This window comes from Acidimangrovimonas pyrenivorans, from assembly GCF_042643245.1.
GTDB lineage: Bacteria > Pseudomonadota > Alphaproteobacteria > Rhodobacterales > Rhodobacteraceae > Acidimangrovimonas > Acidimangrovimonas pyrenivorans.
The window spans coordinates 333773-390034 of record NZ_JBHRSK010000007.1 but is presented as its reverse complement, the minus strand read 5'-3'; the positions used below and the strand labels follow the sequence as shown (position 1 = coordinate 390034).

At 69.2% G+C, this 56262-nt stretch carries 50 protein-coding genes (2 of these 50 only partly in view); 20 read left to right on the top strand and 30 right to left on the bottom strand.

From position 1 onward, the window contains the following. Positions 1–214 carry the 5' portion of an ABC transporter ATP-binding protein gene (locus ACFOES_RS12160; RefSeq protein WP_377833545.1) on the bottom strand. The gene continues 593 nt to the left of window position 1, outside the view, so 214 of the gene's 807 nt are visible here — the first part of the coding sequence; the start codon lies at positions 212–214; the stop codon falls past the left edge of the window. Positions 215–390: 176 nt separating this feature from the next. On the opposite strand from ACFOES_RS12160, the gene ACFOES_RS12155 reads away from it, so the two are divergent. Then, positions 391–1953 (top strand): 5-guanidino-2-oxopentanoate decarboxylase, encoded by a 1563-nt coding sequence (locus tag ACFOES_RS12155; RefSeq protein WP_377833544.1) that lies wholly within the window; start codon positions 391–393, stop codon positions 1951–1953. A 41-nt stretch (positions 1954–1994) separates the two neighbouring features. On the opposite strand, the gene ACFOES_RS12150 is transcribed toward ACFOES_RS12155, so the two are convergent. From ACFOES_RS12150 to ACFOES_RS12135, 4 genes are all read right to left on the bottom strand, one after another. Then, entirely contained in the window at positions 1995–2525 is a 531-nt protein-coding gene (locus ACFOES_RS12150; RefSeq protein WP_377833543.1) for a hypothetical protein, read from the bottom strand. A 128-nt stretch (positions 2526–2653) separates the two neighbouring features. Further along, positions 2654–4549 (bottom strand): acyl-CoA synthetase, encoded by a 1896-nt coding sequence (locus ACFOES_RS12145; RefSeq protein WP_377833542.1) that lies wholly within the window; start codon positions 4547–4549, stop codon positions 2654–2656. A gap of 203 nt (positions 4550–4752) precedes the next feature. Next, positions 4753–6546: an ABC transporter transmembrane domain-containing protein gene (locus tag ACFOES_RS12140; protein WP_377833541.1), complete on the bottom strand. Its 1794-nt coding sequence runs from the start codon at positions 6544–6546 to the stop codon at positions 4753–4755. A 270-nt stretch (positions 6547–6816) separates the two neighbouring features. Further along, positions 6817–7236 carry a group III truncated hemoglobin gene (locus ACFOES_RS12135; protein ID WP_377833540.1) on the bottom strand — a complete coding sequence of 140 codons (420 nt, stop codon included), beginning with the start codon at positions 7234–7236 and terminating at the stop codon, positions 6817–6819. Positions 7237–7522: 286 nt separating this feature from the next. On the opposite strand from ACFOES_RS12135, the gene ileS reads away from it, so the two are divergent. Then, complete coding sequence (gene ileS / locus ACFOES_RS12130) at positions 7523–10456, top strand: isoleucine--tRNA ligase (RefSeq protein ID WP_377833539.1); 2934 nt, start codon at positions 7523–7525, stop codon at positions 10454–10456. Positions 10457–10503: 47 nt separating this feature from the next. On the opposite strand, the gene ACFOES_RS12125 is transcribed toward ileS, so the two are convergent. Further along, on the bottom strand, positions 10504–10668 hold the full coding sequence (locus ACFOES_RS12125) for a hypothetical protein (protein WP_377833538.1): 165 nt from the start codon (positions 10666–10668) through the stop codon (positions 10504–10506). Positions 10669–10779: 111 nt separating this feature from the next. On the opposite strand from ACFOES_RS12125, the gene ACFOES_RS12120 reads away from it, so the two are divergent. After that, positions 10780–11670 carry a LysR family transcriptional regulator gene (locus ACFOES_RS12120; RefSeq protein ID WP_377833537.1) on the top strand — a complete coding sequence of 297 codons (891 nt, stop codon included), beginning with the start codon at positions 10780–10782 and terminating at the stop codon, positions 11668–11670. Next, complete coding sequence (locus ACFOES_RS12115) at positions 11667–12119, top strand: methylated-DNA--[protein]-cysteine S-methyltransferase (protein ID WP_377833536.1); 453 nt, start codon at positions 11667–11669, stop codon at positions 12117–12119. Before ACFOES_RS12120 ends, ACFOES_RS12115 begins: the two co-directional genes overlap by 4 nt. Before the next feature lie 2 nt (positions 12120–12121). On the opposite strand, the gene ACFOES_RS12110 is transcribed toward ACFOES_RS12115, so the two are convergent. The 4 genes from ACFOES_RS12110 to fsa form a co-directional block, all read right to left on the bottom strand. Beyond that, entirely contained in the window at positions 12122–12814 is a 693-nt protein-coding gene (locus ACFOES_RS12110; RefSeq protein ID WP_377833535.1) for a CDP-alcohol phosphatidyltransferase family protein, read from the bottom strand. A gap of 62 nt (positions 12815–12876) precedes the next feature. After that, a complete protein-coding gene (locus tag ACFOES_RS12105) occupies positions 12877–13800 on the bottom strand; it encodes a tyrosine recombinase XerC (RefSeq protein ID WP_377833534.1) in 924 nt (307 codons plus the stop codon). A gap of 24 nt (positions 13801–13824) precedes the next feature. Then, positions 13825–14544 (bottom strand): DUF484 family protein, encoded by a 720-nt coding sequence (locus tag ACFOES_RS12100; RefSeq protein WP_377833533.1) that lies wholly within the window; start codon positions 14542–14544, stop codon positions 13825–13827. Positions 14545–14735: 191 nt separating this feature from the next. After that, positions 14736–15389 carry a fructose-6-phosphate aldolase gene (gene fsa, locus ACFOES_RS12095; protein WP_377833532.1) on the bottom strand — a complete coding sequence of 218 codons (654 nt, stop codon included), beginning with the start codon at positions 15387–15389 and terminating at the stop codon, positions 14736–14738. Positions 15390–15478: 89 nt separating this feature from the next. Here fsa and ACFOES_RS12090 point away from each other — a divergent pair, with 89 nt between their 5' ends. Then, positions 15479–17689, top strand: coding sequence for a primosomal protein N' (locus tag ACFOES_RS12090; RefSeq protein WP_377833531.1), 2211 nt, complete (start codon positions 15479–15481; stop codon positions 17687–17689). Positions 17690–17814: 125 nt separating this feature from the next. Continuing rightward, a complete protein-coding gene (locus ACFOES_RS12085; protein ID WP_377833530.1) occupies positions 17815–18930 on the top strand; it encodes a flavin-containing monooxygenase in 1116 nt (371 codons plus the stop codon). 187 nt (positions 18931–19117) lie between these two features. On the opposite strand, the gene ACFOES_RS12080 is transcribed toward ACFOES_RS12085, so the two are convergent. From ACFOES_RS12080 to ACFOES_RS12070, 3 genes are all read right to left on the bottom strand, one after another. Then, a complete protein-coding gene (locus ACFOES_RS12080) occupies positions 19118–19753 on the bottom strand; it encodes a 50S ribosomal protein L25/general stress protein Ctc (protein WP_377833529.1) in 636 nt (211 codons plus the stop codon). Positions 19754–19903: 150 nt separating this feature from the next. Continuing rightward, positions 19904–21067 (bottom strand): alpha-hydroxy acid oxidase, encoded by a 1164-nt coding sequence (locus tag ACFOES_RS12075; protein WP_377833528.1) that lies wholly within the window; start codon positions 21065–21067, stop codon positions 19904–19906. A 277-nt stretch (positions 21068–21344) separates the two neighbouring features. Beyond that, positions 21345–22322: a GlxA family transcriptional regulator gene (locus ACFOES_RS12070; protein ID WP_377833527.1), complete on the bottom strand. Its 978-nt coding sequence runs from the start codon at positions 22320–22322 to the stop codon at positions 21345–21347. A gap of 70 nt (positions 22323–22392) precedes the next feature. Here ACFOES_RS12070 and ACFOES_RS12065 point away from each other — a divergent pair, with 70 nt between their 5' ends. The 6 genes from ACFOES_RS12065 (at position 22393) to ACFOES_RS12040 (ending at position 29680) form a co-directional block, all read left to right on the top strand. Continuing rightward, a complete protein-coding gene (locus ACFOES_RS12065) occupies positions 22393–23307 on the top strand; it encodes a BKACE family enzyme (RefSeq protein ID WP_377833526.1) in 915 nt (304 codons plus the stop codon). A 12-nt stretch (positions 23308–23319) separates the two neighbouring features. Beyond that, entirely contained in the window at positions 23320–23958 is a 639-nt protein-coding gene (locus tag ACFOES_RS12060; protein WP_377833525.1) for an HD domain-containing protein, read from the top strand. Continuing rightward, the gene (locus ACFOES_RS12055; RefSeq protein WP_377833524.1) at positions 23958–25421 is read left to right on the top strand and encodes a carnitine 3-dehydrogenase; all 1464 of its coding nucleotides are present in this window, start codon (positions 23958–23960) and stop codon (positions 25419–25421) included. Before ACFOES_RS12060 ends, ACFOES_RS12055 begins: the two co-directional genes overlap by 1 nt. After that, entirely contained in the window at positions 25418–26581 is a 1164-nt protein-coding gene (locus ACFOES_RS12050) for an acyl-CoA dehydrogenase family protein (protein ID WP_377833523.1), read from the top strand. Before ACFOES_RS12055 ends, ACFOES_RS12050 begins: the two co-directional genes overlap by 4 nt. Positions 26582–26885: 304 nt before the next feature. Next, entirely contained in the window at positions 26886–28886 is a 2001-nt protein-coding gene (locus ACFOES_RS12045) for an acetate--CoA ligase family protein (protein ID WP_377833522.1), read from the top strand. After that, positions 28883–29680, top strand: a complete 798-nt coding sequence (locus tag ACFOES_RS12040) for a carnitinyl-CoA dehydratase (RefSeq protein ID WP_377833521.1) — start codon at positions 28883–28885, stop codon at positions 29678–29680. Before ACFOES_RS12045 ends, ACFOES_RS12040 begins: the two co-directional genes overlap by 4 nt. 175 nt (positions 29681–29855) lie before the next feature. On the opposite strand, the gene ACFOES_RS12035 is transcribed toward ACFOES_RS12040, so the two are convergent. The 3 genes from ACFOES_RS12035 to ACFOES_RS12025 form a co-directional block, all read right to left on the bottom strand. Beyond that, on the bottom strand, positions 29856–30065 hold the full coding sequence (locus ACFOES_RS12035; protein ID WP_377833520.1) for a cold-shock protein: 210 nt from the start codon (positions 30063–30065) through the stop codon (positions 29856–29858). A gap of 184 nt (positions 30066–30249) precedes the next feature. Then, positions 30250–31797, bottom strand: coding sequence for a D-alanyl-D-alanine carboxypeptidase/D-alanyl-D-alanine endopeptidase (gene dacB, locus ACFOES_RS12030; RefSeq protein ID WP_377833519.1), 1548 nt, complete (start codon positions 31795–31797; stop codon positions 30250–30252). Between the two features lie 49 nt (positions 31798–31846). Continuing rightward, positions 31847–32512, bottom strand: a complete 666-nt coding sequence (locus ACFOES_RS12025; protein ID WP_377833518.1) for a nicotinate-nucleotide adenylyltransferase — start codon at positions 32510–32512, stop codon at positions 31847–31849. A gap of 142 nt (positions 32513–32654) precedes the next feature. Here ACFOES_RS12025 and ACFOES_RS12020 point away from each other — a divergent pair, with 142 nt between their 5' ends. Then, positions 32655–33539: a bifunctional helix-turn-helix transcriptional regulator/GNAT family N-acetyltransferase gene (locus ACFOES_RS12020; protein WP_377833517.1), complete on the top strand. Its 885-nt coding sequence runs from the start codon at positions 32655–32657 to the stop codon at positions 33537–33539. A gap of 27 nt (positions 33540–33566) precedes the next feature. Here ACFOES_RS12020 and ACFOES_RS12015 read toward each other — a convergent pair whose 3' ends face one another. After that, positions 33567–34139 carry a hypothetical protein gene (locus tag ACFOES_RS12015; protein ID WP_377833516.1) on the bottom strand — a complete coding sequence of 191 codons (573 nt, stop codon included), beginning with the start codon at positions 34137–34139 and terminating at the stop codon, positions 33567–33569. A gap of 90 nt (positions 34140–34229) precedes the next feature. Between ACFOES_RS12015 and ettA the strand changes: the two genes are divergently transcribed. Continuing rightward, positions 34230–35885, top strand: coding sequence for an energy-dependent translational throttle protein EttA (gene ettA / locus ACFOES_RS12010; protein ID WP_377833515.1), 1656 nt, complete (start codon positions 34230–34232; stop codon positions 35883–35885). A gap of 88 nt (positions 35886–35973) precedes the next feature. Here the strand turns inward: ettA and ACFOES_RS12005 are convergent, their stop codons facing one another. The 5 genes from ACFOES_RS12005 to ACFOES_RS11985 form a co-directional block, all read right to left on the bottom strand. Further along, a complete protein-coding gene (locus ACFOES_RS12005) occupies positions 35974–36555 on the bottom strand; it encodes a hypothetical protein (RefSeq protein WP_377833514.1) in 582 nt (193 codons plus the stop codon). A 116-nt stretch (positions 36556–36671) separates the two neighbouring features. Further along, positions 36672–37277, bottom strand: coding sequence for a cytochrome b/b6 domain-containing protein (locus ACFOES_RS12000; protein WP_377833512.1), 606 nt, complete (start codon positions 37275–37277; stop codon positions 36672–36674). Further along, positions 37255–37530, bottom strand: coding sequence for a PepSY domain-containing protein (locus tag ACFOES_RS11995; protein ID WP_377833511.1), 276 nt, complete (start codon positions 37528–37530; stop codon positions 37255–37257). Before ACFOES_RS11995 ends, ACFOES_RS12000 begins: the two co-directional genes overlap by 23 nt. A gap of 201 nt (positions 37531–37731) precedes the next feature. Continuing rightward, on the bottom strand, positions 37732–39222 hold the full coding sequence (locus ACFOES_RS11990; protein WP_377833510.1) for a TrkH family potassium uptake protein: 1491 nt from the start codon (positions 39220–39222) through the stop codon (positions 37732–37734). Between the two features lie 23 nt (positions 39223–39245). Continuing rightward, complete coding sequence (locus tag ACFOES_RS11985) at positions 39246–39668, bottom strand: tellurite resistance TerB family protein (protein ID WP_377833509.1); 423 nt, start codon at positions 39666–39668, stop codon at positions 39246–39248. A 145-nt stretch (positions 39669–39813) separates the two neighbouring features. On the opposite strand from ACFOES_RS11985, the gene ACFOES_RS11980 reads away from it, so the two are divergent. Continuing rightward, complete coding sequence (locus ACFOES_RS11980; RefSeq protein ID WP_377833508.1) at positions 39814–41394, top strand: lysine--tRNA ligase; 1581 nt, start codon at positions 39814–39816, stop codon at positions 41392–41394. A 107-nt stretch (positions 41395–41501) separates the two neighbouring features. Here the strand turns inward: ACFOES_RS11980 and ACFOES_RS11975 are convergent, their stop codons facing one another. Continuing rightward, on the bottom strand, positions 41502–42089 hold the full coding sequence (locus tag ACFOES_RS11975; RefSeq protein ID WP_377833507.1) for a YdeI/OmpD-associated family protein: 588 nt from the start codon (positions 42087–42089) through the stop codon (positions 41502–41504). Between the two features lie 230 nt (positions 42090–42319). On the opposite strand from ACFOES_RS11975, the gene ACFOES_RS11970 reads away from it, so the two are divergent. After that, complete coding sequence (locus ACFOES_RS11970) at positions 42320–44614, top strand: glycosyl hydrolase family 28-related protein (RefSeq protein WP_377833505.1); 2295 nt, start codon at positions 42320–42322, stop codon at positions 44612–44614. A 158-nt stretch (positions 44615–44772) separates the two neighbouring features. On the opposite strand, the gene ACFOES_RS11965 is transcribed toward ACFOES_RS11970, so the two are convergent. Together ACFOES_RS11965 and ACFOES_RS11960 are read right to left on the bottom strand one after the other, a co-directional pair. Beyond that, positions 44773–45165, bottom strand: a complete 393-nt coding sequence (locus ACFOES_RS11965; RefSeq protein WP_377833504.1) for a nuclear transport factor 2 family protein — start codon at positions 45163–45165, stop codon at positions 44773–44775. A gap of 109 nt (positions 45166–45274) precedes the next feature. Continuing rightward, a complete protein-coding gene (locus ACFOES_RS11960; protein ID WP_377833503.1) occupies positions 45275–45772 on the bottom strand; it encodes a HugZ family pyridoxamine 5'-phosphate oxidase in 498 nt (165 codons plus the stop codon). Positions 45773–46189: 417 nt separating this feature from the next. On the opposite strand from ACFOES_RS11960, the gene acs reads away from it, so the two are divergent. Both acs and ACFOES_RS11950 read left to right on the top strand, forming a co-directional pair. After that, a complete protein-coding gene (gene acs, locus ACFOES_RS11955; RefSeq protein ID WP_377833502.1) occupies positions 46190–48148 on the top strand; it encodes an acetate--CoA ligase in 1959 nt (652 codons plus the stop codon). Between the two features lie 4 nt (positions 48149–48152). After that, positions 48153–48836: an adenylate kinase gene (locus ACFOES_RS11950; RefSeq protein WP_377833501.1), complete on the top strand. Its 684-nt coding sequence runs from the start codon at positions 48153–48155 to the stop codon at positions 48834–48836. 171 nt (positions 48837–49007) lie between these two features. Here ACFOES_RS11950 and truA read toward each other — a convergent pair whose 3' ends face one another. Beyond that, a complete protein-coding gene (gene truA, locus ACFOES_RS11945; RefSeq protein WP_377833500.1) occupies positions 49008–49775 on the bottom strand; it encodes a tRNA pseudouridine(38-40) synthase TruA in 768 nt (255 codons plus the stop codon). A 124-nt stretch (positions 49776–49899) separates the two neighbouring features. On the opposite strand from truA, the gene ACFOES_RS11940 reads away from it, so the two are divergent. After that, a complete protein-coding gene (locus tag ACFOES_RS11940; protein ID WP_377833499.1) occupies positions 49900–51318 on the top strand; it encodes a YcjX family GTP-binding protein in 1419 nt (472 codons plus the stop codon). Beyond that, positions 51315–52334, top strand: a complete 1020-nt coding sequence (locus ACFOES_RS11935) for a YcjF family protein (RefSeq protein WP_377833498.1) — start codon at positions 51315–51317, stop codon at positions 52332–52334. The genes ACFOES_RS11940 and ACFOES_RS11935 overlap by 4 nt, the downstream gene beginning before the upstream one ends. A 187-nt stretch (positions 52335–52521) precedes the next feature. On the opposite strand, the gene pstB is transcribed toward ACFOES_RS11935, so the two are convergent. The 4 genes from pstB to pstS form a co-directional block, all read right to left on the bottom strand. Beyond that, positions 52522–53349 (bottom strand): phosphate ABC transporter ATP-binding protein PstB, encoded by an 828-nt coding sequence (pstB, locus tag ACFOES_RS11930; protein ID WP_377833497.1) that lies wholly within the window; start codon positions 53347–53349, stop codon positions 52522–52524. Positions 53350–53360: 11 nt separating this feature from the next. After that, positions 53361–54203 (bottom strand): phosphate ABC transporter permease PstA, encoded by an 843-nt coding sequence (pstA, locus tag ACFOES_RS11925; protein ID WP_377833496.1) that lies wholly within the window; start codon positions 54201–54203, stop codon positions 53361–53363. An 11-nt stretch (positions 54204–54214) separates the two neighbouring features. Next, entirely contained in the window at positions 54215–55189 is a 975-nt protein-coding gene (pstC, locus tag ACFOES_RS11920; RefSeq protein WP_377833495.1) for a phosphate ABC transporter permease subunit PstC, read from the bottom strand. Between the two features lie 91 nt (positions 55190–55280). Further along, positions 55281–56262, bottom strand: partial view of a phosphate ABC transporter substrate-binding protein PstS gene (pstS, locus tag ACFOES_RS11915; protein WP_377833565.1) — the 3' portion only. The gene runs 62 nt beyond the window's last position; 982 of the gene's 1044 nt are visible here — the last part of the coding sequence; the start codon falls outside the window, past its right edge; the stop codon is at positions 55281–55283.

Sequence of the window (56262 nt, the reverse complement as noted above, 5' to 3'; positions counted from 1 at the left end):
CGAGGAAGTTGATGCAGCGCAGCATGGTCGACTTGCCCGAGCCCGAGCCGCCGATGATGGCGACGACGTCGCCTTCGCGCGCGGTCAGCGAAACGCCCTTGAGCACCTCGAGATCGCCGAATGACTTGTGCAGGTTCTCGACCCGGACGGTATCGGGCCGTTGTCGGTCCGCGTCAGGGCTGTTCGGGGCGCTTTGGGCCGTCACCTCTGGCATCCAGCGTCTTCTCCGTCGGTAAATCGGGTTGTATTAACACCGTCCTGCGACAATTCTGCAAGCGGATAATTTGGGCGAAATATGAACGGGATGGCCGGCCGGCCACCGCAGGTCGGGGGGAAGCGGCGGGCGCCATGCCGCACCGCGCCGCCGGCCGGAATGAAGGAGAAGGCAGCATGACCAGTATCGGAGAGGCGCTTGTCGCCGGGCTGGAAAAACGCGGTGTTTCGGTGGTGTTCGGCATTCCCGGCGTCCACACGATCGAGCTCTATCGCGGGCTGCCGGGCTCGGGCATCCGCCACGTGACGCCACGTCATGAACAGGCGGCCGGTTTCATGGCCGACGGCTATGCGCGGGTGTCGGGCAAGCCCGGTGTCGCATTCGTGATCACCGGGCCGGGGGTGACCAATATCCTGACGCCGATGGCGCAGGCGCGGGCCGATTCGGTGCCGATGCTGGTGATCTCGGGCGTCAACGAGGCCGAGAGCCAGGGCCGCGGCCTCGGTCATCTGCACGAATTGCCCGACCAGCTCGGCATGGTTTCGACCCTGGCGCTGTCGGCAGCCGAGATCGGCGCGGCGGCCGATCTGGCGCCGGCGCTGGAAACCGCCTTCGCCGCGCTGGAAGGGCGTGGCGGGCCGGTGCATCTGCAGGTGCCGCTCGACGTCATGCCCTTGCCAGCCGAGCCGCTGCCCGATCCCGTCGCGCCCGCCGCGCCGCCGCTGCCCGACCTTTCCGCCGCCGTCGAGCGGCTGAAGGGCGCCCGGCGCCCGGTGATCCTCGCCGGCGGTGGCGCCAAACGGGCGGGGGCCGAGCTGCTGGCGCTGGCCGAGCGGCTGGACGCGCCGGTCGTCCTGACCGCCAATGCCCGCGGGCTGCTGCACGGCCACCCGCTGGCGGTGCCGGCCAGCCCGAGCCTCGGCGCGACCCGGACCCTGATCGCCGGCGCCGACGCGGTCCTCGCCGTCGGCACCGAACTCGGCCCGACCGATTACGACATGTACCGGCGCGGCGGCTTCCCCGACCTGTCCCAGATGATCCGCATCGATATCGACGCCGACCAGCTCGCCCGCCACCCGGCTGCCGTGCCGTTGCAGGGCGCGGCGGCGCCGATCCTCGCCGCGCTGCTGACCGACCTGCCGCAGGGCTCCGCCGACGGGGCTGCCCGCGCGGCGCAGACGCGGGGCGCGGCGCTGGAGGAGATCGGGCCCGAGATGCGGGCGCAGGTGGCGCTGCTGGAGGCGCTGCGCGACGCGCTGCCCGGGGCGCTGGTGGTCGGCGACAGCACCCAGCCGGTCTATGCCGGCAACCTCTATTACGATCACGACCGCCCCGGCGGCTGGTTCAACGCCGCCACCGGCTATGGCGCCCTGGGCTACGGCGCCCCGGCCGCCATCGGCGCCGCGCTCGCCGATCCCGAGGCGCCGGTGGTCTGCCTGACCGGCGACGGCGGGCTGCAATTCTCGCTCGCCGAGCTGATGACGGCGAGGGACGAGGCGGTGAACGTGACCTTCCTGGTCTGGAACAACCGCGGCTATGGCGAGATCGCGGCGTCGATGGAGGCGGTGCAGGCGCCGGTGCTGGGCTGCGATCCGACGCCGCCGGGCTTCGAGGAACTCGCCCGGGCCTGCGGCCTGCCTTACCAGCGCATCGGCCCGGAGCCGGCCGCGCTGGCCGAGGCGCTGGCCGAGACGCGGGCCGTCGCCGGGCCCAAGCTGGTGGAAATCGCCGTCGGATGAGGCGGAGCCCCGCCCGCAGCGGGGCCCGCGATCCGTGCCGCTCAGTCGAACGGGTTGCGGTCGTTGCGGCCCTTCAGGGCGTCGACGCAGGTGATCAGCGCCCGGATCGAGGCCTTCGACCCGTAGAGCGTGTAGCTGTGCACATGCCGCCCGCTGGCGCTGCTCAACACCAGCCGGTTGCCGTAGGCCACTTCCTTCAGGAACTTCGAGCCGGCGCTGTTGTTGGGCAGGTTGAACAGCACCGAATGCTTGTAGAGATGGGCGTTGCTGAGCCGCCAGGACGGGTAGCTGTCGATCCGCACCTTGAGCGTGGCGCGTTCGTCGTTGAAGCCCCAGCGCGAGGAGTAGAATTGCAGTCGCACCGCGCTGCCGGGCGCGGCCCAGACCGAGAAACTGTAGCCGTTGTCGGCGACCCGGGCCTGGCATTTCATCGAACCGCTGTCATAGGCGACGACCCGGACCTGCCAGGCGCCGGAGGAATAGACCAGCTTGGAACGGGTCTCGGCAGACGCGGGCGGCGCCGCTAGTGAAACGAGCAGCCCCATCATGGCTGCCAAGACGAGTGACCGCATGAAAACCTCCCCGGAAAGGCATGTTGAGTATGCCTTCCAGACTGGCCCGATGCGGTGGGGCGATCAAGTATCCGTGAGGCCTCGTGAGGTATTTTCCGCGCCAGTGGTGCGAAGGGCGCGCATTTCCCTCAGTCGGCCCATTCCCAGGGCCGGGTGTGCTCGCCCAGAACGTGTTCGACCTTGCCGGCATCAACCGCGCCGGTCTTGCGCAGCCGCGCCACCAGCCCGCGCTTGCGGTCCTCGACGACTTCCGAGACCTCGGCCTCGAGCCCGGCGCCATGCAGGGCGGCGTTGTAGACCCGGGTGATGGCGCGCTTGCGCAGGTCGGGCTTGAACACCTTGCCGACCGCGGTCTTGGGCAGCTCGGACAGGATCTCGATATGGCGCGGGACGGCGGCACGCTCGTGGATGTTCTCGCGCGCGTGGTGCATCAGCTCGGCGACCGTCGTCGTCGCGCCGTCGACCAGTTCGACATAGGCGCAGGGCAGTTCCCCGGCAAAGCTGTCGGGCTGGCCGATGGCGCCGGCGAAGGCGACCGCCTCGTGGCTCATCAGCGCCTCCTCGATCTCGGCCGGGTCGATGTTGTGGCCGCCGCGGATGATCACGTCCTTGGCCCGGCCGGTGATGAACAGGTAGCCGTCGGCGTCGATCCGGCCCAGGTCGCCGGTGCGCAGATAGAACTCGTCGGCGAACAGGCCGCGGTTCTTGTCGTCGTCGGTATAGGTGTGGCCGGCATAGACGCCCGGGTTGTAGACGCAGATCTCGCCGACCTCGTCGGTATCGCATTCATGCAGTACGTGGCCGGTCTCGTCGCAATGCAGGATGCGGACATTGGTATAGGGGAAGGGCAGCCCGACCGAGCCGATCTTCTTTTCCCCGTCCGGCGGGTTTATCGAGACCAGGCAGGTCGCCTCGGTCAGGCCGTAGCCCTCGCAGATGGTCAGGCCGGTGGCGCTCTCGAACCGCTTGTAGAGCTCGACCGGCAGCGGCGCCGAGCCCGAGAAGGCGTAGCGCAGGGTCGAGACATCGGCGTCGACCTTGCGCTGCATCAGCGCCGAGATCGCCGTCGGCACGGTGATCAGGTAGGTGACCTTCCAGCGTTCGACCAGCTTCCAGAAATTGGCGAAGACGCCGTCGCCGCGATAGCCCGCCGGGGTCGGCAGGATCAGATGTGCGCCGGCGGCGATCACCGACATCATCACCGGGTAGGCGGCGAAGACGTGGAACAGCGGCAGCGGGCAAAGCACGTTGTCGGTCTCGCGGAACAGCAGCCGGGCGCCGAGCCAGCCGTTGTAGATCATGCCCGAGACCTTGTGCTGGGCCACTTTCGGCATGCCGGTGGTGCCGCCGGTATGGAAATAGGCGGCGACGCGGTCCTGCTCGGGATCGGCGAAGTCGAGCCCCTCGGCCTGCTGGCGGGCGCAGGCGCGGTTGAAGTCCAGCACCTGCGCCCGGTGGCCGACCTTGGTGCGCGGCCGGATCACCGGCACCAGCAGTTTCTTGGCGCCGCTGAGGTAGCGGTTGAGGTCGATCTCGAGCACGGTCTGGACGTTCGGCGCCTCGGCGACCGCGTCGGCGACCTTCTGGGCGACGTCGGATTTCGGGAAGCCCTTGATCGTGACGACGACCTTGGCGCCGGTCTCGCGCAGGATGCCGGCGATCTGTTCCGGCTCGAGCAGCGGGTTGATCGGGTTGACGATGCCGGCGACGGCGCCGGCGATCAGGGTGACGGCGGTCTCGTTGCTGTTGGGCAGGACATAGGCGACGGTGTCGTGCGGCCCGATGCCGAGGCTGCGGAACAGGTTGGCGGCCTGCGTCACCCGGTCCTTGAAGGTGCCCCAGGTCAGGGTCTCGGCCTTGTCGGTCGGGCCCGAGAGAATCTGAAACGACATCGCCCGGGCGTCGGGATTGCGCGCCGCCGTTTCCGAGAGGAACTGGTACATGGTGCGGGGAACGCGGCGCTCGCCCCAGGGCGCCTCGGCCTCGATCGCGTTGCGGTCCGCGGCGGTGGCGTAGCTTCCCATTCCGGTCTCCTCCCTTGCCCTCGCGGGCGCCCCGATTTGTCCGGAAGATGGGCAGTTTCGGGGATATAGGCAAGCCCGGCGCGGGGTGGAAACGCAACGTCAGAGCGCGGACTGCCGTCACGTCAGGGGGCCGGGCAAGGGCGCGCGTTCCGCCGTCCCGCCCGCCGACCTGCCCCCGGCTTCCGTTGCGCTGCTGCCGGCGGTTACTCTGCCGCCATGCCCTCGGTGAACTGCAGCCTGGCCAGCCGGGCATAGAGCCCGCCCTCGGCGACCAGCGCGTCGTGAGTGCCCTGGGCGACGATGCGGCCCTGGTCGAAGACGACGATGCGGTCGGCCTTCTTCACCGTCGCCAACCGGTGGGCGACGATCAGCGTCGTCCGGGTCCTGGCCAGCTCGTCGACCGCGCCCTGCACCAGCCGCTCGCTCTCGGCGTCCAGCGCCGAGGTCGCCTCGTCCAGGAGCAGGATCGGCGCGTCGCGCAGGATGGCGCGGGCGATGGCGATGCGCTGCTTCTGGCCGCCTGACAGCATCACCCCGCGCTCGCCGACATAGCTGTCATAGCCGTCGGGCAGGGCGGTCAGGAAGTCATGCGCGGCGGCGGCCCGGGCGGCGGCCTCGACCTCGGCATCGGTGGCTTCGGGCCGGCCGAAGCGGATGTTCTCGCGCGCGGTGGCGGCGAAGATCACCGGGTCCTGCGGCACCAGCGCGATGGCGCGGCGGAAGTCCGACCGCGCCATCTCGCGCAGGTCGATGCCGTCGATCGTCACCTTGCCGGTCGCCGGGTCGTAGAACCGCAGCAGCAGCTGGATGATGGTCGACTTGCCCGCGCCCGAGGGCCCGACCAGCGCCACGGTCTCGCCCGGCTTGACCATCAGCGATACCCCCTCCAGCGCCGAGGTCTCAGGCCGGGTCGGGTAATGGAAGGTGACATCGTCGAAGCCGATCGCGCCCTGCGCGGGGTGCGGCAGGGCCTTGGGCTGAGCCGGATCGGTCACCGCATCGGCGGCGTTCAGCAGCTCGACCAGCCGCTCGGTGGCGCCGGCGGCGCGCAACAGCTCGCCCCAGATCTCCGACAGCGCGCCGACCGAGCCCGAAACCATGACCGCGTAGATCACGAACTGGATCAGGGCGCCGACGCTCATCGCGCCGGCTCGGACATCGCGGGCGCCGATCCACAGCACGCCGACGACGCCGGCGAAGACGAGGAAGATGACGATCACCGTCAACAGCGCCCGCACCCCGATCCGGCGCTTGGCCGAGACAAAGGAGGCCTCGGTGATCCGGGAGAAATCCGCCCGGCTCTCGCCCTCGTGGGTGAAGGCCTGCACCGTCTGGACTGCGGTCAGCGCCTCCGAGGCGTTGCCGGACGAGGCCGCGATCCAGTCCTGGTTCTCGCGGCTCAGCCCGCGCAGCTTGCGGCCCAGCAGGATGATCGGCACGACGATGGCCGGCACGATCAGCAGCACCAGCCCGGTCAGCTTGGCGCTGGTCAGCAGCATCAGCACCAGTCCGCCGATCAGCATCAGCAGGTTGCGCAGCGCCACCGAGACCGAGGAGCCGATGACCGACAGGATCAGCGTCGTGTCGGTGGTCAGCCGGCTGACCACCTCGCCGGTCATGATCTTCTCGAAGAAGGCGGGGCTGAGGCCGATCACCTTGTCGAACAGCGCCTTGCGGATATCGGCGACGACGCGCTCGCCCAGCCGGGTGACGAGGTAGTAGCGCGCTCCGGTGCCGAGCGCCAGGGCGGTGGCGATACCGAGCGCGGCGAGGAAATAGCTGTCCAGAAGGGCCGAGGAGGAGGTGCTGAAGCCGTCGATGACGCGGCGCACGGCAATCGGCAAGATCAAGGAGATGCCGGCGGTGGTGATCAGCGCCAGCAGCACCAGCACGACCATGCCGCGATAGGGGCGCAGGAACGGCCGGAGTCCGCGCAGCCCGCCGACCCGCTTCGATGCCTCGCGTTTCTCCTGCGCCGCGTCCGTTCCTCTGGCCATGCTCTCGTTCCCGTGATCCCTGAGCCTTCCGGCCTTACGCGGATAGGCCCCGCGGGGCAAGCGCGGCGATTGCGGCCAATGGGCGCGAAACCAGGCGTTTCAGGGGCCGGAGAGCGGAAAAAGGGGGGGCGCTGCCCCCGGTCGCCGGCGCCGCCTCTCCCGGAACATACTCGCCCAGAAGACGCTTGCAGACCCCCCACCCACTTTCTGCTCGCAAATATCCCGGGGGTCCGGGGGCAGTGCACCCGGCCTTGGCTCAGACCGGGCGGCTCAGACCAGCCGTGGCGCGGCGTCGGCGGGACGGCGCGCCTCCTCGACGCCCATTCGGAAGGCGCCGCCCAGGCGGTGGGCCAGCGCCGACCAGGCGGCGGCGGCCTCGGGCCGCAGCAGGCGGTCGGCGGTCTCGTCGAAGAGGCCGAGCCAGAGCGGGAAATGCTCGGGCAGCACGTCGGTCGCGGCGCGGTGGACCATCATCGGGCTGCCGGAATAGCCGCCCTCGCGCAGGATGGCGTTCTTCCAGAAGCGGCCGATCTTCTCGATATGGGCGTCCCAGGCGGCATCGGTCTCGCCGATATGGGCGGTGAAGACCGGGCCGAGAACGGGGTGGCGGCGGATGGCGGCGTAGAAGGCCACCATCATCCGGTCGACCTCTTCGCCGGTAACGAAGAAACGGGGCGGGAACGCGGTCATCGCCTGCTCCTGTGCTGCAACGCGGCGGAGCCTGCACCCGCGCCGGGCCGGGCGCAAGGGGCGCATGGCCGCAGGTGGGGCCGCAGGTAGGGCCGCAGGAGGCAGGCCGCAGGCTCTGGACCCGGTGCCGCCGGGCGCGTATAAGCCGCGACATGACCCGCGCATTCGCGATCATCATTCGAATTACCGGCCCGGCGCTCTGACCCTTCAGACGCCGGGACAAGGCGCCTGAGCCTTCGCGCCGCCCCTTCCCAAATTCCAGACCAGTTACCGGGAACCGCTTCCGATGTGCGCCGACACGCCCAAATCCGACACGCCGACCACCGACACCCCCGACTACCGCTCCACCGTCTTCCTGCCGCAGACCGATTTCCCGATGCGCGCGGGCCTGCCCAAGCGCGAGCCGGAATGGCTTGCCCGCTGGGAGCGGATCGGCATCTACGACCGCCTGCGCGAGAAGGCCGCCGACGGCAGCCGCAAGAGCTTCATCCTGCATGACGGCCCGCCCTACGCCAACGGCCACCTGCATATCGGCCACGCGCTGAACAAGACGATCAAGGACATGATCGTCCGCTCGCGCCAGATGATGGGCCATGACTCGCGCTACGTGCCGGGCTGGGACTGCCACGGCCTGCCGATCGAGTGGAAGATCGAGGAGCAGTACCGCGCCAAGGGCCTGGACAAGGACAAGGTCGATGTCGTCGACTTCCGCCAGGAATGCCGCAAGTTCGCCGAGGGTTGGGTCGACGTCCAGCGCGAGGAGTTCAAGCGGCTCGGCATCACAGGAAAATGGGAAGATCCGTATCTGACGATGGATTTCCACGCTGAGGCAGTGATTGCCGCAGAATTCATGAAGTTCCTGATGAACGGCACGCTCTACCAGGGGTCGAAGCCGGTGATGTGGTCGCCGGTCGAGAAGACCGCGCTGGCCGAGGCCGAGGTCGAGTATCACGACCACCAGAGCCACACGATCTGGGTGAAATTCCCGGTCGTCAGCGGCTCGGACGACCTTGCCGGCCTGCCGGTGGTGATCTGGACCACCACGCCCTGGACCATCCCGCAGAACCGCGCCGTCTGCTTCAACCCCGACATCGCCTACGGCCTCTACGAGGTCACCGCGGCGCCGGAAGAGAACTGGGCCCGGGTCGGCGACAAGTTCCTGCTCGCCGACAACCTGGCCGAGGAGATCTTCGCCGCCGCGCGGGTGGACGACTATACCCGCCGCCGTGCCGTGACCGCCGAGGAACTGGGCGAGCTGACCCTCGCCCACCCGTTCCGCGGCCTCGATGGCGCCGCGGGCGAATGGGATTACGACGTGCCGGTGCTGCCCGGCGACCACGTTACCGACGATGCCGGCACCGGCTTCGTCCACACCGCGCCCAGCCATGGCGACGACGACTACCAGATCGGACTTAAGTACGGTCTGCCAATGACTTACAACGTTCTTGAGGACGGCTCCTACCGCGCCGACCTGCCGTTCTTCGGTGGCAAGGTGATCATCACCGCCAAGGGCAAGGAAGGCGACGCCAACAAGGCGGTGATCGACAAGCTGGCCGAGGCCGGGGCGCTGATCGCGCTCGGCCGGGTCAAGCATTCCTACCCGCATAGCTGGCGCTCGAAGGCGCCGCTGATCTACCGCAACACGCCGCAATGGTTCGTCGCCATCGACCGCAAGCTCGACGACGGCATGGGGCAATACGGCGACACGATCCGCAGCCGGGCGCTGACCTCGATCGACGAGCTGGTCGAGTGGACCCCGGTCTCGGGCCGCAACCGGCTCTACTCGATGATCGAGAGCCGCCCGGACTGGGTGCTGAGCCGTCAGCGCGCCTGGGGCGTGCCGCTGACCTGCTTCGTCAAGAAGGGCGCCAAGCCGGGGGACGACGATTTCCTGCTGCGCGACGAGGCGGTCAACAAGCGGGTCGTCGCCGCCTTCGAGGAAAAGGGCGCCGATGTCTGGTATGTGAAAGGCTTCAAGGAGGAAGTGCTGGCTGGCCTGCATGATCCGGAAGCCTATGAGCAGGTTTTTGATATCCTCGATGTCTGGTTCGACAGCGGTTCGACCCATGCCTTCGTCCTGCGCGACCGCGCCGACGGCACGCCGGACAGCATCGCCGACGTCTACATGGAGGGCACCGACCAGCATCGCGGCTGGTTCCATTCCTCGATGCTGCAGGCCTGCGGCACGATCGGCCGCGCGCCCTACCGCGCGGTGGTCACCCACGGCTTCACCCTCGACGAGAAGGGCATGAAGATGTCCAAGTCGCTGGGCAACACCATCGTGCCGGAAGAGGTCGTCAAGCAATACGGCGCCGATATCCTGCGGCTCTGGGTGGCGCAGACCGATTTCACCGTCGACCAGCGCATCGGGCCGGAGATCCTCAAAGGGGTCGCCGACAGCTATCGCCGGCTGCGCAACACGCTGCGCTTCATCCTCGGCAACCTTGCCGGCTGGGACGCCGACGAGGCCGTCGCCCCGGCCGAGATGCCGGAGCTGGAGCGCTGGGTGCTGCACCGTCTGGCCGAGCTCGAGACCGAGGTGCGCAAGGGCTACGAGGCCTACGACTTCCAGGGCGTGTTCCAGAAGCTGTTCCAGTTCTGCACCGTCGACCTGTCGACGCTCTATTTCGACATCCGCAAGGATGCGCTCTATTGCGACGCCCCCGACAGCCTGCGCCGCCGGGCGGCCCGCACCGTTCTCGACATCCTGTTCCACCGTCTGACCACCTGGCTGGCGCCGATCCTGGTCTTCACCATGGAGGATGTCTGGCTGTCGCGCTTCCCAGGCGAGGACTCCTCGGTCCACCTGCAGGACATGCCGGGCACGCCGGCCGAATGGCTCGACACGCCGCTGGCCGAGAAATGGGCCAGGATCCGCCGGGTTCGCCGGGTGGTGACGGCGGCGCTGGAAGTCCAGCGCAGCGCCAAGGAGATCGGCGCCAGCCTCGAGGCCGCGCCGGTGGTCCATGTCGCCGAGGCCGAGGTCGCGGCGCTGCTGCGCGAGGCCGATTTCGCCGATCTCTGCATCACCTCGGACATCATCGTCACCACCGACCCGATGCCGAACGAGGCCTTCCGCCTGCCCGAGGTCGAGGGCGTCGGCGTGGTCTTCGAACGCGCCGAGGGCGAGAAATGCCAGCGTTGCTGGCGTATCCTGCCGGATGTCGGCAGCCACAAGCACCCGGGCACCTGCGCCCGCTGCGACGCGGCGCTGGGCTGAGGCCTTTTGGCCCGGCGCTCCGGCGCCGGGCCGTCCCGGGACATGTCCTAGTCCCGCCAGCACTCCAGCAACTGCCGCAGATCCTCGCGGCTGAGGCCGATATCGCATAGCAGGCGGTCGTCGGCGCGTTTGAGCAGGAATTTCATCGACCGGCGCCGGGCGCGGCGGGCCAGCCAGCGCGCCGGCAGGGCGCGCAGGTCACGAAAGCGCATCTCGAATTTCCTTGGCGGGAGGTTTGGGGCCTTCAGGCTCTGGCCCCAGTCTCCGCCGGAAATTGACATCGCACAAACGAATAGCAATGATGGGTGCCATCGGTTCCATTGATGGCATTCGCGATGAGCATTCCCCTCGACAGCGATTTGATGCGCAGCTTTCTCGCCGTGGCGGAAAGCGGCAGCGTCACCGGGGCCGCCGACCGGCTCGGCCGCACCCAATCGGCGGTCAGCATGCAGATCAGGCGGCTGGAGGAGGCGCTGGGCCAGGACCTGTTCGACCGGCTGCCGCGCGGTGTGGCGCTGACGGCGCGGGGGCGGCAGCTGATCCCCTATGCCCGCCGCGTCACCCGTCTGCTGGACGAGGCGGCGGTGGCGCTGCGGGAAAAGCCGCTCGACGGCCCGGTACGGATCGGCATTTCCGAGGAATACAGCGAGTGCGTGCTGCCGCGGGCGCTGGCGGCCTTCGCCGAACGTCACCCGGCGGTCGAGGTCACGGTGCGCTGCGACTACTCGGCGCCGCAGCTGGCCGCGCTCGCGGCGGATGAGCTCGACCTTGCGGTGATCTTCGAATGGAACCGGCCGGCGACGGGAGAGGTGCTCTGCGTCGACCCGACGGTCTGGGTGACGTCTGTCGCCCATGGCCAGCACCGCCGCCGCAAGCTGCCCATCGGCGTCTACCACCATTCCGACTGGTGTCGCGACTTCGCCCTGCGCTCGCTCGACCAGCAGGGGATCGAGTATCGCACCGCCTTCGAATGCGACACGCCCGGCGGCTTGCGGCAGGCGGTGCAGGCCGGGCTGGCGGTGGTGCCGCTGACGCGCAGCACCATCCCCGAGGGCTGCCGCGAACTGACCGCCACCGACGGCTTCCCGATCGTCGACAGCTCCTGCGTCGTGCTGCGTCACAATCCGCGCGGCTCTTCCGCCGCCATCGACGGGCTGGCGGCGATGCTGCGCGCGGCGTTCCGGCCGCTGGCCACCCGCGCGGCCGCCGAATGAAACGCGCGACATTCGACACCCCGACCGGGCCGGTGACCGTGACCGAGGAGGGCGGCGCCATCACCGGGCTGAGCTGGGGCGGGGGCGGGGACGACCGTTCGGAGCTGCTCGACGAGGCCGGGCGGCAGCTGGCCGCCTATTTCGCCGGCGAGCGGCAGGCGTTCGATCTGCCGTTGCGCCCGCGCGGCAACGAGTTCCAGCAGGGTTTCTATGCCGTGCTGCGGGCGATTCCCTGGGGCGAGACCCGGACCTATGGCGAGATCGCGGCCGAGATGGGGGCGAGCGCCCAGGCCATCGGCCAGGCCTGCGGCGCCAACCCGATCCCGATCTTCATCCCCTGTCACCGCGTGCTGGGGGCCAACTCTCTCGGCGGCTTCTCGGGCGGCACCGGGGTCGAGACCAAGGTGGCGCTGCTGCGGCTGGAAAAGGCGGCGGGGCTGTTGATCTGATCCTAGCGCCGCTCGGGCACGATCTGCTGGGCGATGCCGGCGAAGACCAGGTAAAGGCTGGTGAGCGCCAGCCCGGCATGGACGAAGGCGCCGGGGTTGAAATTGGTCCAGGCCGACCAGCCGGCGAAGGCGGTCCAGGCCAGCGTCACCGGCAGCGACACCGCCCGCCAGCGCCTGGTCCGCACCGGGTGGATGAATTTCAGCGGCGTGAACATCGTCGCCGCCAGCACCACGACGATGCCCAGCGTGACCCAGAAATCGGGCTGCAGCGCGAAGATCACGATCGCCAGCATGTTCCAGCAGCCGGGGAAGCCGGCGAAGGAATTGTCCTTGGTCTTCATCCGCGTGTCGGCGAAGTAGAGCACGCTGCCATAGGTGATGACGATGATCGCGATCCAGCCGGTCCAGCCCGGCAGCAGGTCGGACTTGAACAGCGCGAAGGCGGGGATGAAGACGTAGGTCAGATAGTCGATGATCAGGTCCATCAGGACCCCGTCGATCATCGGCGCGTTGGTCTTGACGCCGTAGCGCCGGGCCAGCGGGCCATCGACCCCGTCGACGATGAAGGCGACCACCAGCCACAGGAACATCAGCGACCATTTCGCCTCGACCGCGGCCAGCATCGCCAGCATCGACAGCACCGCGCCGGTCGCGGTGAGCAGGTGAACGCCGAGGGCTTTCTTCTGAGGTGTCATTCTGTCGTCATGCTGGAAATTTGCGCCCAGTGCAACGGCGGCGGGCCGGTTTCGGGGCCCGATCAGCTGCGCGGGTGGGCCTTTTCGTAGACCTCCATCAGCCGCGCGGTATCGACGGCGGTATAGGCCTGGGTGGTCGAGAGAGAGGCATGGCCGAGCAGTTCCTGGATCGCCCGCAGGTCGCCGCCGGCCGAGAGCAGGTGGGTGGCGAAGGAATGGCGCATCGCATGCGGCGTCGCCGTCGCCGGCAGGCCGAGCTGCATCCGGGCCTGCTCCATCACCTTGGCGATGGCGCGCGGCGACAGGGCGCCGCCGCGGGCACCGCGGAACAGCGGCTGGCCCGGCTCGGGCGGGTAGGGCGCCAGGCGGGCATAGCGGGCGACGGCGGCGCGGGCGGCGGGGAGCACCGGCACCAGCCGTTCCTTGCCGCCCTTGCCCCTGATCCGCAGCACCTCGGGCAGCGGCAGGGCGTCGCCAGTCAGGGAAAGCGCCTCGGAGATCCGCAGCCCGCAACCGTAGAGCAGCGTGACGACCGCCATGTCGCGGGCGTTGATCCAGTCCTTGCTGCTCTGGGTGCCGACGGTCTCGATCATCGCCTTGGCCGCGTCCTCGGCCAGCGGCCGCGGCAGCTTGCGCTGGAACTTCGGGCTGCGGGCCGAGAGAACGGCGGTGGCGTCGAAGCCCTCGCGGTCGGAGAGCCAGCGGACGAAGCTTTTCACCGCCGACAGCGCCCGCGCCGCCGAGCGCGCGGCGACGCCGCGGCCGCGTTCATGCGCCAGCCAGGCACGCAGGTCGGACTGGCTCAGCCGGGTCAGGATGCCCAGCCCCTGCTGGGCGCCGTGATGCTGGGCCAGGAAGGCGAGGAAGCCGGTGACGTCGGTGCGGTAGGCGGTGACCGTGTTCGCCGCCGCCCCGTCCAGCGCCGCCAGATGGGCCAGCCAGCCCTCGAGCGCGTCGCGCTGGGCGGGCGACAGGGCCAGGCTCATCCTCGCGGCCTCACCGCCCCGGCCTCAGGACAGCCAGCGCCGCATCGAGCGTTCGAAGACGCCGGCGAAGAAGGTCAAGAGGTCGGTGCCCTGGGCGGGCTTGAACTGGTGCGGGTCTTCCGAGCCCAGCACCAGCATCCCCGGCAGCCGGCCTTCGCCCAGGTCGAGCCGCATCAGCGCCTCGGAACGCACCCAGGACGCCGCCTCGCCGTAGATCGCGTCGGAACTGGGCAGGGTCTGGCGCAGGCTGACCGGCCGGATCGGCAGGTTGCGGCCGTCGGTGATATAGGCGTCGATGAAGCCCGGCTCGGCGATGCAGAGAACGTCGTCGAGGCGCTTCAGCACCGGGTCTTCCTCGCTCTGCGCGGTTTCCAGCACCAGCCGGATGCAGTCGACCCGCAGGATATCGGCCATGTCGCCGCCGAGGCTGGCGAGGAATTCCTCGAAACTGACCGGGTCGAGCAGCCGCAGCACGGCGCGGTGGATCTGGTTGGTGCCGGCGAGGTTCTCGTAGGCCGCAGCGATCACCGAGCGGTGCATGTCCTCGAGCCGGTCGAGCCGGGATTCGAGCCGCTCCATCGCGATGCCGCGCAAATCGACGACGTTCGAGCCGAGCATGCGCTCGTTCGCGGCCACCAGGGCCCGCATCACGTCGTGGTCGTCGAGAATCACATCCGGGTCGGCGAGGATCTTGTCGCGCAGGGTGTCGCGCAAGGTCTCGTCGCTCAGTGCCGTTTCTGCCATGCCTGTCCCAATCCGGTCTGCTCGTTTGTTTTGCCGGAATCTTAGCGAAGGGCAGGGGCGCTGGCCATGGTTTTGATCGTCGCCGGCAAGACTGGGCGGAAACCTGTGCCCGCAAAGCAAGGGCCGGGCAAAGCAAGGGCCGGGCACGGTCTGGCGACCGGCCCGGCCCTGAAGGGCTTGCCGCGGCGGGCTTAGAGGATCTTCTGCCCGGTCTTGGCCCAGTCCTTGAGGAAGGCGTCGAGCCCCTTGTCGGTCAGCGGGTGCAGCGCCAGCTTGCGGATCACCTCCGGCGGCGCGGTCATCACGTCGGCGCCGATCCGGGCGACCTCGGCGACATGGTTCACCGAGCGGATCGAGGCCGCCAGAATCTGTGTGGAAAAGTCGTAATTGTCATAGATCTGCCGGATGTCCGCGATCAGATCCGTGCCGTCGAGGTTGATATCGTCCAAGCGGCCGATGAAGGGCGAGACGAAGGTCGCGCCCGCTTTCGCCGCCAGCAGCGCCTGGTTGGCCGAGAAGCACAGGGTGACGTTGACCATGTGGCCCTCGCCGCTGAGCGCCTTGCAGGCCTTGAGCCCGTCCCAGGTCAGCGGCACCTTGATGGCGATGTTCTCGGCGATCTCGGCCAGCTTGCGGCCCTCGGCGATCATGCCCTCGGCGTCCAGCGCCACGGTCTCGGCCGAGACCGGGCCCGAGACGATGCCGCAGATCTCCTTGGTGACCTCGAGGATGTCGCGGCCCGATTTCATGATCAGCGAAGGGTTGGTGGTGACCCCGTCGAGCAGCCCGAGCTCTGCGAGCTCGGCAATGGCTTCGACATCGGCGGTGTCGGCGAAGAATTTCATGGCAGCCTCCTCTTGGGTTGCGGCGTCGTTCGGGCGATGTATTAGCGCAGGGGATCGGGGGTCGAAAGCCAAAAGGAGGGCCGCAGAGGGTGTCCGGCGCAGGTTTGTTCGGTCAGGCGGAATTCGAGGCGGGTCAGCGCGTCGGCGTGCTGACGACGCAGCCGCTCGACCGGGTGCTCGATTACCGCGCGCCCGAGGGCGGCTGCTCGACCGGCGACTTCGTCGAGGTGCCGCTGGGGCCGCGCCGGGTGCTGGGCGTGGTCTGGGGCCCGGGCGAGGGCAGCTTCGACGCCGCCAGGCTGCGCCCGGTCCACCGCGTCCTCGACGCGCCGCCGATGCGCGACGAGCTGCGCAGCTTCATCGCCCGCGCCGCCGACTACACCCTGACGCCCTTGCCGGCGATGCTGCGGCTGGCGACGCGGGCGCCGGGGCTGGGCGACAACCCGGCGATGCGGCATGTCTACCGCCTGGCCGGCGGCGAACCCGACCGGATGACCGACGCCCGCGCCCGCACGATCGCGGCGATGCGCGAGCATGGCGGGCTGGCCTTCACCCTGGGTGAGCTCTCGCATCTCGCCGGGGTCTCGACCTCGGTGATCAAGGGGCTGGTGAAGCAGGGCGTGATCGTCGAGGAGGAGGCCCCGCGCGACCTGCCTTACCCGCATCTCGACCCCGAGTTGCCGGGACGCGAGCTGACCGCCGACCAGGCCGCCGCCTCCGAAAGCCTGCGCCAGGGCGTCGCCGCGGGGCGCTACGGCACCACGCTGCTCAAGGGCGTGACGGGATCGGGCAAGACCGAGGTCTATCTCGAAGCCGTCGCCGAATGCCTGAAGAAGGGCCGGCAGGCGCTGGTGCTGCTGCCCGAGATCGCGCTCACCGCCGGTTTCCTCGCAAGGGTCGAGGACCGCTTCGGCGCCCGGCCGGCGGAATGGCATTCCGGCGTCACCCAGACCGAGCGGCGGCGGCTGTGGCGGATGGTCGGGCAGGGCGGCGCGCAGCTCGTGGTCGGTGCCCGCTCGGCCCTGTTCCTGCCGTTCCGCGACCTCGGGTTGATCGTCGTCGACGAGGAGCACGACACTTCCTACAAGCAGGAGGACGGCGTCCTCTACAACGCCCGCGACATGGCGGTGCTGCGGGCCTCGCTGGCCTCGGCGCAGGTGATCCTGGCCTCGGCGACGCCGAGCCTCGAGACCTGGGCCAATGCCGAGGCCGGGAAGTACCGGCGGCTCGACCTGGCGTCGCGCTTCGGCGCCTCGGAGCTGCCCGAGATGCGGGCGATCGACATGCGCGAGGCCGGGTTGCCGGCCAATCGCTGGATCTCGCCCGAGCTGCAGAAGGCGGTCAGGGCGCGGCTGCAGGCCAAGGAACAGGCGCTGCTGTTCCTCAACCGCCGCGGCTATGCGCCGGTGACGATCTGCCGGGCCTGCGGCCACCAGATCGCCTGCGAGCATTGCGACGCCCGGATGGTCGAGCACCGCTTCCTCAAGCGCCTGGTCTGCCACCAATGCGGCGAGACCAAGCCGATGCCCGAGGCCTGCCCCTCCTGCGGCGTCGAGGGCAAGCTGGCGCCGGTCGGCCCCGGGGTCGAGCGGCTGGGCGAGGAAGTCACCGAGCTCTTCCCCGAGGCCCGGGTCGCGGTGCTGTCCTCGGACCTGTTCGGCTCGGCCCGGGCGCTGAAGGCGCAGATCGAGGCCATCGCCGAGGGCGCGGCCGACATCATCATCGGCACCCAGCTGGTCGCCAAGGGCCACAACTTCCCGCTGCTGACGCTGGTCGGCGTCATCGACGCCGATCTCGGGCTTCAGGGCAGCGACCTGCGCGCGGCCGAGCGCACCTTCCAGCTGATGCGCCAGGTCGCCGGCCGGGCCGGCCGGGCCGAGCGCCCGGGCGAGGCGCTGCTGCAGACCTGGCAGCCCGAGCACCCGGTGATCCGCGCCATCCTGTCGGGCGACGAGGAGGGCTTCTGGCGCGCCGAGGCGGCCGAGCGCGAGGCCGCCGGCATGCCGCCCTACGGCCGGATGGCCGGCATCGTGCTGTCCTCGCCGAACCTGCAGGAGGCGTTCGACTTCGGCAACGAGCTCGCCCGCCGCGACGCCCCGCTGCGCGCCATCGGGGCCCAGCTCTTCGGTCCGGCGCCGGCGCCGATCGCCCGGATTCGCGGCCGCCACCGGGTCCGTCTGCTGGTCAAGGCGGCGAAGGGCGCGGCGCTGCAACCGGCGCTGGCGCGCTGGCTGGCCCAGCTCAAGCCCCCGGCGAATCTTCGGCTCAGCGTCGATATCGATCCGCAGAGTTTTTTCTGAACGTTTCCGGGCAACTGCCGGGGCCACTGGGAAAAATCCCGTTATTCAGGCGATTTAGGGCGCGCCGGATCGCGCTGTGCCGTGCTAGCCTATACGAAAGACTATGATCGGGCAGGGAGAGCGGAATGCGGGTCATCGTGATCGGGGCGGGGCCGGCGGGGTTGGCCGCCGCCGCCTGCGCCGGTCAGGCGGGGCACGCGGTCACGGTGTTCGAGCGCGCCGATCGCGTCGGCGCCGCCTGGCACGGCCATTACGACCGGCTCCACCTGCATACGCCGAAATCGCGCTCTGGCCTGCCGTATCTGCCGATGCCGGACGATTTCCCGCGCTACCCGTCGCGGGCGCAGGTCATCGACTACCTTGAGCGTTATGCCGATCACTTCGCTATCGCCCCGGTCTTCGGCGCCGAGGTGCGCGCGGTGCGCCGCGAGGGCGCCGGCTGGTATGTCCGCCATGCCGGCGGCGGCGCCGAGGCCGAGGCGGAGGCGGTGATCTTCGCCACCGGGCTGGCCGACCGGCCGCATTGGCCGACCTGGCCGGGACTCGAGAGCTTTCCCGGCCCGATGCTGCATTCCTCCTCCTATCGCCGGCCGGACAGCGTCGCCGGGCGGCGGGTGCTGGTGGTCGGCTTCGGCAATTCCGGCGGCGAGATCGCGCTCGACCTGGCCGAGGCGGGGCGCGAGGTCGATATCGTCGTCCGGCGCCCGGTCAACCTGCTGCCGAAAGAACTGTTCGGGATCCCCATCGTCAGCCTGGGCCTGCTGCAGAAGATCCTGCCCTACCGCGTGGCGGATGCGATCACCGCGCCGCTGCTGACCCTGGCGATGGGGGATTACGGCCGCTACGGGCTGCGCAAGGCGGCGAAGGGGCCGGTGGCGCAGGTGCGCGAGGACGGGCGGGTGCCGCTGATCGATACCGGCACCCTGGCCAAGATCCGCGACGGGGTCATCGGCGTCCGCCCCGGCATCGCCCGCATCGTCGGCGACGAGATCACCTTCACCGACGGCGTTCGCGCGCATTACGACGCGCTGATGCTGGCCACCGGCTACGAGGTCGACCTGCGCCCGATCCTGGGCCGCGACAGCCCGGCGCTCGATGCGCTCGGCCGGCCGCTGGCCTCGGGCGGACGGTCGGCGGCGCCGGGGCTCTATTTCTGCTCCTACCGGGCGACGCCGAACGGCCAGCTGCGGACCATCTCGCAGGAAGCGCGGGCGATCGCCGCCGACCTGGAACCGGGGTGAGCCGGGGGGCGTTGCCGCCCTGCGCTGCTGCGCCCCGCGGCTGCGGTGCCTGGCAGCAGGGTCGGGAAGGGTCCGAAGAAGCGGAATGGGGGCCAACTGCACCGGCAAAAGCAAAACGGGCAAAAGCAAAACGCGGCGCCCGGGGGCGCCGCGTTCGCAATCGCTTCGAGGATCGAAGGGCCGGGGATCACTCCTCGGCGGCCGCGCCCTCTTCGCCGCCTTCACCTTCTTCGCCCTCGTCGCTCGCCTTCAGGCCCGACGGGGCCGCGATGTTGGCGATGACGAAGTTGCGGTCGATGGTCGGCTTGGCGCCTTTCGGCAGCTCGATATCGTTGATGTGGATGACATCGCCGATATCGCGGCCGGTCAGGTCGACGGTCAGCATCTCCGGGATGTCGCCCGCGGTCACTTCCAGCTCGACTTCGGGGCGCACCACGACCAGCGTGCCGCCGCGCTTGAGGCCCGGCGCGGTGTCGTGGCCTTCGAACTCGACATGGATGAAGAGGTTGATCCGCGAGGTCCGGTGCAGGCGCATGAAATCGACATGCGTCGGCAGATCCTTGACCACGTCGCGCTGAACGCCGCGGCAGATGACGCGGACGTCGTCCTGGCCCGGAACCTTGAGGTTGAACAGGGTCGACAGGAAGCGACCGGCGCGCAGCCGGGTCAGCAGCGGGTTGAATTCCAGGTTGATGGGAAGCGGATCGACGCCGCCACCATAAACGATACCGGGTACGTAGCCCTCACGACGAGCTTGACGAGCGGCCCCCTTGCCTGTCCCCGTCCGTACCTCGGCGTTAAGATCAGGGATCTTGCCAGCCATTTGAGGTCTCCATTGGTTGCAGATGGCCATCCTCCAAGGGTGCATGGCCACGAAGGCAGGCCTATAGGGGAGATTCGCCGCGAAGGGAAGGGCGAAAGCGGCGCCGGGCGCGGAAGGCGCGGCGCCGCGTCCTCGAAGGCCCGGCGGTCCTCAGACCCAGTCGCCCTCGAAATCCGCCGGCACCAGCAGGTTCTCGTGCCGTAGCTCCTTGACGTCGCGCTCGCCGCACAGCGCCATCGAGATGTCGAGCTCCTTCTGGATCACCTCGAGCGCCTTGGTCACGCCCTCTTCCCCCATCGCGCCGAGGCCGTAGATGAAGGCGCGGCCGATATAGGTGCCCTTGGCGCCGAGCGCGAGCGCCTTGAGCACGTCCTGGCCCGAGCGGATGCCGCTGTCCATATGGACCTCGATGTCCTTGCCGACGGCGCGGACGATGCGCGGCAGCATCCGGATCGAGGACAGGGCGCCGTCGAGCTGGCGGCCGCCATGGTTCGAAACGATCAGCGCGTCGGCGCCGAAATCGGCGCAGATCCGGGCGTCCTCCTCGTCCAGCACGCCCTTGAGGATCAGCTTGCCGCCCCACATGTCGCGGATGCGGGCGATCTTGTCCCAGTCGAGCTTGGGGTCGAACTGCTCGGCGGTCCAGCTGAACAGCGACGAGGCGTCGCCGACGCCCTTGGCATGGCCGACGATATTGCCGAAGAAGCGGCGCTTGGTGGCCAGCATCTCGAGCCCCCATTGCCACTTGGTGGCGAGGTTGATCATCGTCGGCAGGGTCATCTTCGGCGGCGCCGAGAGGCCGTTCTTGAGGTCCTTGTGGCGCTGGCCGAGGATCTGCAGGTCGAGCGTCAGCACCAGCGCGTCGCAGCCCGCCTTCCTGGCCCGTTCAAGGATCGCCTCGACGAACTCCCAGTCGCGCATGACGTAGAGCTGGAACCAGAACGGTTTCGTGGTGTGGGCGGCGACATCCTCGATCGAGCAGATCGACATCGTCGACAGGGTGAAGGGCACGCCGAACTTCTCGGCCGCCCTGGCCGCCTTGATCTCGCCGTCGGCGCGCTGCATCCCGGTCAGGCCGACCGGCGCCAGCGCCACCGGCATCGCCACCTTGCGGCCGATCATCTCGCTTTCCGTGGTCCGGCCGGACATGTCGACCGCCACCTTCTGGCGCAGGCGCAGCTTCTCGAAATCGGTCGTGTTCTCGCGGAAGGTCTGCTCGGTATAGCTGCCGCTCTCGGCATAGTCGTAGAACATCTTCGGCGTGCGCCGGCGGTGCAGGTCCTTGAGATCGGCGATATTGGTGATGACGGGCATGGCCTGGCCTTTCGCGAGGATTGGTAAAAAGCGGTTACCAATCAATGCCGGTTTGCGCAATGACTTCGAGCGGACGGGGCGAGGCAACTCTTCCCAACTGTTTCGCCCGGCGTTTACGCCGGGCAGCGCCCGACCCGTCCCCCACCGGGGCGGGCGCTGTTGGCGAGGGGGTGCAAAGCGCGCGCCGCCGGGGCTTTGACGACCGAACCGCACCGCTCGTAGCCGCCCCGGACGGGCCGGGCGCTGCCCTTGTTCAATCGCTCATCCGCGCGGCCGCTCAGCCCGCCCGCCGCAGCGCCGAGGGGCTCTGGCCGAAGCGGCGGCGAAAGGCGCGCGAGAAGGCCGATTGCGAGGAGAAGCCGGTGCGCAGCGCGACCTCCTGCAGCGAATGGCGGGTATCGGTGACCAGCCGCCGCGCCGCCTGCAGGCGCAGGTTCAGCCCGTAGGCGGCGGGGCTCATCCCCAGCGCCTCGGCGAACAGCATCTCCAGCCGGCGCGGCGACAGGCCGATGGCGCGGGCCACGGCGCCGGCCGGCTCGGGCTCGTCCAGCCGGGCCTCCATCCGGGCGATGGCGGCGGCGACGCGGGGATCGAGCCGGCGCGGGAAGGGCGCGGGCTGCGGGCTGACCTGCGGCTCGGCCCCGCTGCGGGCGATGGTGATGAACGATGCCGCGACCTCGAGCGCGATCGCCGGTCCGTGCCGCGCCCCGATCAGGTGCAGCATCATGTCCGAGGCCGGTGCCGCGCCGCCCGCCGTCATCCGCCCGCGCGAGACGATGAAACGGTCGGGCACGACATCGACGCCGGGATGGGCGTTGGCGAGGTCTTCCAGGTCCTCCCAATGCACCGTCGCGGCGTAGCCATCCAGCAGCCCGGCCCGGGCCAGCACCCAGGAGCCGGCATCGATGCCGCCGATCGCCCGGAAGCGATGGGCGACGCGGCGCAGCTCGCGGATCAGCGGCCGCGTCGCCACCTCGGCCTGGCGGAAGCCGGCGATGACGATCAGCGCGTCGGTCTCGCCGATATCGGCCAGCGTGCCTTCCGAGGGCAGTTCCAGCCCGCAGGTCAGCGGCACCGCCTTGCCGTCGGGCGAGACCACGCGCCAGCGGAAGGCCTGCCGCCCGAGATGCCGGTTGGCGCTGCGCAGCGGGTCGAGCGTCGAGGCGACGGTCAGGATCGAGGCCTGCGGCAGCACCAGCAGCGCCAGCGACAGCGGCTGGTCCGAGCGGGCGAAGATCGTTGCGTCTTGTGCCATATCTTTTTCGTATATCGTCAAATCGGGTGCGGCAAGCCGGCTATAGTCGCGCCAACGAAGGAGGGAACCCATGCCGCTTGCCATGAACCGAGAGGTCTTCATCACCTGCGCCGTCACTGGATCGGGCGGCACCCAGGATCGCAGCCCGCACGTCCCGCGCAGCCCGGCCCAGATCGCCGAGAGCGCGCTCGACGCCGCCCGCGCCGGGGCCGCCGTGGTCCATTGTCATGTCCGCGACCCCGAGACCGGTGCGCCGTCGCGCGATCCGGCGCTCTACCGCGAAGTCACCGACCGGATCCGCGAATCCGATACCGACGTCGTGCTCAACCTGACCGCCGGAATGGGCGGCGACATGGTCTTCGGCCCGACCGAGCAACCGCTGCCGGTGACCGAAGGCACCGACATGATCGGCGCCTCCGAACGCGTCCGCCACGTCGCCGAATGCCTGCCCGAGATCTGCACCCTCGACTGCGGCACGATGAACTTCGCCGAGGCCGATTACGTCATGACCAACACGCCGGGGATGCTGCGGGCGATGGGGGCGATGATGACCGAGCTGGGCGTCAAGCCCGAGATCGAGGCCTTCGACACCGGCCACCTGTGGTTCGCCAAGCAGCTGGTGAAGGAGGGCGTTCTGGACGCCCCGGCGCTGGTCCAGCTCTGCATGGGCGTGCCGTGGGGGGCGCCGGACGACCTCAACACCTTCATGGCGATGGTCAACAACGTGCCCGAGGACTGGACCTTCAGCGCCTTCTCGCTCGGCCGCAACCAGATGGCCTATGTCGCCGCCTCGGTGCTGGCCGGGGGCAATGTCCGCGTCGGGCTCGAGGACAACCTGTGGCTCGACAAGGGCGTGCTGGCGACCAACGCCCAGCTGGTCGAGCGGGCCGCGGGGATCGTCGAGAACATGGGCGCCAAGGTGATCGGCCCGGAAGCGGTGCGGGCCAAGCTCGGCCTGACCAAGCGCGCGCCCAAGGCGCTCTGAGGGGGGGAGCCGATGGAAAAGGTCAAGTTCACCCAGATGAAGGACGGCGACCGCGAGGATTACGAGTTCCTCACGGCGCATGAGACCGAATATGCCGCCAAGACCGGCGCCCGCCTGCTGACCGCGCTGGTCGAGCTGGATGCCAGCCTGTCGGGCTACCAGATCACCCGGCTCGGCCATTCGCTGCAATCGGCGACCCGGGCCTGGCGCGACGGCGCCGACGAGGACTGGGTCGTGGCCGCGCTCTTGCACGATATCGGCGACATCTACGCGCCCTACAATCACGACGAATATGCCGCCGCCATCCTGCGCCCTTTCCTGCGCGAGCAATGCACCTGGGTCGTCGAGAAGCACGGCGATTTCCAGCGCGTCTACTACGCCCATCACCTCGGCGGCGACCGCAACACGCGCGAGAAGTTTCGCGATCATCCCTATTACGACGATTGCGCCGAGTTCTGCGAACGCTGGGACCAGGCCAGCTTCGATCCCGACTACGACGACCTGCCGCTCGAGTTCTTCGCGCCGATGGTCGAACGGGTCTTTGCCCGCAAGGCCTATGACCCCGAGGCGGTGCGCGAAGGCGCCCGGGTGGCGCTGACCGACGCGGCGGTGGCGGCGGAACGTGCGGCACAGAAGCAGGGAGAGGCCTGATGGCGAAACAGGCGGCAATCATCGGCGGCGGGGTGATCGGCGGCGGCTGGGCCGCGCGCTTCCTGCTCGCCGGCTGGGACGTGGCGGTGTTCGATCCCGACCCGGAGGCCGAGCGCAAGCTGTCCGAGGTGCTGGAAAACGCCCGCGCCAGCCTGCCGGCGCTGTCGGACATGACGATGCCGAAGGAAGGCACGCTGCGCCTCGTCGGCACCATGTCCGAGGCCGTTTCCGGGGCCGACTGGATCCAGGAAAGCGTGCCCGAGCGGCTGGAGCTGAAGCGCAAGGTCTACCAGCAGATCCAGTCCCACAGCCGGCCGGGCACCGTCATCGGCTCCTCGACCTCGGGCTTCAAGCCGTCCGAATTGAAGGGCTGCGCCACCCGGCCCGAGGAGATCGTCGTCACCCACCCGTTCAACCCGGTCTACCTGCTGCCGCTGGTCGAGCTGGTGCCGGGCGAAACGCCGGCCGAACTGATCGAGAGCGCCAAGGAGACCCTGCGTGCCATCGGCATGCACCCGCTCCACGTCCGCAAGGAGATCGACGCCCATATCGCCGACCGCTTCCTCGAGGCGGTCTGGCGCGAGGCGCTGTGGCTGGTCAAGGACGGCATCGCCACGACCGAGGAGATCGACGACGCGATCCGCATGGGCTTCGGCCTGCGCTGGGGCCAGATGGGCCTGTTCGAGACCTATCGCATCGCCGGCGGCGAGGCCGGGATGAAGCATTTCCTCGAGCAGTTCGGTCCCTGCCTGACCTGGCCCTGGACCAAGCTGATGGACGTGCCGGAATATAACGAGGAACTGGTCGACCTGATCGCCGGCCAGTCCGACGCGCAATCGGGCCAATACTCGATCCGCGAGCTGGAACGCATCCGCGACAGCAACCTCGTCGGCTTCCTCCGCGTCCTCAAGGACCGCAACTGGGGCGCCGGCAAGGTGCTGCGCGACCACGACGATGCCCGCCGCGAGGACGCCGTCGAGGAGGCCGCGGCCGAGGCCGCACCGCTGGAACTGGCCCATCTTCAGGTGCTGCCGGGCTGGATCGACTACAACGGCCACATGACCGAGAGCCGTTACCTCTATGCCTGTTCCGAGACCACCGACGCCTTCATGCGGCTGATCGGCGCCGACATGGCCTATGTCGAGGCCGGTCACAGCTATTACAGCGTCGAGACCCACATGATGAACATGGGCGAGGCCAAGCTGGGCGACCGGCTGCTGGGCACGCTGCAGGTGCTCGAGGCCGATGCCAAGAAGATGCATGTCTTCGTCCGCATCCTGCGCGACGGCGAAGCGGTGGCGACGCTGGAGCAGATCCTGGTCCATGTCGACAGCGCCGCCGGCCGCGCCTGCCCGGCCCGGCCCGAGATCATGGACCGGCTGCGGCCGATCGCCGAGGCCCACAAGGCCCTGCCGCGCCCGCAAGCCGCCGGGCGCTTCACCGGACAGCGGAGAGAGAAATGAATTTCGGCCTGACCGAAGAACAGAGCCTGATCGTCGAGACGACGCGCAGCTTCGTCGAGAACGAGCTCTACCCGCACGAGGCCGAGGTCGAGCGCACCGGCCACCTGCGCCCCGAGCTGATCCGCGAGATCCAGGCCAAGGCGATGGAAGCCGGGCTCTACGCCGCCAACATGCCCGAGGACGTCGGCGGCGCCGGGCTCGATACCCTGTCCTGGCTGCTCTACGAGCGCGAGCTGGGCCGGGCCAACTACGCCCTGCACTGGACCTGCGTCGCCCGGCCGTCGAACATCCTGCTCGCCGGCACGCCGGAGCAGCGCGAGAAATACCTCGAACCCTGCATGAAGGGCGAGACCTGGGATTGCCTGGCGATGACCGAGCCCGGCGCCGGCTCGGACCTGCGCGGCATGAAGGCCTCGGCGAAACAGGATGGCGGCGACTGGGTGCTCAACGGCACCAAGCATTTCATCTCCCACGCCGACATCGCCGGCTTCGCCATCGTCTTCATGGCGACCGGCGAAGAGGACACCCCGCGCGGGCCGAAGAAGAAGATCACCGCCTTCTTCGTCGACAAGGGCACGCCGGGCTTCACCGTCCGCGACGGCTACCGCAATGTCTCGCATCGCGGCTACACCAACTCGGTGCTGGAATTCGACGATTGTCGGGTGCCGGCGAGCCAGGTGCTGGGCGAGGTCCACAAGGGCTTCGAGGTCGCCAACCAGTGGCTCGGCGCCACCCGGCTGCAGGTCGCCGCCACCAGCCTCGGCCGCGCCGCCCGGGCGCTCGGCCACGCCACCGACTACGCCGCCGAGCGGCGCCAGTTCGGCCAGCAGATCGGCAAGTTCCAGGGCGTGTCGTTCAAGCTTGCCGACATGGCGACCGAGCTGCGGGCGGCGGAACTGCTGACCTGGGCGGCGGGCTGGAAGTTCGACCAGGGCACGGTGACCGAGGCCGACATGTCGATGGCCAAGCTGAAGGCGACCGAGGCGCTGGCCTTCATCGCCGACGAGGCGATCCAGATCCATGGCGGCATGGGGCTGATGGACGAGTTGCCGCTGGAACGCATCTGGCGCGACGCCCGCGTCGAGCGGATCTGGGAAGGCACCTCCGAGATCCAGCGCCACATCATCAGCCGCGAGATGCTCCGCCCGCTGGGCGGGTGACAAGGGCCGGGGGGCTGTCTGCCCCCGTCGCCGTTGTCGCTCGTACCAATGGCGCTCCAATGGCACTCCCCCGAGGATATTTGGAAGCAGAAAGTGGGACAATGCGCGCTTTCAGTAACCCCCTGTTAGGAATGCCCTGCGAGGCTGATGTCGCGGTACAGGCGGGGACGCCGATGACCGCAGCAGGAAGTGGCACCCTGTCGTCGCAAGGAGGGCAGGGTGCTCGCACTTTCTGCTCGAAAATATCCCCGGGGGTCCGGGGGCAGGCAGCCCCCGGCCTGGCCGCCAGCCCGGAGGCGGGGGTATGAGCCGCGACCTTTCCCGCCTGCTGCGGCCGCGCTCGGTCGCTGTTCTCGGCGGCGGCTGGGCGGCGAATGTCGTCGAGCAGTGCCGCAAGATGGGTTTTGCCGGCGAGGTCTGGCCGGTGCATCCGACCCGCGACGATGTCGGGGGGATGCGGGCATATCCGGCGCTCGAGGCGCTGCCCGCGGCGCCGGACGCGGCCTTCATCGGCGTCAACCGCCATGCCACGCTGGATGTCGTCGGCGACCTGGCCGGGATGGGTGCGGGCGGGGCGATCTGCTTCGCCAGCGGCTGGCGCGAGGCGGGCGAGGCCGGGTTGCAGGACCGGCTGGTGGCCGCGGCCGGCGCGATGCCGGTGCTGGGGCCGAACTGCTATGGCGTGATCAACTATCTCGACGGCGCGCTGCTCTGGCCCGACCAGCATGGCGGCCGCCGGGTCGAACGCGGCGTGGCGCTGATCTCGCAGAGCTCCAACATCGTCATCAACCTGACGATGCAGGCGCGCGGCCTGCCGGTCGCCTATGTCGCCTGCCTCGGCAACGCGGCGCAGGTCGGGCTGGCGGAGCTGGCCGCGGCGCTGTTGTCCGACGACCGGGTGACGGCGCTGGGGCTTTATGTCGAGGGCATCGACGATGCCGCCGGCTTCGCCGAACTGGCCGAGGCGGCGCGGGCGGCGGGCAAGGGCATCGTCGCCATCAAGTCGGGCAAGACCGAGGCGGCGCGGGTGGCGGCGGCCTCGCATACCGCGGCTTTGGCGGGCGAGGGGGCGGCGAGCGCGGCCTTCCTGCGCCAGGCCGGGGTGGCCGAGGCGCATACGCTGGCGGAACTGCTCGAGGCGCTGAAAATCCTGCATGTCCACGGGCCCTTGCCGGGGCGGCGGATCTGCTCGCTCTCCTGCTCGGGCGGCGAGGCCGGGCTGGTGGCCGATCTGGCCGCGCGTCACGATCTGGACTTCCCGCCGCCCACGCAGGCGCAGCGCGACAGCCTGGCAGCAACGCTGGGGCCGCTGGTCACCATCGCGAACCCGCTTGACTACCACACCTTCATCTGGGGCGACGGGCCGACCACGACCGAAGTCTTCTCGACCATGCTGGCGGAATACGATGCCGGCGTCTTCCTGATCGACCCGCCGCGGCCGGACCGTTGCGATCCGGCGTCGTTCCGGCCGGCGCTCGACGCGATCGGGGCGGCGCAGCGGGCGACGGGGCGGCCGGCCTTCCCGGTGGCCTCCCTGCCCGAGAACCTCGACGAGGCGCTGGCCGACGCGCTGATGGCCGAGGGCGTGGTGCCGCTGATGGGGCTGGAGGCGGCGCTGGGGGCGCTCGACGCGGCCGCCGCCGGGCCGGGGCGGAAGGGCTGGCGGCCCTGGCCGGCCGGCATGGCGCGCGCGAGCCGGCTGCTGGACGAGGCCGAGGCCAAGGCGCTGCTGGCGGCCGCCGGCGTGCCGGTGCCGCGTGGCGTGGCGGCGCCGGGGCTGGCGGAACTGGCGTCGCTGGCCGAGGCGCTGGTCCCGCCGCTGGCGCTCAAGGGGCTGGGCTTTGCCCATAAGAGCGAGGCCGGGGCGGTGCGGCTCGGGCTGGACAGCCTGGCCGGGCAGGCGGAGATGCCTGGCGCCGTGGGCTACCTGGCCGAGGAGATGGTGCAGGGCGCCGTCGCCGAACTGCTGGTCGGGCTGCGCCGCGATCCGGTCTATGGTGCGGTGCTGACGCTGGGGCTGGGTGGCGTGACGGCCGAGCTGCTGGCCGATACGGTGACGCTGGTCGCGCCGGTCGCGGCCGAGGAGATCGAGGCGGCGCTGCGCCGGTTGCGGCTGTGGCCGCTGCTCGACGGCTATCGCGGCCGGCCGAAGGCGGATGTGGCGACGGCGGTCGAGGTGGTGCTGGCGCTGCAGGCGCTGATGGCGGCGCGGCCGGAGATCGAAGAGATCGAAATCAACCCGCTGATCCTGTGCCGGGACGGCACGGTGGCGGTGGATGCGCTGATACGGGAGGCCGAGGCATGACTTGGGACAACAGCGAGGGACCGGTGAAGACGCGGGTCGAGGGGGCGGTGCTCGAGGTCACGCTCGACCGGCCCAAGGCCAACGCGATCGACCTGGCGACCAGCCGGGTGATGGGCGAGACCTTCCGGGCCTTCCGCGACGACGACGCGCTGCGGGTCTGCATCCTGCGCGCGGCGGGCGACAAGTTCTTCTGCCCGGGCTGGGATCTGAAGGCGGCGGCCGACGGCGACGCGGTCGATGGCGATTACGGCGTCGGCGGCTTCGGCGGGCTGCAGGAGCTGCCGAACCTCAACAAGCCGGTGATCGCCGCGGTCAACGGCATCTGCTGCGGCGGCGGGCTGGAACTGGCGCTGTCCTGCGACCTGATCCTGGCCTCCGAGACGGCGACATTCGCGCTGCCGGAGATCCGTTCGGGCACCGTCGCCGATGCCGCCACGATCAAGCTGCCCAAGCGCATCCCCTACCACGTCGCGATGGACCTGCTGCTGACCGGGCGCTGGTTCGACGTCGCCGAGGCCAGGCAATGGGGGCTGATCCGCGAGATCTGCGCCCCCGACCAGTTGCTCGACAAGGCCTGGGAACTGGCCCGGCTCTTGGAGAGCGGGCCGCCGCTGGTCTATGCCGCGATCAAGGAAGTGGTGCGCGCGGCCGAGGACATGCGCTTCCAGGACGCGCTCAACCGCATCACCAAGCGCCAGTTCGCCACCGTCGACCGGCTCTATTCCAGCGAGGACCAGCTCGAAGGCGCCCGGGCCTTCGCCGAGAAGCGCGATCCGGTCTGGAAGGGGAAGTAGGGGGAGGGGCCGCTCTGGGTGTCCTCGTTTCCCGGCGGTTGCGCCGGGAAGCGCCCGACCCGCCCCCCACCGGGGCGGGCGCTCCCCTCGTCGCCTTGCTGGAGCCTTCCGTCGCCCAGGCAAAGAAAAAGGGGCGGAAAACCGCCCCCTCTCGTTTCATCACCTGTGACGGTGATCAGTCGGCCAGCGCCAGGTTGGTCGCCGACTCGCGGCCGTCGCGGCCGGCTTCGATGTCGAAGGTCACTTTCTGACCGTCGTCGAGGCCGCGCAGGCCCGAACGCTCGACCGCCGAGATGTGCACGAACACGTCTTTCGAGCCGCCTTCGGGCTGGATGAAGCCGTAGCCTTTGGTGCTGTTGAACCATTTCACGGTGCCGTTGGCCATCGTGAGTCTCCTTGAATTGCGCCGCCCGCGGAATTGCGGCGGCCCGGCTCGGTCAGTGCTAGATCGAATGACTGCGGCCGATAAGGGAGACAGTGGTCGATGGCAGAATAACGTCGCAGTGGGGCATATGGGGCGCTTCGCGCTCAAAATCAAGAAAATTCGTCTGGCGGGGCCTGCTTCCGGATCAGTTTCTGCCGGCGTAGACCGTGCTCCAGCGGGTGATCAGTTCCTGCTGCAGGTGGCGGGCCCGGCGCAGCCAGCTACGGCCGCCCGGCGGCCGTTCGCGCGCGCTGGCCGGCAGGGCGTCGCGGCGCGGCACGTCGGCGGTAAGAATGGCGAAAATCAACTGGGTATCGCCCGGCGCGGCGACGTAGCCGGCCAGGCCCGAGACGAAATTCAGCGTGCCGGTCTTGGCCCGGATTTGGATCGGGCTGTTGCGGATCGGCCGGCCGCGCGCGTCGCGCAGCCGCACCGTCTTGAGCAGCTCGCGCAGCGGGGCGTTCGCATTGGCCGCCGCGAGCAGGCGCACGAGCTCCGCCGCCGTCACCCGCGTGCCGCTGCCCAGCCCGGAATGATCGGTGAAATGGGCGGCGATGCCGTAGCGGTCGCGGGCCCAGGTGGCCATCTGCGCGGCCGAGGCCGACAGGCTGGCGGGCGCCGTGCCGCCGGCGGCGCTGGCGGTCAGGCCGATGGTCTCGGCGGTCAGGTTGGTCGAGTATTTCAGCATCTCGCGCAGCACCTCGGTCAGCGGCGCGCTGCGATGGCTGGCGAGCACCGTTCCGGCCCCGCTGGCGCCGGGGGGGACGCCGGGCAGGGAGGCGGGCTGGGGGGCGGGCAGGGCTATGCTCTGGGCCGCGGCGAGGGTGCGGAAGACCTCGGCGGTATAGCGGGCAGGGTGGCGGACCGGCAGCCAGCGGCCGCCGCCGCGGCCGAGCGCGCCGCGGGCGACGGTCCAAAGCTCCTTCCCGCCGCGCTCGCCATAGGTGTAGAGCGGGGCGGGGCGGTCGACCACGGCGATGTCGATGCCGCCGACGGCGGGCCGGTAGCGCAGCCCGCGCGCGTCCATCGTCGCGCTGTAGCCCTCGGCGCCGCGTTTCCATTCGAAATAGACCCGGTTGAAATTCAGGTTCAGCCCCGACAGGCCGGGATTGTAGCCCGCCTGCGCCGGCTGGCCGGGGTCGATCTCGGGGATCGGCGGCAGGGCCGAGGCGTCGAACAGGAAGCGCCCGCTGACGCCGCGCACGCCCTTGGCGCGCAGGCTGGTCGTCAGGTCGCCCAGGGCGTCGGTGTCGAGCGTCGGGTCGCCGCCGCCGGCCAGGATCAGGTCGCCCTGGATGCGGCCGTCGATCACCGGGCCGGTGGCGATCAGCCGGGTGGCGAAGCGGTAGTCCGGCCCCAGCCGGTCGAGCGCGTAGAGCGTGGTGAAGATCTTGGTCACGCTGCCCGGCGGCAGGGCGGTGTCGGCATGGCGGCTTTCCAGCACCGCGCCCGAGCGGGCGTCGGCGACGACGAAGCCCACCGTCCCGCCCAGCCTGGCCTCATTGACCAGCGCGGCGGCACTGGGCACGGCGGGCCGGGCCGAGCCCGAGCTGGACGCGGCGCTGAGCCTGCCGGGCCGCGGTTCGGGGCGCGGTGACCGGGCCGGTGCCCCGGCCAGCGCGGGCAGCGCCGCGCCGGAGAGAAGCGCGCCGAGCAGCCAGCGTCGGGAAAAGGAATGGGGCCTGTCCTCCATGCCCCGACTAAACCGCAGGCCGGCCTTGCGAACAAGGGATTTGCACGGCTCAGCCGCCGGATTTCGCGGCCGTTGCAGCGGTGCCGCGCCGGCCCCCGCTTTGGCCTCCGCTCTGGCCGCCGCGCCAATCGCCCCGGGCCCGGATCGCGCTCGAGGATTGCGCGACCATGGGCACGTTGACGAAGCACCAGGCCGGGGCGGGCTGGCAGCCCAGCCGGCGGCCGGCCGAAGGCGGCAACCGGGCCCAGGCATAGCGGTCGGCGGTCTTCGACAGCCGGGCGGCGATGCCGCTGCCGGGGCGGGCGATGACCCCGATCGGGACATGCTCGATGATCCAGCGCCAGCGTTGCCAGCGGTGGAACTGGGCCAGGTTGTCGGCCCCCATCAGCCAGACGAAGCGGACCCCGGGATAGAGCGCCATCAGCCGCTCCAGCGTCTCGGCGGTGTAGCGGGTGCCCAGCCGGGCCTCGAGATCGGTGATGGTGACGCGCGGGTCGTCCATCACCGCCCGCGCCCGGGCCAGCCGGTCCGCCATCGGTGCCGGGCCCTCGGCCTTGAGCGGGTTGCCGGGCGAGACCAGCCACCAGACGCGGTCGAGCCCGAAGCGCTTGATCGCCTCGCGGGTGACATGGGCATGGCCGGAATGGGCCGGGTCGAACGACCCGCCCAGCAGCCCGATCACCTGGCCGGGCATGGCGATGGGAAATCCCTGCACTGAACTCTCTGTCTCCGCGGCGGCCCCGTGCGGCGCCCATGCGCGGCGCCGGCGCCCTTTGTCCCCGGCCCTCACGCCGCTGTCAACGCGATGGCGCGGAAAGGGCTTGCGAGCGGAAGGTGTCTGACTTAGGTCAGCTATCATGACGACAGAACAGATCGACCCCATCGCCCGCATCCGCCGCTTCAACCGCGCCGTGACCACCGAGACCGGCGCGCTCGACGCCTCCTTCCTCGGCCGCGGCCGGCCGCTGGGGGCGGCGCGCGTCCTCAACGCCATCGGCAAGGGCCGGACGGACGTGGCCGAGATCCGCGATTACCTCGGCCTCGACAGCGGGCTGATGAGCCGGCTCTTGCGCGGGCTGGAAGCCGAGGGGCTGGTCGAGACCGTCGCCCAGGACGAGGATGCCCGCCGCCGCGAGGCCCGGCTGACCGCCAAGGGGCAGGCGGAATTTGCCGCCTACGAGGGGCTGTCGAACGACCGGGCGCAGGCCCTGCTGGCGGCGCACCCGAAGCCCGAGGCGTTGCTGGCGGCGATGGACCTCGTCGCCTCGGCGCTGGGCCGCGACCGGATCGTGCTGGAGGAGCTGGACCCGCGCAGCGACGCCGCCCGCTACTGCCTGTCGGAATATTACGCCGAACTCGGCCGCCGCTTCGAGCGTGGCTTCGACGTCAACCTGTCGCGCGACCCCGAGGCGACCGACATGCTCCGCCCCAAGGGCGTGTTCCTGGTGGCGATGTCGGACGGGCTGCCGATCGGCTGCGCCGGGCTCAAGGGCCATGACGGGACCTGGGCCGAGGTCAAACGCCTCTGGGTCTCGCCCGCCGCCCGCGGGTTGCGCCTCGCCACAAGGCTGATGACCCGGCTGGAGGAGGTGGCGCGGGAGCTGGGCATCGGAACCCTGCGGCTCGACACCAACTCGGCCCTGCCCGAGGCCGTCGCCCTCTACCGCAACGCCGGCTGGACCGAGATCCCGCGCTTCAACGACGATCCCTATCCGGACGTGTTCTTCGAGAAGGCGGTGTGAGGGCGGTGCCAAACCGGGGCCATGCCGTCACTTGCCGCATTTCATGTACCCCGTCAGCACTTCGCTCCAGGCCGCGCGCGGCTTGAAATTGCTGACTAGAGGTTTGTTCTTCTGAGGTAGGAACGCCCCGAGGCCGTGCTGGATCATATAGGCGGGGTAGTAGTCCGGTGGCCCAACTGCCTTCATCCTCTTGCAAAAAGCCTGATGGTTTGAAGAGCCGGTCCCGCCAAACCGGGAAAAGGCCTGTTTGAGTTGTGTCTGCTGCCTCGTCGTGAGGGCGTCGTGCAAGCTCAAAAAAAGCACCTGTCCGGCATCATGGGCTGATACGTCGGCCACACGGCGGGTGTCGTAAGCCGCGCGGAGCTGGAGCAGGATTACCAGGGCGGCCGCCTTGTCGTAGTCGGCCTTTTGAACGCAATCGTAGGCGCCGAGTGTCAGATCGGCCGGGGTCAATGCTTTGTCAGCCTGTGCAACACTGATGCAGCCGGGATTCCGGGTCGGAGCCAGATTGCCAGGTGTTTCGTGGGTGGTGATCTGTGCGGACGCTCCGGACCCCGCCAGTGCCAACATTGCCGCCAGTGCAGCACACTTAATCTCCATTTCGTCCCTCTCCTTGTTACCGTCTACCCGATTGCCCTTACCCGCGCACTTCACTAGATGGGGGACGAAACCCCGGCTGGAGGACTGTAAATGGCATCCTATCAATTCGTCTACCACATGGATGGCGTCTCCAAGACCTATCCGGGCGGCAAGAAATGCTTCGAGAACATCCGGCTGAACTTCCTGCCCGGGGTCAAGATCGGGGTCGTCGGCGTCAACGGCGCCGGCAAGTCGACCCTGCTGCGGATCATGGCCGGGATCGACAAGGATTTCTCCGGCGAGGCCTGGGCCGCCAAGGGCGCCAAGGTCGGCTACCTGCCGCAGGAGCCTGAGCTCGACCCGGCGCTGAACGTGCGCGGCAACGTCATGGAGGGCGTCGCCGAGAAGAAGGCGATCCTCGACCGCTACAACGAGCTGGCGATGAACTACTCCGACGAGACCGCCGAGGAGATGGCCCAGCTGCAGGACACGATCGACGCCCAGAACCTGTGGGATCTCGACAGCCAGATCGACGTCGCCATGGAGGCGCTGCGCTGCCCGCCGGACGACGCCGACGTCACCACCCTGTCGGGCGGCGAACGGCGCCGGGTCGCGCTGTGCAAGCTGCTGCTCGAAGCGCCCGACATGCTGCTGCTCGACGAACCGACCAACCACCTCGACGCCGAGACCATCGCCTGGCTGCAGAAGCACCTGATCGAATACAAGGGCACGATCCTGATCGTCACCCACGACCGCTACTTCCTCGACGACATCACCGGCTGGATCCTCGAGCTCGACCGCGGCCACGGCATCCCCTACGAGGGCAACTATTCCAGCTGGCTGGAGCAGAAGGCCAAGCGGCTCGCGCAGGAGGCGCGCGAGGACAAGTCGCGGCAGAAGGTGCTGGAACGCGAGCTCGACTGGATCCGCTCGGGTGCCAAGGCGCGGCAGGCCAAGTCGAAGGCCCGGATCAGCGCCTATGAGGAACTCGCCGGCCAGTCCGAGCGCGAGAAGCTCAGCCGCGCCCAGATCATCATCCCCAACGGCCCGCGCCTTGGCGGCAAGGTGATCGAGGTCGAGGGGCTGAAGAAGCACATGGGCGACAAGCAGCTGATCGAGGACCTGTCCTTCGCCCTGCCGCCGGGCGGCATCGTCGGCGTCATCGGTCCGAACGGCGCCGGCAAGACGACGCTGTTCAGGATGCTGACCGGGCAGGAGCAGCCCGACGAAGGCACGATCAGCTACGGCGACACCGTGAAACTGGCCTATGTCGACCAGTCGCGCGACGCGCTCGACGCCGAAAAGACGGTCTGGGAAGAGATCTCGGGCGGGGCAGAGCAGATCGAGCTCGGCGACGCGCAGGTCAACTCCCGTGCCTATTGCTCGTCCTTCAACTTCAAGGGCGGCGACCAGCAGAAGAAGGTCGGCCTGCTCTCGGGCGGGGAACGCAACCGGGTCCACATGGCCAAGCTGCTGAAATCCGGCGGCAACGTGCTGCTGCTCGACGAACCGACCAACGACCTCGACGTCGAGACCCTGCAGGCGCTGGAAGCGGCGCTGGACGATTTCGCCGGCTGCGCCGTGATCATCTCGCACGACCGCTTCTTCCTCGACCGGCTCTGCACCCATATCCTCGCCTTCGAGGGCGACGCCCATGTCGAATGGTTCGAGGGCAACTTCGAGGCCTACGAGGAAGACAAGATCCGCCGGCTGGGGCCGGATGCGGTCGAGCCGACGCGGGTGAAGTACAAGAAGTTCACGCGGTAAGGGCGCCTCGAGCGCCCCGTATTTCTGCACGCAGGGATCAAGGCCCGGGGCGATGTCCCGGGCCCGCAGGCTTTCGGTGGGGTCCCCCTTACTCGCGCAGTTCCACCGCCGTTTCGAAGCTGGTCATCTTGTCCGAATGCGTGTCGTGCACCGTGGTCTCGAGCAGGTACTTGCCCGGCGGCGCGCCCGAGAGGTGATACGTCAGGTTGAGTTGGAATTCTTTGGGCCGATGCCGGTCCTCCACCCGCACTTTCAACGCGCCCGGCGCCCGGCCCAGCACTGTACCGTCCGGCTTCATCACGACCAGATCGCAATTCAAGCCGATGGCCCATTGCCCGTCAGGGGCCTTGCCGTAACCGAAGCCGATGACCTCGGCATAGAGCCGTATGGTCTCCCCGGGTTTGTAGACGTTGTCCTTGCGCGGGGTATAGGCACCGTAGCCCTTGGCCTCGGTCGCGACCAGCGTTGCATTGGTGATGGTCAAGGGCGTGGCGGCCCAGGCTATATCGAGGATCTTGCGCGCCTCGCGGACTGCCTTGATGCCCTGGCCACTGGCAATGGATTTTTCTACCTGGTTGCCAAGTTCGCTGACCTTGCCCGCCAGGGATGGGCCTGTGCTCAGCAAGAGCGCCAGCAGCGCCGTCGTGGACATCAAGTGTTTCGGGGCCATGCGTTTCTCCCTGCGGTTTCGCCTCGGTCCTCGCATCAGCCAAGGCGGCGCAGGGAGCATGGTAGCGCAGCTGCAGGGAGAAAGGCGAGAGGGCGCGCGGACCGGCCGCGCGCCGCTCAGTCGATGTCGTCCGCCTCCGGTGCCCGCTTCCTTCCGGTCACCATCGCCCGCACCAGGTTCTCGCGGTGGCGCAGGCTGGCGACGGCGACGCCGCCAAGGTGCAGCAGCACCAGGATCACCACGGCATGGGCGCAATAGGCGTGCAGGGTGCCGACCCATTCGACGCCCCAGTAGCGGTCGGTGGTCATCATCCAGCCGCTGGTCGCCGTCGCCAGCATCGCCGCCATCAGCGCCAGCACCATCGCGCCGCCGGCCGGGTTATGGCCGATATGGCGCGCCTCGCGCCCCGTCGCGATGTCGCGCAGGTAGCTGAATACCGTGCGCGGATGGCGGACGAAGGACGAGAACCGGGCATAGCGCGTGCCCAGCACGCCCCAGGCGACCCGCAGCACCACCAGCCCGCCGGCGGCATAGCCGGCGAGGTGGTGGATCGCCGCGGAATCGTGGCGGCTGAGATAGGCGATGACGAAACAGCTGACCAGCGACCAGTGGAAGATCCGCACGAAGGGGTCCCAGACGCGCATCAGGGTCTCGCGCCCGCGCGCTTCCGGGACCGCCTCGACCACGGTCAGCCGCGGCTCAGCCCTCGCCGGCTTCGGCATTGGCGACCTTCTTCAGCGTCTCGGCGTTGTAGGCGGCGTTCACGCGCTTGCCTTTGCTGTTGGTGGCGTAGACCTCGTAGCAGCCGCCCTCGGTCTTGATCCGGCGGACCTTGAGGCCGTCCTTCTTGAGCTGGGCGGTCAGCGTCGCCTTGGACTGCCACTTGGACTTCGGCGCGTGGCTGCACATGCTCGAGGCGAAGGCCGGGCTGGACATGGCGAGGGCGATCGCGGCGAGGGTCAGGGTGCGCTTCATGAAGAAACTCCGTTTGCTTGGGTGGGCGAGGTTCGCTCGCCGGTTGGGTGTCTTGGGGCGGCGCCCGAGGCGGGACGCCGTGCCACCGGGATAGCAGCCGGGATCTGTCAGAAGGCTGACGCGCCGCGGCGCGCGCGTTCACGGGTTCGGGATCGGGCGGGGAGGACGGTGCGCGCGGGAAAGGGGCGGGGGAGGGGCCGCTCAGGCGCGCCAGAACCGCGGCAGCAGCAGCACGAAGACGGCGACCATGCCCAGCCGCCCCATCAGCATCGCCAGGATCATCAGCCATTTCGCGGTGGTGTCGAAGTCGACCATCGTCCCGGTCCGGGCCGTCGCCTCGCCGAAGACGTAGCCGATATTGCCGATCGAGGTCCAGATCGCCATCAGCGCCGATTCCAGGTCGACCCCGGTCAGGGTGACGAGGATCGAAAGCACCATGATCGTGACGATATAGCCGGTCAGGTACATGATCAGCGGGTTGAGCACCTCGTCGTCGACGACGCGGCCGTCGTAGCGGATCACCGCCATCCGGCTGGGCGAATGGACCTTCTGGATCTGGGCCCGGATCGCCAGCAGCAGGATCTGGGTGCGGAAGACGCTGAAGGCGCCGGAACTGGACGAGCTGCAGCCGCCGATCAGGCCGACGGCGAAGGAGACGACGACGGCGAAGGGCCCCCAGCGTTCGACATTGGCGGTGCCGAAGCCGGTGCCGGTGAAGATCGAGGTGATGTTGAACAGGCTCTGGCGGATGATCGGCTCGATGCCGTCATTCGAGGTCATCAGCCGGTAGATCACGACGATGGCGACCGAGCCGCCCAGCCAGCGCAGGAAGGTGCGCACCTGCGGGTCGCGCAGCAGCGGCCGGTGCGACCCGCCCATCATCTGGACGAAACGGATATAGGGCAGGGCCGAGAGGATCATGAACAGGCTGCCGGCATATTCCGCCGGGCCGGCATATTTGCCGAACGAGGCGTCCGAGGTCGAGAAACCGCCGGTGGCGATGGTGGCGAAGGCGTTGACCACCGCGTCGAACAGGGTCATGCCGAAGGCGGCGTAGGTGACGATGCAGGCCAAGGTCAGGGCGACGTAGAAGATCAGCAGCCGGCCGGCGATGTCGGTGGCGCGGGGCAGCACCTTGCCCATCGTGTCGAAGCCCTCGGTGCGGAAGAACTGCATGCCGCCGACGCGCATCACCGGCAGGAAGATCATCGCCACGAAGGCGATGCCGAGCCCGCCCAGCCAGTTGAGGATGCCGCGCCACAGCAGCACCCCGGGCGGCAGGTGGTCGAGCCCGGGAAAGACCGACGAGCCGGTGGTGGTGATGCCCGAGACGGCCTCGAAATAGGCGTTGGTGAAATCGGCCTGCGGCGCGCCGATCATGAAGGGCAGGGCGCCGAAGACCGGCGAAAAGACCCAGATCCCGGTGGTCAGCAGGAAGGCTTCGCGCACCGAGAAGCCGTCATTGGCGTCATGGCCCGAGCGGCAGGCCAGCGCCGTGGTGGCGCCGAACAGCGCGGTGATGCCGGCGCTTTCGAGAAAGGCGCGCCAGTTGCCGCTGTCGACGGCGAGGTCGAGCAGCAGCGGCGCCAGCATGATCACGCCGAGCGCGGTCAGCACCAGCCCGAGGATATATCCCACCGGGCGCAGGTCGAGCGTGACGTTGGGCGCGCGCGCGGCGGTCTCCATCGGCATCCCTGCTCTCCCGCCCGCCGGTCTCAGAGCTTCATGAACCTGGCCCGCGCGCCCCGTTCGATCGCCGCCGCGTGCAGCCGGTCGATGTTCAGTTCGTGGCGGATTTCCTCGAGCAGCCGCAGCTCGGTCTCGCGCAGCCGGCCGTCGGCGGCGGCGACATCGCAGGCCAGGGCATAGGCGGTCTCGTTCAGCCGTTCGGGCAGGGCGTCGCGGATCAGCCCGAACAGCGCGTCGAGCCCGTCCTCCTCCTCGAACAGGTCGAAGACGATCTCGCCCATGCGTTTCAGCCGATCGCCGTCATAGCCCGAGAAGACCGGCAGGTGATTGACGAGGCCCTGGATCATCACCAGTTCCGAGGTGCGGATATTCTCGTCCGAGGCCGAGACCGCGATCATCAGCGCGACAAGGCTGTCCTGCGGGGTCATCGAGGCGGTGTCGAAGCTCATCTGTCCGGTCCTTTGCATCGGGCGCCGCGGGCCGCCGCCCTTTGGCATATGTTGCGGCGCAGAATATTGACCTGCGAGGGTGCGGGCAATAGGAGACGGGGGCCGCGCGGGCAAGGGGCCCGCACGCAACAGTGAGGAATGCGACATGTCGGAACGCCGCGACGCCGCGATGAAATCGAAAGCCTGGCCGTTCGAAGAGGCGCGCCGCATCCTCAAGCGTTATGAGAAGAAGCCGCCGGAAAAGGGCCACGTGCTGTTCGAGACCGGTTACGGCCCCTCGGGCCTGCCGCATATCGGCACCTTCGGCGAGGTCGCGCGGACGACGATGATCCGCCGCGCCTTCGAGCTGATCTCGGACATCCCGACCCGGCTGATCTGCTTCTCGGACGACATGGACGGCATGCGCAAGGTGCCCGAGAACGTGCCGAACCAGGATCTCTTGAAGGCCAATATCCAGAAGCCGCTGACCGCGGTGCCCGACCCGTTCGGGGAATATGACAGCTTCGGCGACCACAACAACGCCATGCTGCGCCGCTTCCTCGACACCTTCGGCTTCGAATACGAATTCTATTCGGCCACCGAGTTCTACAAGTCGGGCCGGTTCGACGAAGTGCTGCTGCGCGCCGCCGAGCGTTACGACGACATCATGGCGGTGATGCTGAAGAGCTTGCGCGAGGAGCGCCAGCAGAGCTATTCGATCTTCCTGCCGATCCATCCCGAGACCGGCCGCGTCCTCTACGTCCCGATCAAGAAGGTCGACGCGAAGGAAGGCACCGTCACCTTCGACGACGAGGACGGCCGCGAATGGACGCTGCCGGTGACCGGCGGCAACGTGAAGCTGCAGTGGAAGCCCGATTTCGGCGCCCGCTGGGCGGCGCTGGACGTCGATTTCGAGATGTACGGCAAGGACCACAGCACCAACACGCCGATCTACGACCGGATCTGCGAGATCCTCGGCGGCCGCAAGCCCGAGCACTTCACCTACGAGCTGTTCCTCGACGAGAAGGGCGAGAAGATCTCGAAGTCGAAGGGCAACGGCCTGACCATCGACGAATGGCTGACCTATGCCTCGACCGAGTCGCTGTCCTACTACATGTATCTCAAGCCCAAGACCGCCAAGCGGCTGTCCTGGGACGTGATCCCGAAGGCGGTGGACGAGTATCACCAGCAGCTGCGCGCCTTCCCGACCCAGGACGCGGCGGCGCAGGTCAACAACCCGGTCTGGCATATCCACAACGGCAAGCCGCCGCAAAGCCACATGGTCGTGCCCTTCGCCATGCTGCTCAACCTCGCCAGCGTCGCCGCGGCCGAGGACAAGGAAGGGCTGTGGGGCTTCATCAAGCGCTACGCCCCCGAGGCCAGCCCCGAGACCAACCCCGATCTCGACGCCGCGGCCGAGTTCGCGGTGCGCTACTTCCGCGATTTCGTCGCCCCGCAGCGCCAGTTCCGGCTGCCGACCGACCAGGAGCGGGCGGCGATGGAGGACCTCGTCGCGCGACTCAAGGGCGAGGGCGACACCCACGATCCGGAAGAGCTGCAAAGCGTCGTCTTCGCCGTCGGCCGCGAGCATGGCTTCGAGCCGCTGCGCGACTGGTTCAAGGCGCTCTACGAGGTGCTGCTGGGCCAGAGCCAGGGCCCGCGCTTCGGCGGCTTCATCGCGCTTTACGGCGTCGCCGAGACCATCGCCCTGATCGAGAAGGCGCTGGCGGGAGAGCTGGCCGGCTGAGCGCCCGCGCCGGGGCGGCGTGCCGGTGGACGGTGCGGCGCCTCCGGCGGGGATATTTGCATGAAGATGAAAGGGCAGGGGCATCGCGACCGGTTGGCGGTGGCCGCTCAGCGGTCGTGCAGGCCTTTGCCTGCAAGGATGCGCGGGGCAGCCTTGTCGATCCGCGAAGTCCGGGTCGCGGCCCGCTTAGCCTGCGCGAAATGCAGCAGGTAGCCCCGGCGCCGGCCCGGCGTCAGCGCCGCGAAGGCCGTCGCCAGCTCCGGGGCGCCGTCCAGCCGGTCGATCAGCTCCTCGGGATAGGCGAGGTCGTCCTTCGCGAAGTTCACCTTCAGCCCGGCCGTCTCGATCGCGATCGCCGCGTCGATATAGGTTCGGAGGGTGTCTTCCATGGCGTGGATCTGGTCGCGGCCGGTGAACCGGATCACGCGCATCGAGCGTGAGTTCGCGCCGGGTGCGTCGAGGAGGGCCTCGGGATCGGTCAGCAGCGCGCCCTTGAAGAAGGACAGCGTGCAGCAGTCCTTCAAGCCCCAGACGGTGGCGACGTTGCCGCCCCGGTAGGTGTAACAGGGCGCCCGCCACTTGAAGTCTTCGACCAGCGGGCTGGCGCGAAGGATCGACCGCAAGGCGGACAGTTCGTCGTGCCAGGCCACGGCATCGCGAAAGAAGGCTTCGGTTTTGGGATTCGGCGCATCCATCGGCGATTCCCGTTCAGGTCGTGATGTCCAAGTGTTTCGCAATCCACGGGCGGTGTCCATGGCGGCGGGGCTGCGCACGGCGGCTTAAGCGGTCGTTAGCCGCGCCTTGCTAGCCCTTTAGGCGCCGGGCGGTCGGCGCAGCGCGGAGATGAGAGCGTCAGCAGACCGGGCCCGCCCGGCATTTCCCGACCCCTCGGCATCAGGATTTTCGAGCGAGCAAGGGGCACGGAATGGATATCACGATCACGGACGGGCTGGTGCTGATGCCGCCGCCCTTTGCGGACGGGCTGGATGTCTGGTCGCAGCAGGACGGCACGCCGGGCACGCCGAGCTGGGCCAACCAGCCCAACGCGGCGCTGGTGGCGGCCGACCAGGATTTCGGCGGCTGCCTCGAGATGGTCAAGACCGTCGATACCCAGCGGCTGCGTTACATGGGCCAGACGCCGCTGCGGCCGGGGCTCTACCTGCGGATCACCGCGCGGGTCAAGGCGATCTCGGGCAACCTGCCCTCGGTGCGGATCGCCGCCTGGGCCGGGGCGGCCGACGACAGCCATGTCGCCGGGCTGACCGAGACCGGGCCCGCGGTGGCGCTGACCAGCTATGGCGAGGTGGTCGAGGTGACGGCGATCGTCGGCGCCGGCAACCGCGAAGGCGTCGACATGGCCTGGGGCACCGTGCCGGTCTACGGCCATTTCGGGCTCGACCTCAGCGGCGCCAACGGCGGCACGGTGCGGATCGACGACATCGTGATCGAGGACGCCACCGACGTCTTCGCCCGCAAGCTGATGGACTGGGTCGACGTGCGCGACTACGGCGCCAGGGGCGACGGCAGCACCGACGACAGCGCCGCCTTCGAGGCCGCCGACGCGGCGGCGGCCGGGCGTTCGGTCCTGGTCTCGGCCGGGATCTATCACCTGGCCACGAGCGTCACCTTCGAAAGCGATGTCCGCTTCGAGGGCACCGTCACCATGCCCGACACGGCGGTGCTGTCGCTGACCCGCAATTTCGATCTGATCAGCTACGAGGCCGCGTTCGGCGACGAGCTGACCGGCCTGAAGAAGGCGCTGCAGGCGCTGTTCAGCTTCACCGACCACACCACGCTCGACATGAAGGGGCTGAGCGTCAACGTGACCGCGCCGATCGACGTCGCCGCGGTGGCCGGGATGACCGGTCAGGGCTTCTCGCTGCGGCGGGTGCTGCGCAACGGCCAGCTCAACATCGTCGACGGCACCGCCTGGGACACGGCGACCGTCACCTCGCAGGCGACCTACAGCACGTCGCAGCCGACCACGCTGACCGGGGTGGCCAATGTCGCGCAGATCGAGGTCGGGGCGTTGGTGCAGGGCACCGGGGTCGGGCGCGAGGTCTATGTCAAGGCCAGGAATGTCGGCGCCGGCACGGTGACGCTGAGCCAGCCGCTCTACGGCGCCGCCGGCACCCGGACCTTTACCTTCAGCCGCTTCCGCTACGCGCTCGACTTTGGCAGCTTCGCCTCCCTGTCGCGGTTCGAGATCCACGACATGGACTTCCGCCTCAACGGCGCCGCGAGCGGGGTGATGCTGGCGCCCGACGGGCTCATCTTCCAGATGGGCGACTGCTTCGTGAACCGGCCCAGGGACCGGGCGATCACCTCGGTCGGCGAGGGCTGCCAGGGGATGATGATCGACGGCTGCCAGTTCATCTCGAACGAGCAGTCGCTGCCGGCGCAGGACCGCAGCTCGATCGTGCTCAACACCAATGCCAACGACGTCAAGCTGCGCCTGAACCGGGTCGTGCGCTTTGCCCATTTCGCGGTCATGGCAGGCACCGGCGGGCTTATCCTCGGCAACCATTTCTTCCATGGTGACAACGAGTTGAACGGGGTGCGCCGGGCCGGGATCGTGCTCTGCCAGCCCAATGTCAAGACCACGATCACCGGCAATTACATCGACGATTGCTCGATCGAGTGGACCAACGAATACGACGCGAATCCGGACTTCTCCAGCGGCTATTCCTTCGGCGGGCTGACGGTCGAGGGCAACATCTTCACCGTCATCAACGTCAACCCGGCCTTCCGCTTCATGGTGATCAAGCCCTACGGCACGGGCCACTACCTGCAGGGCTTCACCATGTCAGGCAACGTGTTCAAGCCGCTCAACGGTTCCATCGACCGGGTCGACCAGGTCGATACCACCTTCGCCGATCTGAATTACAGCCGGTTCCGCAACATCACCGTGCAGGGCAACAGCTACAACGCGGTCAACCAGATCACGATCAGCCCGGTGACGCTGGAATACGACCAGAACACCGCCGCGGATACCTGGACCATCGACACCCAGGGCTACATGGCCTTCGACGGCTATGCCCGGACGGTGACCGGCGTGGTGGCCGAGGGCGAGATCACCGGCGGCTCGGGCGCGCGGCGGACCGACATGCCCTATGTCAAGGTCCAGCAGGGGGCGCAGAGCCGGGCGGTGACGCTGAACTGGGCCGACCCGGCGCAAGGCCGGGTGCAGGTGACGGTGCGCTGCGACACGCCGGTGTGAGCCCGGCGGCAACGGCGGCAGGCGGGACGGGAAGGGGTGCCCTCGGGCGCCCCTTTGCATTTGCGCCCGCCCGAGCATGCGCCCGCCCGAGCATGCGCCCACCCGAGCAAGCGCCCGCCTGAGCAAGCGCCGGGGGCGGGCGCGGCCGGCGCGGCCTGCTATCCGCCCGCGGCCTGCCTCGCGTAGTCCTCGGCATCGAACCAGCCGCGCGACGCGATCACCGCGAGGTCGTCGCCAAGCTCCCATTCCTCCCAGCCGCGCACCGTCAGGGGATTGCCGGTCCCGGCATCGTGGCCGGTGAAGGTCCAGACATAGACCGCGTGCGAGCCGGACAGGCGGATGTCGTCGCAGCGCAGGGTCAGGTCGGGAACGTCGGCGTAGAAACCGGCCGCCATCTCCTCGACCCGCGCGCGGCCGCTCCAGGGAGCGCCGCGGTTGATGACGATCTCGCCGTCCTCGGCATAGAACGACGCGACGGCCGCCGCCGACCCGGAATTCCAGGCGGCCGTGTAGTCCTTGGCCAGCGTGGCGATGTCTTCGGACCTGATCATCCTTGCCTCCCATCTTGGATAACCGTGTCGGCTATGGTCGCACGGGGCCGCTTTTCGGGCAATCTCGGCCAGGATCGGCACCATGCGCCGGTGGCGGAGCGGCGCCGCGCTACTGGTCAGGCGCGAGATCCGCCGGCGTCAGCCGGTAGGCCTTGCCGAAGCCGCCGTTGAGCGCGGCGCCGGTCGGCGCGAAGGTGACGAAGCTGAAATCGGCGAAATCGGCGTAGAGCCCGGCCTTGGGGTGGCCGGCCAGGTAATGGGCGCGCAGCCGGGCATGCTCGGCGCCGTCGCGCGGCACGAAGCGGGCAAGGGCGGAGACGGACAGCCGCGGATGGGTCAACGGGTCGCCCTTCTGCCCCGGCTCGCCCACCAGCAGCGCGGCGCGGGGATCGGCGGCGAGCGCCCGGGTATGCCGGGCGAGGGTCGAGATCAGGCTCAGCGGAATGCCCTCGGGCGTCAGCCCCAGCGCGATCCGGCTGACATGGGGCGCGCCGGTCTCGGGATCGGTGACGGCCAGGGCGGCGTGGCGCGCGCCGGCCAGCAGCGACCGCGCCAGGGCGCGGGCCTCGTCGTCGGTGGGGCGCAGCGGCGATGTCGCCTCGGCCATCGGGTCCTCCTGTCCGGCGCAGCCTAGGCCGGGACGGCGGGGCGGACAAGCGCGGGGCCGGGCCGAATCGGCCGGGCCGGGATCGGCGCCCGGCTGCCGCGGCGGCACCCCGTCGCCGGCTGCCGTTCGGCCTTCGGTCGCCGCCCCCGCGCGGCCGGCCCGGGCCGGCCGGCAGGCCGTCGCGGGGGCTGAACAGCTAAGGTGCTGATATTCCGGTCTCAAATCGCCGGGATCGCGACGCAGTTTACATCATTTTCGCCGCGCAAGTTAAGAAATTGACAGAAAAATTCATGTTTCAAAAAGGGTTACACTTTGATTGACCTGTGCGTTACAGTGGCGCCCGGGTTGGAGGCTTTCCGGTGCGGAAAGCAGCATTTCGCCGCCAGGGCGGCAGTTGAAGACAAGGGAGAGGCATCCATGACGGATCAGGCTCAGACCGCCCACGCGGCGCCGGAGGAGTTCATCGAGAAGGCGCATATCGACGCCGGCCGCTATGCCGAGATGTATGCGGCATCGGTCAAGGACCCGGTCGCCTTCTGGGGCGAGCACGGCCGCCGGCTCGACTGGATCAAGCCCTACAGCACGGTCAAGAACACCAGCTTCGAATTCGGCAAGGTCGACATCAAGTGGTTCGAGGACGGCGTGCTCAACGTCGCCGCCAACTGCATCGACCGCCATCTGCCGACCCGCGGCGAGCAGACCGCGATCATCTTCGAGCCCGACGATCCCAAGGATCCGGCCCAGCACATCACCTATAACGAGCTGTCCGAGAAGGTGAACCGCTTCGCCAACGTGCTGCTCAGCCAGGGCGTGATGCGCGGCGACCGGGTCGTGATCTACCTGCCGATGATCCCCGAGGCCGCCTATGCCATGCTCGCCTGCGCCCGGATCGGCGCCATCCACTCGGTCGTCTTCGCCGGCTTCAGCCCGGACGCGCTGGCCAACCGGATCAACGACTGCGGCGCCAAGCTGGTGATCACCGCCGACACCGCCCCGCGCGGCGGCCGCAAGACGGCGCTGAAATCGAACACCGACGCGGCGCTGCTGCACTGCTCGGACAAGGTCCGCTGCCTCGTCGTCAAGCATACCGGCGACCAGACGACCTGGATCGACGGCCGCGACGTTGACGTCAAGTACCTGATGGACCATGCCAGCCCGGATTGCCCGGCCCGGCCGATGAGCGCCGAGGACCCGCTGTTCATCCTCTACACCTCGGGCTCGACCGGCAAGCCGAAGGGCGTCGTCCACACCTCGGGCGGCTATCTCGTCTACGCGGCGATGACCCATCAATACACCTTCGACTACCATGACGGCGACATCTTCTGGTGCACCGCCGATGTCGGCTGGGTCACCGGCCACAGCTACATCGTCTACGGTCCGCTGGCCAACGGCGCGACGACGCTGATGTTCGAGGGCGTACCGACCTATCCCGATGCCGGCCGTTTCTGGGCGGTCTGCGAGAAGCACAAGGTCAACCAGTTCTACACCGCGCCGACCGCGATCCGTGCGCTGATGGGGCAGGGGCCGGAATGGGTCGAGAAATACGACCTCTCGGACCTCAAGCTGCTGGGCACGGTCGGCGAGCCGATCAACCCCGAGGCCTGGAACTGGTACAACGACCATGTCGGCAAGGGCACCCGCCCGATCGTCGATACCTGGTGGCAGACCGAGACCGGCGGCCACATGATCACCCCGATCCCGGGCGCGATCCCGACCAAGCCCGGCTCGGCGACAAAGCCGTTCTTCGGCGTCCAGCCGGTGGTGCTCGACCCGACCGACGGCCATGAGCTGACCGACACGGCGGTCGAGGGCGTGCTGGCGATCAAGGATAGCTGGCCGGGCCAGATGCGCACCGTCTGGGGCGATCACGAACGCTTCGAGCAGACCTATTTCCAGCAATACAAGGGCTACTACTTCTCGGGCGACGGCTGCCGCCGCGATGCCGACGGCTATTACTGGATCACCGGCCGGGTCGACGACGTGATCAACGTCTCGGGTCACCGCATGGGCACGGCGGAAGTCGAATCGGCGCTGGTCGCCCATGCCAAGGTCGCCGAGGCCGCGGTGGTCGGCTACCCGCACCCGGTCAAGGGCCAGGGCATCTATGCCTATGTCACCCTGATGAACGGCGTCGATCCCTCCGACAGCCTGCGCAAGGATCTCGAGGCCTGGGTCCGGACCGAGATCGGCCCGATCGCCAAGCCCGACCTGATCCAGTGGGCCCCGGGCCTGCCCAAGACCCGCTCGGGCAAGATCATGCGCCGCATCCTGCGCAAGATCGCCGAGGACGATTTCGGCGCGCTGGGCGACACCTCGACGCTGGCCGACCCGTCGGTGGTCGACGACCTGATCGAGAACCGGATGAACCGGGGCTGATCGGATGACAGGGAACGCGACGACACCCGAGACGGTGCTGATCCTGCTCGGGCCGCCCGGCGCGGGCAAGGGCACCCAGGCGCGGATGCTGGAAGAGGATTTCGGCCTCGTCCAGCTCTCCACCGGCGACCTCTTGCGCGCCGCGGTGGCGGCGGGCACCGAGGCCGGCAAGGCGGCCAAGGCGGTGATGGAGGCGGGCGGCCTGGTCTCGGACGAGATCGTGATCGCCATCCTGCGCGACCGCATGGCGGCGCCGGACGTGGCCCGCGGCATCATCCTCGACGGCTTCCCGCGCACCGCGGGCCAGGCCGAGGCGCTCGACAAGCTGCTGGCCGAGGCCGGCACAAGGGTGACCGCGGCGGTCTCGCTCGAGGTCGACGACGCGGCGATGGTCGAGCGCGTCGCCGGCCGCTACACCTGCGCCAATTGCGGCGAGGGCTATCACGACAGCTTCAAGCAGCCGGCGGTGGCCGGGATCTGCGACAAGTGCGGCGGCACCGCGTTCAAGCGCCGGGCCGACGACAACGCCGAGACGGTGCAGGCCCGGCTGACCGCCTACCACGACCAGACCGCGCCGCTGATCGCCTATTACGAGCGTCAGGGCGTGCTCCGGCGCCTCGACGCGATGGGCGCCATCGCCGAGATCCGCGCCGCGCTGGCCCGGATCGTCAGCACCGTCGCGGCCTGACCGCAGGCGCGGCCGGGGCGGTCTCGTCCCTCCGCCCTGCCTTCCTCTCACCGAAAATATCCCGCGGGGGCCCGGGGGTGCGAACCCCCCGGCGCCTGCCACGGACGGAGAGGCCGGGGGCTGTCTGCCCCCGGACCCCCGCGGGATATTTTCGCTGAGAGGAAGCAGGGGTCAGGCGAAGGGATCGTCGGGATAGCCGACGCCGCAGAGGTAGAGGCCCTGCGGCGGGCAGACCGGGCCGCAGGCGGCGCGGTCGGCGGCTTCCAGCGCGGCCTTGACGTCTTCCGGCGCCCAGGCGCCGGCGCCGACCCGTTCCAGCGTGCCGACGATCGAGCGCACCTGGTTGTGCAGGAAGCTGCGGGCGCGCAGGGAGAAGCGGAACTCCTGGCCGCCGGGATAGGGGTGCTCGCTGATGCTGAGCGCGTCGAGCGTCTTCACCGGCGAGGCCGCCTGGCACATGGTCGAGCGGAAGGTGGTGAAGTCGTGATGGCCGACCAGGTGGGCCGCGCCCAGCCGCATCGGCGTCAGTTCCAACGCGTGCCGCACCTGCCAGACCAGCCCGCGGTCAAGGGTGACGGGCGCGCGGCGGGCGACGAGGCGGAAGAAATAGCGCCGCTCGACGGCCGAGAAGCGGGCGTGGAACGCCTCCGGCACCCGGGCGGCGGCGACCACGGCGACCGGATGCGGCTTGAGGTGGTAGTTCAGCGCCTCGCTGAGGCGGAACGGCTCCCACTCCTTGGCCAGGTCGCAATGGGCGACCTGGGCGGTGGCATGGACCCCGGTATCGGTGCGCCCGGCGGCGCCGATCCCCGGCGCATCGGGTTCCAGCCGGCGCAGCGCGGTCTCGACCGCCTCCTGCACCGAGGGCTGGCCCGACTGGCGCTGCCAGCCGTTGAACGGGGCCCCGTCATATTCGATTTTAAGCGCGTATCTCGGCATGGCCTCCGGTTAGCGCGGCCGGCGGGCGGAGGCAATCGGGAACGCGATCCGGGCGGCGGGCGGCAAGCCCCTGTTATCCGCCGGTCCCGGCGCCTATCTTGAGGCAGGCAGCAAGGGGACAGGCGTGGTTCTTGGGTCAATCGCGGACGGGCTTTCGCGCGGGGTCGAGCAGATCGGGGCGCAGCTTTCGGAGACGTTCTTCGAGCCGGTGATCCGGCTCGGCGTCACCGGGCTGAGCCGCTCGGGCAAGACCGTGTTCATCACCTCGCTGGTCGCCAACCTGATGGACCGGGGCCGGATGCCGCAGCTGCGCGCCGCCGCCTCGGGCGCGATCCGCACCGCCTATCTCCAGCCCCAGCCCGACGACACGGTTGCCCGCTTCGATTACGAGACCCACCTCGCGGCGCTGACCGGCGATGCCCCGCACTGGCCCGACTCGACCCGCGCGGTGAGCGAGCTGCGGCTGTCCTTCCGGGTCCAGCCCTCGGGGATGCTGGGCAGTCTCGGCGGCCCGCGCACCGTTCATCTCGACATCATCGACTATCCCGGCGAATGGCTGCTCGACCTGACGCTGATGGAGAAGAGCTATGCCGAGTGGTCGGCGGGCGTGCTGGAACGGCTGGCGGGGCGGCCCGAGGGGCCGGCCTACCTGAGCGCCGCGCAGGCCGCCGACGCCACCGCGCCGCATGACGAGGCGCAGGGCCGGGCGCTGGCCGAGGCCTTTACCGCCCATCTCCAGGCCGCGCGCAGGGCCGGCTTCTCCGACTGCACCCCGGGCCGCTTCCTGCTGCCCGGCGATCTTGCCGGCTCGCCCGTCGTCACCTTCGCGCCGCTGCCCAGGCCCGACGGCCCCCCGCGCGGCAGCCTGTGGCGCGAGTTCGAGCGCCGTTACGAGGCCTACAAGGCCCAGGTCGTCCGCCCCTTCTTCCGCAGCCATTTCGCCCGCATCGACCGCCAGGTCGTGCTGGTCGACGCGCTGGGCGCGATCCATGCCGGGCCGCAGGCGGTCGAGGACATGCGCCGGACCATGGCCGAGCTGCTGACCGCCTTCCGCCCCGGCCGCAACCGCTGGCTGGCGGAACTGCTGCTCGGCAAGCGGGTCGAGCGCATCCTCTTCGCCGCGACCAAGGCCGACCACCTGCACCATTCCCAGCATGCCCGCCTGACCGCGATCATGGAGGCGCTCTTGCGCGAGGCGCGCGACCGGGCCGATTTCGCCGGCGCGACGACGGCGGCGATGTCGATCGCCGCGCTGCGGGCGACGGTGGAGACCACGGTCGAGCATGGCGGCGCGACGCTCGATTGCGTCAAGGGCAGGCTGGCCGAGACCGGCAAGGTGGCGGCGATGTATCCCGGCGAGCTGCCGCAGGACCCGACCCGGCTGCTGTCGCCGGCCCGGCAGGGGGCCGAACGCTGGCTCGACGCCGATTACCAGGTGATGGGCTTCGCCCCGGCGCGGCTCAACCTCAAGCCCGGCGAGGGGCCGCCGCATATCCGGCTCGACCGGGCCGCCGAATTCCTGATCGGGGACCGTCTGTCATGACCGAAAGCAAGCGCCCGCTGGTGATCGAGATCGAGGAGGGCCCAACCGCCTCGCCGGATCCTTCCGCCGCCCCGCCGGTGCCCGACGCGGTGCCGGAAGGCAGGGCGATGCAGGCCGTCGCCAGTTTCGCCGCCCGCCGTCCGTCGCGGCTGGGGCGGCTGTTCTGGACCGTCCTCACCAGCCTGCTCGGCTTCCTGATCTCGGTGGCGGCGTGGAATTTCGTCACCAACCTGTTCGCCAGCAACCCGCTGCTGGGCTGGATCGCCTTGGCGCTGATCGGTGCCTTCGTCGTCGTCCTGCTGGCCATCGCCCTGCGCGAGCTGGCCGCCTTCGCCCGGCTGCGGCGGGTCGATGTGATCCACCGCGCTGCCGAGGCGGCGATGACCGATGCCGACCTTGGCGCGGCGCGCAAGGTGGTGGCGCGGCTGGACGGGCTCTACGCCCACCGGGCCGAGCTGCGCTGGGGCCGCGAGCGGCTGGCCGAGCGGCGCGACGAGAGCTTCGATGCCGACGGCCTGATCGGGCTGGCGGAAACCGAGCTGCTGGCGCCGCTCGATGCGCTGGCGCGGCTCGAGATCGAGGGCGCGGCGCGGCAGGTGGCGACGGTGACGGCGCTGGTGCCGCTGGCGCTGGCCGACGTGGTGACGGCGCTCTCCGCCAATATCCGCATGATCCGCCGGATCGCCGAGATCTATGGCGGCCGCTCGGGCACGCTGGGCAGCTGGCGGCTGACCCGCTCGGTGCTGACCCACCTCGTCGCCACCGGCGCGGTGGCGGTGGGCGACGACCTGATCCATTCGGTCGCCGGCGGCACCCTGCTGACCAAGCTGTCGCGCCGCTTCGGCGAGGGCGTGGTCAACGGCGCCCTGACCGCCCGGGTCGGGGTCGCCGCGATGGAGGTCTGCCGGCCGCTGCCGTTCAACGCGGCGCCGAAACCGCGGGTCTCGGCGCTGGTCGGCCGGGCGCTGACCGGGCTGTTCGGCGACAAGCGCGGGGCAGGCGAGGCAGAGGGCTGAGGGGACGGCCTGACCACCTGTTTCGCCCGGCGGCACGCCGGGCGGCGCCCGACCCTCCCCCCGGGAGGGCGCATTGAAAGATCGACCAAGGAGGGCGACCGTCACACGATTTGCAGCGGCGCGTACAACACAGGCGTAACCGGCGCCCACCCAGGGTCGGGCGCCGCCCTTCTCGCCCGGCTGCGTCCTACCCGAACCGCCCGGTCACGTAGGCGTTGGTCCGCTCTTCCTTCGGCGCGGTGAAGATCTGCTCGGTGCGGTCGAACTCGACCAGCTCACCGAGATACATGAAGGCGGTGAATTGCGAGGTCCGCGCCGCCTGCTGCATGTTGTGGGTGACGATGGCGATGCAGTAGTCGTCGGCCAGCTTCTCGATCAGGTCCTCGATCTTCGCCGTCGAGATCGGGTCGAGCGCCGAGGCCGGCTCGTCCAGCAGCAGCACTTCGGGCTTGACCGCCACCGCCCGGGCGATGCAGAGCCGCTGCTGCTGGCCGCCCGACAGGCCCAGCCCGGACTGGTGCAGCTTGTCCTTGACCTCGTCCCACAGCGCCGCCTCGCGCAGCGCCGCCTCGACCCGGTCGTTCATCTCGGATTTCGGCAGCTTCTCGTAGAGCCGGATGCCGAAGGCGATGTTCTCGTGGATCGTCATCGGGAAGGGCGTCGGTTTCTGGAACACCATCCCGACCTTGGCCCGCAGCAGGTTGAGGTCCTCCTTCGGCGACAGGATGTTGCGGCCGTCGAGCATGACCTCGCCCGAGGCCTTCTGGCCCGGGTAGAGATCGTAGATCCGGTTCATCGTCCGCAGCAGGGTGGACTTGCCGCAGCCCGAGGGGCCGATGAAGGCGGTCACGGTCTTGTCGCGCAGCTGCAGGTTGATGTCCCTCAGCGCGTGGTGGCCGTTGGCGTAGTGGAAGTTCAGCCCCTTGACCTCGAGCTTCACCGGGTGATCGGTCGCGCGCGGACGCTCGGGCAGGACGACCTGGGCGGGCTTGGTCAGCGGTTCGTTGATGCTCATGTCGGGCTCCTTCAGCGGCGGCGGCGGCGCCCGGCGGCGAGGCTGCGGGCAAGGATGTTGAGGGCGAGGATGGCGACGGTGATCAGCAGCGCGCCGCCCCAGGCGAGGCGCTGCCAGTCGTCATAGGGGCTCATCGCGAACTGGAAGATCACCACCGGCAGGTTGGCCATCGGCTGGTTCATGTCGGTCGACCAGAACTGGTTGTTGAGCGCGGTGAACAGCAAGGGCGCGGTCTCGCCCGAGATCCGGGCCAGCGCCAGCAGCACGCCGGTGATGATGCCGCTGCGCGCCGCCCGCCAGGTGACGAAGACCATCACCTTCCAGCGCGGCGCGCCCAGCGCGGCGGCGGCCTCGCGCATCGCGTTGGGCACCAGCGCCAGCATGTCCTGGGTGGTGCGGTTGATCACCGGCAGGGCGATGACCGCCAGCGCCGCGGCCCCGGCCCAGGCCGAGAAATGGCCCACGGTGACGACCATGGTGGCGTAGATGAACAGGCCGACGATGATCGACGGCGCCGACAGCAGCACGTCGTTGATGAATTTCGCCACCTCGCCCAGCTTGGAATTGCCGGCATATTCCGACAGGTAGGTGCCGGCGAGGATGCCGATCGGGGTGGCGACCACGATCGCCACGGCGGTCATCGCGACCGAGCCGAAGATGGCGTTGGCGAGGCCGCCGTCCGAGCCCGGCGGCGGCGTGTTCTGCAGGAACAGCGCCGGGGTCAGGGCGGTCAGCCCGTTCCAGAGCAGGGTCCAGAGGATGGCGAAGAGCCAGAACAGGCCGAAGGCGGCGGCGCCGACGGCAAGGATCATGGCGACGCGGTTCTTCAGCCGGCGGCGGGTGACGATGTTCATGGCCGGCCCCCTCAGAAGCTCTCGCTGCGGCCGGTCAGCCACTTGGCCAGGCCGAGGACGATGAAGGTGATGACGAAGAGGATCAGGCCGAGGGCGACCAGCGACGAGGAGTAGAGCGTCGTCGTCGCCTCGGTGAACTCGTTGGCGATGGCGGCCGAGATCGTGGTGCCGGGCGCCAGCAGCGAGGCGTGGATGCGGTGCGAGTTGCCGATGACGAAGGTCACCGCCATGGTCTCGCCCAGGGCCCGGCCGAGGCCGAGCATCACCCCGCCGACAAGGCCGAGCCGGGTGTAGGGGATGATGACGTGGCGCACCACTTCCCAGGTGGTCATGCCCAGGCCATAGGCGCTTTCGCGCAGCATCACCGGCACGGTCTCGAACACGTCGCGGGTGACCGAGGTGATGAAGGGCAGGATCATGATCGCCAGCACGATGCCGGCGGTCAGCATGCCGATGCCGTAGGGCGCGCCCTGGAACAGCACGCCGATGATCGGCAACTCGCCGAAGGTCGCGGTCAGGAAGGGCTCGACATGGGCCGCCATCCAGGGCGCGAAGACGAAGAAGCCCCACAGCCCGTAGATGATGCTGGGGATGCCGGCCAGCAGCTCGATCGCGATGCCGATCGGCCGCCGCAGCACCTTGGGGCAGAGCTCGGTCAGGAAGATGGCGATGCCGAAGCTGGCCGGCACGCCGATCAGCATGGCGATGGCCGAGGTGACCAGGGTGCCGAAGATCGGCGCCGCGGCGCCGTAGATGTCCTTGGCCGGGCTCCAGCGTTCGGTCCACAGGAAGGGCAGGCCGAACTGGCGCAGCGCCGGCAGCGCCTCCGACAGCAGCGACAGCAGCACGCCGAGCAGGACGAGGACGACGACGGTCGCGGAGCCCCAGGCCAGCCAGAAGAAGAACCGGTCCTGCCGCCGCAGCCGGCGCGTATGCAGCTGCGGATCGATGGCGGGAGAGTCCCCGAATTCCGTCGTCATGGCCATGGCGCCCAGCCCCCGTCTTTCGTTTCCCCAAACAGCCGAACGGGCAAGGCAAAGCCCCGCCCGTCCGTTCCGTACCTGAAGTGGCCGGGTCTCAGTGCGTCAGCGCATAGACCGGCTTGCCCTCATGCTTGATGGAGCTCCAGGAGTTTTCGATCAGCTTCACGACATTGTCCGGGATGGCGACGTAGTCGAGCGCCTTGGCTTCCGGCTTGCCGTTCTTGTAGGCCCAGTCGAAGAAGGTCAGCGCCTGCTTGGCGGCGGCCGGGTCCTTCGGGTCGGTGTGGATGATCACCCAGGTCGAAGCGGCGATCGGCCACGACTTGGCGCCGGGCTGGTCGGTGATGATGACGCGGAAGTTATGGGCGCCGGCCCAGTCGGCATTGGCCGCGGCCGAGGCGAAGGTGGCGAGCGACGGCTCGACCACTTTGCCTTCCTTGTTGATCATCCGGGCATAGCCCAGCTTGTTCTGGATGACATAGGCGTATTCGTTGTAGCCGATCGCGCCAGCGGTCTGCTTGACGGTGTTGGCAACGCCTTCCGAGCCCTTGGCGCCGAGGCCGGTCGGCCATTCGACGGCGGTGTCCGAACCGATCTCGTCAGCCCAGTCCTTCGAGATCTTCGACAGGTAGTTGGTGAAGTTGAAGGTGGTGCCCGAGCCGTCCGAACGGTGGACGACGACGATCGGCTGGTTCGGCAGCTTGACGCCCGGGTTCAGCGCGGCGATCGCCTTGTCGTTCCACATGGTAATCTTGCCCATGTAGATCGCTTCGACGGTCTTGCCGTCGAGGATCAGCTGGCCCGGCTTGATGCCCTTGACGTTGTACATCATGACGATGCCGCCCGAGATCATCGGGAACTGGGTCATGCCGTGATCGGCGAGGTACTTGTCGTCCAGCGGCTTGTCCGAGGCGCCGAAGGTCACGGTCTTGGCGGTCACCTGCTTGATGCCCCCGCCCGAACCGATCGACTGGTAGTTCAGGCCGATGCCGGTTTCCTTCTTGTAGGCTTCCCCCCACTTGGCGAAGACCGGGTAGATGAAGCTCGAGCCGGCGCCCGAGATATCGGCGGCCTGG

Excerpts from the sequence above, each read along its gene's own strand:
- ACFOES_RS12155 (WP_377833544.1), top strand. The coding sequence starts at position 391 with ATGACCAGTATCGGAGAGGCGCTTGTCGCCGGGCTGGAAAAACGCGGT.
- ACFOES_RS12150 (WP_377833543.1), bottom strand. The coding sequence starts at position 2,525 with ATGCGGTCACTCGTCTTGGCAGCCATGATGGGGCTGCTCGTTTCACTA.
- ACFOES_RS12145 (WP_377833542.1), bottom strand. The coding sequence starts at position 4,549 with ATGGGAAGCTACGCCACCGCCGCGGACCGCAACGCGATCGAGGCCGAG.
- ACFOES_RS12140 (WP_377833541.1), bottom strand. The coding sequence starts at position 6,546 with ATGGCCAGAGGAACGGACGCGGCGCAGGAGAAACGCGAGGCATCGAAG.
- ACFOES_RS12135 (WP_377833540.1), bottom strand. The coding sequence starts at position 7,236 with ATGACCGCGTTCCCGCCCCGTTTCTTCGTTACCGGCGAAGAGGTCGAC.
- ileS (WP_377833539.1), top strand. The coding sequence starts at position 7,523 with ATGTGCGCCGACACGCCCAAATCCGACACGCCGACCACCGACACCCCC.
- ACFOES_RS12125 (WP_377833538.1), bottom strand. The coding sequence starts at position 10,668 with ATGCGCTTTCGTGACCTGCGCGCCCTGCCGGCGCGCTGGCTGGCCCGC.
- ACFOES_RS12120 (WP_377833537.1), top strand. The coding sequence starts at position 10,780 with ATGGCATTCGCGATGAGCATTCCCCTCGACAGCGATTTGATGCGCAGC.
- ACFOES_RS12115 (WP_377833536.1), top strand. The coding sequence starts at position 11,667 with ATGAAACGCGCGACATTCGACACCCCGACCGGGCCGGTGACCGTGACC.
- ACFOES_RS12110 (WP_377833535.1), bottom strand. The coding sequence starts at position 12,814 with ATGACACCTCAGAAGAAAGCCCTCGGCGTTCACCTGCTCACCGCGACC.
- ACFOES_RS12105 (WP_377833534.1), bottom strand. The coding sequence starts at position 13,800 with ATGAGCCTGGCCCTGTCGCCCGCCCAGCGCGACGCGCTCGAGGGCTGG.
- ACFOES_RS12100 (WP_377833533.1), bottom strand. The coding sequence starts at position 14,544 with ATGGCAGAAACGGCACTGAGCGACGAGACCTTGCGCGACACCCTGCGC.
- fsa (WP_377833532.1), bottom strand. The coding sequence starts at position 15,389 with ATGAAATTCTTCGCCGACACCGCCGATGTCGAAGCCATTGCCGAGCTC.
- ACFOES_RS12085 (WP_377833530.1), top strand. The coding sequence starts at position 17,815 with ATGCGGGTCATCGTGATCGGGGCGGGGCCGGCGGGGTTGGCCGCCGCC.
- ACFOES_RS12080 (WP_377833529.1), bottom strand. The coding sequence starts at position 19,753 with ATGGCTGGCAAGATCCCTGATCTTAACGCCGAGGTACGGACGGGGACA.
- ACFOES_RS12075 (WP_377833528.1), bottom strand. The coding sequence starts at position 21,067 with ATGCCCGTCATCACCAATATCGCCGATCTCAAGGACCTGCACCGCCGG.
- ACFOES_RS12070 (WP_377833527.1), bottom strand. The coding sequence starts at position 22,322 with ATGGCACAAGACGCAACGATCTTCGCCCGCTCGGACCAGCCGCTGTCG.
- ACFOES_RS12065 (WP_377833526.1), top strand. The coding sequence starts at position 22,393 with ATGCCGCTTGCCATGAACCGAGAGGTCTTCATCACCTGCGCCGTCACT.
- ACFOES_RS12060 (WP_377833525.1), top strand. The coding sequence starts at position 23,320 with ATGGAAAAGGTCAAGTTCACCCAGATGAAGGACGGCGACCGCGAGGAT.
- ACFOES_RS12055 (WP_377833524.1), top strand. The coding sequence starts at position 23,958 with ATGGCGAAACAGGCGGCAATCATCGGCGGCGGGGTGATCGGCGGCGGC.
- ACFOES_RS12050 (WP_377833523.1), top strand. The coding sequence starts at position 25,418 with ATGAATTTCGGCCTGACCGAAGAACAGAGCCTGATCGTCGAGACGACG.
- ACFOES_RS12045 (WP_377833522.1), top strand. The coding sequence starts at position 26,886 with ATGAGCCGCGACCTTTCCCGCCTGCTGCGGCCGCGCTCGGTCGCTGTT.
- ACFOES_RS12040 (WP_377833521.1), top strand. The coding sequence starts at position 28,883 with ATGACTTGGGACAACAGCGAGGGACCGGTGAAGACGCGGGTCGAGGGG.
- ACFOES_RS12035 (WP_377833520.1), bottom strand. The coding sequence starts at position 30,065 with ATGGCCAACGGCACCGTGAAATGGTTCAACAGCACCAAAGGCTACGGC.
- dacB (WP_377833519.1), bottom strand. The coding sequence starts at position 31,797 with ATGGAGGACAGGCCCCATTCCTTTTCCCGACGCTGGCTGCTCGGCGCG.
- ACFOES_RS12020 (WP_377833517.1), top strand. The coding sequence starts at position 32,655 with ATGACGACAGAACAGATCGACCCCATCGCCCGCATCCGCCGCTTCAAC.
- ACFOES_RS12015 (WP_377833516.1), bottom strand. The coding sequence starts at position 34,139 with ATGGAGATTAAGTGTGCTGCACTGGCGGCAATGTTGGCACTGGCGGGG.
- ettA (WP_377833515.1), top strand. The coding sequence starts at position 34,230 with ATGGCATCCTATCAATTCGTCTACCACATGGATGGCGTCTCCAAGACC.
- ACFOES_RS12005 (WP_377833514.1), bottom strand. The coding sequence starts at position 36,555 with ATGGCCCCGAAACACTTGATGTCCACGACGGCGCTGCTGGCGCTCTTG.
- ACFOES_RS12000 (WP_377833512.1), bottom strand. The coding sequence starts at position 37,277 with ATGCCGAAGCCGGCGAGGGCTGAGCCGCGGCTGACCGTGGTCGAGGCG.
- ACFOES_RS11995 (WP_377833511.1), bottom strand. The coding sequence starts at position 37,530 with ATGAAGCGCACCCTGACCCTCGCCGCGATCGCCCTCGCCATGTCCAGC.
- ACFOES_RS11990 (WP_377833510.1), bottom strand. The coding sequence starts at position 39,222 with ATGCCGATGGAGACCGCCGCGCGCGCGCCCAACGTCACGCTCGACCTG.
- ACFOES_RS11985 (WP_377833509.1), bottom strand. The coding sequence starts at position 39,668 with ATGAGCTTCGACACCGCCTCGATGACCCCGCAGGACAGCCTTGTCGCG.
- ACFOES_RS11980 (WP_377833508.1), top strand. The coding sequence starts at position 39,814 with ATGTCGGAACGCCGCGACGCCGCGATGAAATCGAAAGCCTGGCCGTTC.
- ACFOES_RS11975 (WP_377833507.1), bottom strand. The coding sequence starts at position 42,089 with ATGGATGCGCCGAATCCCAAAACCGAAGCCTTCTTTCGCGATGCCGTG.
- ACFOES_RS11970 (WP_377833505.1), top strand. The coding sequence starts at position 42,320 with ATGGATATCACGATCACGGACGGGCTGGTGCTGATGCCGCCGCCCTTT.
- ACFOES_RS11965 (WP_377833504.1), bottom strand. The coding sequence starts at position 45,165 with ATGATCAGGTCCGAAGACATCGCCACGCTGGCCAAGGACTACACGGCC.
- ACFOES_RS11960 (WP_377833503.1), bottom strand. The coding sequence starts at position 45,772 with ATGGCCGAGGCGACATCGCCGCTGCGCCCCACCGACGACGAGGCCCGC.
- acs (WP_377833502.1), top strand. The coding sequence starts at position 46,190 with ATGACGGATCAGGCTCAGACCGCCCACGCGGCGCCGGAGGAGTTCATC.
- ACFOES_RS11950 (WP_377833501.1), top strand. The coding sequence starts at position 48,153 with ATGACAGGGAACGCGACGACACCCGAGACGGTGCTGATCCTGCTCGGG.
- truA (WP_377833500.1), bottom strand. The coding sequence starts at position 49,775 with ATGCCGAGATACGCGCTTAAAATCGAATATGACGGGGCCCCGTTCAAC.
- ACFOES_RS11935 (WP_377833498.1), top strand. The coding sequence starts at position 51,315 with ATGACCGAAAGCAAGCGCCCGCTGGTGATCGAGATCGAGGAGGGCCCA.
- pstB (WP_377833497.1), bottom strand. The coding sequence starts at position 53,349 with ATGAGCATCAACGAACCGCTGACCAAGCCCGCCCAGGTCGTCCTGCCC.
- pstA (WP_377833496.1), bottom strand. The coding sequence starts at position 54,203 with ATGAACATCGTCACCCGCCGCCGGCTGAAGAACCGCGTCGCCATGATC.
- pstC (WP_377833495.1), bottom strand. The coding sequence starts at position 55,189 with ATGGCCATGACGACGGAATTCGGGGACTCTCCCGCCATCGATCCGCAG.